The organism is Nocardia sp. NPDC055029, from assembly GCF_053608525.1.
This window is the reverse complement of the sequence record NZ_JBSGVQ010000037.1, coordinates 1-57,671: the sequence shown is the minus strand read 5'-3', so window position 1 is coordinate 57,671 and position 57,671 is coordinate 1. Positions and strand designations below refer to the sequence as shown.

The 57,671-nt window shown below is 67.0% G+C and carries 58 protein-coding genes (1 of these 58 running past the window's edge); 30 read left to right on the top strand and 28 right to left on the bottom strand.

Annotated elements, in window-relative coordinates; translation table 11 throughout:
• Positions 1–115, top strand: the end of a protein-coding gene (locus ACWF9G_RS26815) for a TniQ family protein (RefSeq protein ID WP_452518635.1). It extends 848 nt beyond the left edge of the window; only the last 115 of its 963 coding nucleotides appear in the window; its start codon lies off the left edge, out of view; the stop codon is at positions 113–115.
• A 288-nt stretch (positions 116–403) separates the two neighbouring features.
• Here the strand turns inward: ACWF9G_RS26815 and brxL are convergent, their stop codons facing one another.
• The 8 genes from brxL to ACWF9G_RS26775 all read right to left on the bottom strand — a co-directional run bounded on the left by brxL (position 404) and on the right by ACWF9G_RS26775 (position 14,547).
• On the bottom strand, positions 404–2,527 hold the full coding sequence (gene brxL, locus ACWF9G_RS26810) for a BREX system Lon protease-like protein BrxL (protein WP_452518633.1): 2,124 nt from the start codon (positions 2,525–2,527) through the stop codon (positions 404–406).
• A gap of 14 nt (positions 2,528–2,541) precedes the next feature.
• Positions 2,542–5,040 (bottom strand): BREX-1 system phosphatase PglZ type A, encoded by a 2,499-nt coding sequence (gene pglZ, locus ACWF9G_RS26805; RefSeq protein ID WP_452518631.1) that lies wholly within the window; start codon positions 5,038–5,040, stop codon positions 2,542–2,544.
• Entirely contained in the window at positions 5,033–8,455 is a 3,423-nt protein-coding gene (gene pglX / locus ACWF9G_RS26800; RefSeq protein WP_452518629.1) for a BREX-1 system adenine-specific DNA-methyltransferase PglX, read from the bottom strand. The genes pglZ and pglX overlap by 8 nt, the downstream gene beginning before the upstream one ends.
• On the bottom strand, positions 8,455–11,934 hold the full coding sequence (brxC, locus tag ACWF9G_RS26795) for a BREX system P-loop protein BrxC (protein ID WP_452518687.1): 3,480 nt from the start codon (positions 11,932–11,934) through the stop codon (positions 8,455–8,457). The genes pglX and brxC overlap by 1 nt, the downstream gene beginning before the upstream one ends.
• A 5-nt stretch (positions 11,935–11,939) precedes the next feature.
• Entirely contained in the window at positions 11,940–12,539 is a 600-nt protein-coding gene (locus tag ACWF9G_RS26790; RefSeq protein ID WP_452518627.1) for a DUF1788 domain-containing protein, read from the bottom strand.
• Entirely contained in the window at positions 12,536–13,168 is a 633-nt protein-coding gene (locus ACWF9G_RS26785) for a DUF1819 family protein (protein ID WP_452518626.1), read from the bottom strand. The genes ACWF9G_RS26790 and ACWF9G_RS26785 overlap by 4 nt, the downstream gene beginning before the upstream one ends.
• Positions 13,169–13,224: 56 nt before the next feature.
• On the bottom strand, positions 13,225–13,431 hold the full coding sequence (locus ACWF9G_RS26780) for a helix-turn-helix domain-containing protein (RefSeq protein ID WP_452518625.1): 207 nt from the start codon (positions 13,429–13,431) through the stop codon (positions 13,225–13,227).
• Between the two features lie 336 nt (positions 13,432–13,767).
• On the bottom strand, positions 13,768–14,547 hold the full coding sequence (locus ACWF9G_RS26775) for a glycine betaine ABC transporter substrate-binding protein (RefSeq protein WP_452518624.1): 780 nt from the start codon (positions 14,545–14,547) through the stop codon (positions 13,768–13,770).
• Between the two features lie 342 nt (positions 14,548–14,889).
• Here ACWF9G_RS26775 and ACWF9G_RS26770 point away from each other — a divergent pair, with 342 nt between their 5' ends.
• The 4 genes from ACWF9G_RS26770 to ACWF9G_RS26755 are packed head-to-tail and all read left to right on the top strand — an operon-like array spanning position 14,890 to position 18,301.
• Positions 14,890–15,774, top strand: a complete 885-nt coding sequence (locus ACWF9G_RS26770) for an ABC transporter substrate-binding protein (protein ID WP_452518685.1) — start codon at positions 14,890–14,892, stop codon at positions 15,772–15,774.
• Positions 15,775–15,798: 24 nt separating this feature from the next.
• Positions 15,799–16,956 carry an ABC transporter ATP-binding protein gene (locus ACWF9G_RS26765; RefSeq protein WP_452518622.1) on the top strand — a complete coding sequence of 386 codons (1,158 nt, stop codon included), beginning with the start codon at positions 15,799–15,801 and terminating at the stop codon, positions 16,954–16,956.
• Complete coding sequence (locus tag ACWF9G_RS26760; RefSeq protein WP_452518620.1) at positions 16,944–17,597, top strand: ABC transporter permease; 654 nt, start codon at positions 16,944–16,946, stop codon at positions 17,595–17,597. The genes ACWF9G_RS26765 and ACWF9G_RS26760 overlap by 13 nt, the downstream gene beginning before the upstream one ends.
• Entirely contained in the window at positions 17,594–18,301 is a 708-nt protein-coding gene (locus tag ACWF9G_RS26755) for an ABC transporter permease (protein WP_452518619.1), read from the top strand. Before ACWF9G_RS26760 ends, ACWF9G_RS26755 begins: the two co-directional genes overlap by 4 nt.
• Here the strand turns inward: ACWF9G_RS26755 and ACWF9G_RS26750 are convergent.
• From ACWF9G_RS26750 to ACWF9G_RS26730, 5 genes are all read right to left on the bottom strand, one after another.
• Positions 18,284–18,493 (bottom strand): hypothetical protein, encoded by a 210-nt coding sequence (locus ACWF9G_RS26750; RefSeq protein ID WP_379303869.1) that lies wholly within the window; start codon positions 18,491–18,493, stop codon positions 18,284–18,286. The two genes, ACWF9G_RS26755 and ACWF9G_RS26750, sit on opposite strands and share 18 nt — an antisense overlap.
• A 74-nt stretch (positions 18,494–18,567) precedes the next feature.
• Entirely contained in the window at positions 18,568–19,788 is a 1,221-nt protein-coding gene (locus ACWF9G_RS26745; RefSeq protein ID WP_379303871.1) for an NAD(P)-dependent malic enzyme, read from the bottom strand.
• 411 nt (positions 19,789–20,199) lie between these two features.
• On the bottom strand, positions 20,200–21,759 hold the full coding sequence (locus ACWF9G_RS26740) for an FAD-binding protein (protein WP_452518616.1): 1,560 nt from the start codon (positions 21,757–21,759) through the stop codon (positions 20,200–20,202).
• 51 nt (positions 21,760–21,810) lie between these two features.
• A complete protein-coding gene (locus tag ACWF9G_RS26735; RefSeq protein WP_379303875.1) occupies positions 21,811–22,077 on the bottom strand; it encodes a hypothetical protein in 267 nt (88 codons plus the stop codon).
• The gene (locus tag ACWF9G_RS26730) at positions 22,074–22,928 is read right to left on the bottom strand and encodes a PHP domain-containing protein (RefSeq protein WP_452518614.1); all 855 of its coding nucleotides are present in this window, start codon (positions 22,926–22,928) and stop codon (positions 22,074–22,076) included. Before ACWF9G_RS26730 ends, ACWF9G_RS26735 begins: the two co-directional genes overlap by 4 nt.
• A gap of 95 nt (positions 22,929–23,023) precedes the next feature.
• Here ACWF9G_RS26730 and ACWF9G_RS26725 point away from each other — a divergent pair, with 95 nt between their 5' ends.
• The gene (locus ACWF9G_RS26725) at positions 23,024–24,082 is read left to right on the top strand and encodes a magnesium and cobalt transport protein CorA (RefSeq protein WP_452518683.1); all 1,059 of its coding nucleotides are present in this window, start codon (positions 23,024–23,026) and stop codon (positions 24,080–24,082) included.
• A 132-nt stretch (positions 24,083–24,214) separates the two neighbouring features.
• Here the strand turns inward: ACWF9G_RS26725 and ACWF9G_RS26720 are convergent, their stop codons facing one another.
• From ACWF9G_RS26720 to ACWF9G_RS26695, 6 genes are all read right to left on the bottom strand, one after another.
• Entirely contained in the window at positions 24,215–24,802 is a 588-nt protein-coding gene (locus ACWF9G_RS26720) for a dienelactone hydrolase family protein (RefSeq protein ID WP_452518613.1), read from the bottom strand.
• 85 nt (positions 24,803–24,887) lie between these two features.
• Positions 24,888–25,271, bottom strand: a complete 384-nt coding sequence (locus ACWF9G_RS26715; RefSeq protein ID WP_452518611.1) for a hypothetical protein — start codon at positions 25,269–25,271, stop codon at positions 24,888–24,890.
• Positions 25,272–25,661: 390 nt separating this feature from the next.
• On the bottom strand, positions 25,662–26,243 hold the full coding sequence (locus tag ACWF9G_RS26710) for a suppressor of fused domain protein (RefSeq protein ID WP_379303883.1): 582 nt from the start codon (positions 26,241–26,243) through the stop codon (positions 25,662–25,664).
• Between the two features lie 96 nt (positions 26,244–26,339).
• A complete protein-coding gene (locus ACWF9G_RS26705; RefSeq protein ID WP_452518610.1) occupies positions 26,340–27,491 on the bottom strand; it encodes an RNA-guided endonuclease InsQ/TnpB family protein in 1,152 nt (383 codons plus the stop codon).
• A gap of 84 nt (positions 27,492–27,575) precedes the next feature.
• Complete coding sequence (locus ACWF9G_RS26700) at positions 27,576–28,070, bottom strand: general stress protein (protein ID WP_189026409.1); 495 nt, start codon at positions 28,068–28,070, stop codon at positions 27,576–27,578.
• Positions 28,071–28,082: 12 nt separating this feature from the next.
• On the bottom strand, positions 28,083–29,039 hold the full coding sequence (locus tag ACWF9G_RS26695) for an HpcH/HpaI aldolase/citrate lyase family protein (protein ID WP_379303888.1): 957 nt from the start codon (positions 29,037–29,039) through the stop codon (positions 28,083–28,085).
• A 33-nt stretch (positions 29,040–29,072) separates the two neighbouring features.
• Here ACWF9G_RS26695 and ACWF9G_RS26690 point away from each other — a divergent pair, with 33 nt between their 5' ends.
• The 13 genes from ACWF9G_RS26690 (at position 29,073) to ACWF9G_RS26630 (ending at position 39,098) form a co-directional block, all read left to right on the top strand.
• The gene (locus ACWF9G_RS26690; protein WP_452518609.1) at positions 29,073–30,386 is read left to right on the top strand and encodes a magnesium transporter MgtE N-terminal domain-containing protein; all 1,314 of its coding nucleotides are present in this window, start codon (positions 29,073–29,075) and stop codon (positions 30,384–30,386) included.
• Entirely contained in the window at positions 30,383–30,973 is a 591-nt protein-coding gene (locus ACWF9G_RS26685) for a DUF1003 domain-containing protein (protein ID WP_379303892.1), read from the top strand. The genes ACWF9G_RS26690 and ACWF9G_RS26685 overlap by 4 nt, the downstream gene beginning before the upstream one ends.
• A 137-nt stretch (positions 30,974–31,110) precedes the next feature.
• On the top strand, positions 31,111–32,496 hold the full coding sequence (locus ACWF9G_RS26680) for a lytic murein transglycosylase (RefSeq protein WP_452518608.1): 1,386 nt from the start codon (positions 31,111–31,113) through the stop codon (positions 32,494–32,496).
• Between the two features lie 96 nt (positions 32,497–32,592).
• Positions 32,593–33,450, top strand: a complete 858-nt coding sequence (locus ACWF9G_RS26675) for a lytic transglycosylase domain-containing protein (RefSeq protein ID WP_452518607.1) — start codon at positions 32,593–32,595, stop codon at positions 33,448–33,450.
• A 134-nt stretch (positions 33,451–33,584) separates the two neighbouring features.
• Positions 33,585–33,917: a type VII secretion target gene (locus tag ACWF9G_RS26670; RefSeq protein ID WP_452518606.1), complete on the top strand. Its 333-nt coding sequence runs from the start codon at positions 33,585–33,587 to the stop codon at positions 33,915–33,917.
• Entirely contained in the window at positions 33,914–34,639 is a 726-nt protein-coding gene (locus ACWF9G_RS26665) for a WXG100 family type VII secretion target (protein ID WP_452518605.1), read from the top strand. Before ACWF9G_RS26670 ends, ACWF9G_RS26665 begins: the two co-directional genes overlap by 4 nt.
• Complete coding sequence (locus ACWF9G_RS26660; protein ID WP_452518604.1) at positions 34,640–35,128, top strand: hypothetical protein; 489 nt, start codon at positions 34,640–34,642, stop codon at positions 35,126–35,128.
• Between the two features lie 329 nt (positions 35,129–35,457).
• Complete coding sequence (locus ACWF9G_RS26655; protein ID WP_452518603.1) at positions 35,458–35,721, top strand: hypothetical protein; 264 nt, start codon at positions 35,458–35,460, stop codon at positions 35,719–35,721.
• A 58-nt stretch (positions 35,722–35,779) separates the two neighbouring features.
• Positions 35,780–36,916 (top strand): Mrp/NBP35 family ATP-binding protein, encoded by a 1,137-nt coding sequence (locus ACWF9G_RS26650; protein WP_379303906.1) that lies wholly within the window; start codon positions 35,780–35,782, stop codon positions 36,914–36,916.
• A 37-nt stretch (positions 36,917–36,953) separates the two neighbouring features.
• The gene (locus tag ACWF9G_RS26645; RefSeq protein WP_452518601.1) at positions 36,954–37,274 is read left to right on the top strand and encodes a DivIVA domain-containing protein; all 321 of its coding nucleotides are present in this window, start codon (positions 36,954–36,956) and stop codon (positions 37,272–37,274) included.
• The gene (locus ACWF9G_RS26640; protein WP_379303910.1) at positions 37,271–37,903 is read left to right on the top strand and encodes a DNA-3-methyladenine glycosylase I; all 633 of its coding nucleotides are present in this window, start codon (positions 37,271–37,273) and stop codon (positions 37,901–37,903) included. The genes ACWF9G_RS26645 and ACWF9G_RS26640 overlap by 4 nt, the downstream gene beginning before the upstream one ends.
• An 80-nt stretch (positions 37,904–37,983) precedes the next feature.
• The gene (locus ACWF9G_RS26635) at positions 37,984–38,151 is read left to right on the top strand and encodes a DUF3117 domain-containing protein (RefSeq protein ID WP_011211259.1); all 168 of its coding nucleotides are present in this window, start codon (positions 37,984–37,986) and stop codon (positions 38,149–38,151) included.
• 14 nt (positions 38,152–38,165) lie between these two features.
• Positions 38,166–39,098, top strand: coding sequence for a putative RNA methyltransferase (locus ACWF9G_RS26630; RefSeq protein WP_452518599.1), 933 nt, complete (start codon positions 38,166–38,168; stop codon positions 39,096–39,098).
• A 192-nt stretch (positions 39,099–39,290) separates the two neighbouring features.
• Here ACWF9G_RS26630 and glgA read toward each other — a convergent pair whose 3' ends face one another.
• Positions 39,291–40,457: a glycogen synthase gene (gene glgA, locus ACWF9G_RS26625; protein WP_452518680.1), complete on the bottom strand. Its 1,167-nt coding sequence runs from the start codon at positions 40,455–40,457 to the stop codon at positions 39,291–39,293.
• Positions 40,458–40,566: 109 nt separating this feature from the next.
• Here glgA and glgC point away from each other — a divergent pair, with 109 nt between their 5' ends.
• Positions 40,567–41,784, top strand: a complete 1,218-nt coding sequence (glgC, locus tag ACWF9G_RS26620; RefSeq protein ID WP_379303914.1) for a glucose-1-phosphate adenylyltransferase — start codon at positions 40,567–40,569, stop codon at positions 41,782–41,784.
• Here glgC and ACWF9G_RS26615 read toward each other — a convergent pair.
• Positions 41,781–42,413, bottom strand: a complete 633-nt coding sequence (locus tag ACWF9G_RS26615) for an O-methyltransferase (protein WP_379303916.1) — start codon at positions 42,411–42,413, stop codon at positions 41,781–41,783. The two genes, glgC and ACWF9G_RS26615, sit on opposite strands and share 4 nt — an antisense overlap.
• A 374-nt stretch (positions 42,414–42,787) precedes the next feature.
• Between ACWF9G_RS26615 and sigE the strand changes: the two genes are divergently transcribed.
• The 9 genes from sigE (at position 42,788) to ACWF9G_RS26570 (ending at position 49,903) form a co-directional block, all read left to right on the top strand.
• Positions 42,788–43,453, top strand: a complete 666-nt coding sequence (sigE, locus tag ACWF9G_RS26610; RefSeq protein ID WP_379303918.1) for an RNA polymerase sigma factor SigE — start codon at positions 42,788–42,790, stop codon at positions 43,451–43,453.
• Between the two features lie 59 nt (positions 43,454–43,512).
• Complete coding sequence (locus tag ACWF9G_RS26605) at positions 43,513–43,887, top strand: zf-HC2 domain-containing protein (RefSeq protein ID WP_452518597.1); 375 nt, start codon at positions 43,513–43,515, stop codon at positions 43,885–43,887.
• Positions 43,888–43,897: 10 nt separating this feature from the next.
• Positions 43,898–45,433, top strand: coding sequence for a S1C family serine protease (locus tag ACWF9G_RS26600; RefSeq protein WP_379303922.1), 1,536 nt, complete (start codon positions 43,898–43,900; stop codon positions 45,431–45,433).
• A gap of 33 nt (positions 45,434–45,466) precedes the next feature.
• Complete coding sequence (gene tatB, locus ACWF9G_RS26595; RefSeq protein WP_379303924.1) at positions 45,467–45,880, top strand: Sec-independent protein translocase protein TatB; 414 nt, start codon at positions 45,467–45,469, stop codon at positions 45,878–45,880.
• Between the two features lie 182 nt (positions 45,881–46,062).
• Complete coding sequence (locus ACWF9G_RS26590) at positions 46,063–46,920, top strand: hypothetical protein (RefSeq protein WP_379303926.1); 858 nt, start codon at positions 46,063–46,065, stop codon at positions 46,918–46,920.
• 116 nt (positions 46,921–47,036) lie between these two features.
• Positions 47,037–47,609: a hypothetical protein gene (locus tag ACWF9G_RS26585; protein ID WP_452518595.1), complete on the top strand. Its 573-nt coding sequence runs from the start codon at positions 47,037–47,039 to the stop codon at positions 47,607–47,609.
• A gap of 84 nt (positions 47,610–47,693) precedes the next feature.
• Entirely contained in the window at positions 47,694–48,770 is a 1,077-nt protein-coding gene (locus tag ACWF9G_RS26580; RefSeq protein WP_452518593.1) for an XdhC family protein, read from the top strand.
• A gap of 91 nt (positions 48,771–48,861) precedes the next feature.
• The gene (locus tag ACWF9G_RS26575) at positions 48,862–49,455 is read left to right on the top strand and encodes a TetR/AcrR family transcriptional regulator (RefSeq protein WP_452518592.1); all 594 of its coding nucleotides are present in this window, start codon (positions 48,862–48,864) and stop codon (positions 49,453–49,455) included.
• A 1-nt stretch (position 49,456) separates the two neighbouring features.
• Complete coding sequence (locus ACWF9G_RS26570) at positions 49,457–49,903, top strand: DUF6640 family protein (RefSeq protein WP_452518591.1); 447 nt, start codon at positions 49,457–49,459, stop codon at positions 49,901–49,903.
• On the opposite strand, the gene ACWF9G_RS26565 is transcribed toward ACWF9G_RS26570, so the two are convergent.
• From ACWF9G_RS26565 to dapE, 7 genes are all read right to left on the bottom strand, one after another.
• On the bottom strand, positions 49,875–50,540 hold the full coding sequence (locus tag ACWF9G_RS26565; protein WP_452518589.1) for a hypothetical protein: 666 nt from the start codon (positions 50,538–50,540) through the stop codon (positions 49,875–49,877). The two genes, ACWF9G_RS26570 and ACWF9G_RS26565, sit on opposite strands and share 29 nt — an antisense overlap.
• Before the next feature lie 124 nt (positions 50,541–50,664).
• Positions 50,665–51,603, bottom strand: coding sequence for a glucosyl-3-phosphoglycerate synthase (locus ACWF9G_RS26560; protein WP_452518588.1), 939 nt, complete (start codon positions 51,601–51,603; stop codon positions 50,665–50,667).
• Positions 51,600–52,559, bottom strand: coding sequence for a dihydropteroate synthase (folP, locus tag ACWF9G_RS26555; protein WP_452518679.1), 960 nt, complete (start codon positions 52,557–52,559; stop codon positions 51,600–51,602). Before folP ends, ACWF9G_RS26560 begins: the two co-directional genes overlap by 4 nt.
• A 47-nt stretch (positions 52,560–52,606) precedes the next feature.
• The gene (locus ACWF9G_RS26550; RefSeq protein WP_452518587.1) at positions 52,607–54,373 is read right to left on the bottom strand and encodes a long-chain-acyl-CoA synthetase; all 1,767 of its coding nucleotides are present in this window, start codon (positions 54,371–54,373) and stop codon (positions 52,607–52,609) included.
• A gap of 12 nt (positions 54,374–54,385) precedes the next feature.
• Positions 54,386–54,940 (bottom strand): LOG family protein, encoded by a 555-nt coding sequence (locus ACWF9G_RS26545; protein WP_379303941.1) that lies wholly within the window; start codon positions 54,938–54,940, stop codon positions 54,386–54,388.
• A complete protein-coding gene (locus tag ACWF9G_RS26540) occupies positions 54,937–55,740 on the bottom strand; it encodes an LOG family protein (protein ID WP_379078240.1) in 804 nt (267 codons plus the stop codon). The genes ACWF9G_RS26545 and ACWF9G_RS26540 overlap by 4 nt, the downstream gene beginning before the upstream one ends.
• Positions 55,741–55,776: 36 nt before the next feature.
• Positions 55,777–56,871 carry a succinyl-diaminopimelate desuccinylase gene (gene dapE / locus ACWF9G_RS26535; RefSeq protein ID WP_379303944.1) on the bottom strand — a complete coding sequence of 365 codons (1,095 nt, stop codon included), beginning with the start codon at positions 56,869–56,871 and terminating at the stop codon, positions 55,777–55,779.
• 160 nt (positions 56,872–57,031) lie between these two features.
• Between dapE and ACWF9G_RS26530 the strand changes: the two genes are divergently transcribed.
• On the top strand, positions 57,032–57,649 hold the full coding sequence (locus ACWF9G_RS26530) for a hypothetical protein (RefSeq protein WP_452518585.1): 618 nt from the start codon (positions 57,032–57,034) through the stop codon (positions 57,647–57,649).
• Positions 57,650–57,671: the final 22 nt, after the last annotated feature.

Below are 57,671 nucleotides of genomic sequence, written 5' to 3'. Positions count from 1 at the left end.
CCGAATCGACTGGGAGCGGTTACGCCCACCCGCGCATCTTCACCTGATCAGATGCCACGACAGATTCCGGCGACCCCCAGGCGAGCCATCCACGAAATTGATCAGCATATCGTGACTGCAACGACGGCTTCGCCACGAGTGCATAGACCGCAACAATTGGACGAGTTTGCTCGAAGCCCGCGGTCGTGATCGGCATTTCAAAACCGACCACAATCAGAGGCACCGGCATTCGGCGTTGGGGTATTGGCCCCAGGCCGAGTACGCTGCCGCAGCCACACCATCACCCGGTGGGCTGCGACATCGACTGAAATCGGAGCGAACCAGCCCGGCTCTACCACCGGGTTGTCGCACCATCGGGACTCGTCTGTTCCGCCGACGACTGTGTCGAGGAAACCATCATTCGCTACTTCTGGAGGTAGGTGATCCCGAAGCCCTTGAGCTCGCGGTACTTCTGGTACTTGGTGGCGAGATCGAAGGGACTGTCGGCTCCGCGCTGGAAGATGTCCAAGCCCCGACCGAGCAGGATCGTCCAGCCGGTATCGGTCGTGATCGAACGGTCGTGGATCGCGGTCGGGTCGGTGAGCTCGACGTCGAAGACGATGCCGAGCATGCCAGCGCTCTTCTTGATCTGAAGCAGGAATTCGAGCTGCCGCTGAACCTTTTCCGGACCTTCCTGGTTCTCGACCGTGACAAGTTTCAGAGTGACTTCGTCCGCCGGGTCCTTGGCACGAGCGACGCCCTCGACCAGCTCCATAAGGTTCCTTGCCTGGTGGAACATGCGCACGTAGGGATCGACAATCGTGATCGTTGAGGCACCTCGGAGGTACGGCACAAGCAGCGAGTCGAACGAGACGCCACGCTGCCCTTGCTGGTACTCCCGGTGCCCTTGGAAGAGGTCGGGCTCCGGTTCGGGTTCGGTAGACTGCCCGACGCCGGTCGACATCGTTGCACCGCCGAGCGGGTCGGTTTCGGTCGGTGCCTCCTTCGACTCGTTCTCCTCTTCTTTCGTCCGCCCACGGTAGTAGTGGGTCGGGTACTCGACTTCCTCGAGAGTGGCGACGCCGTGCCAGGCGCCACCCTGATCGAGGTAGCCGAACTTGACCTTGGCCATGGTCGAGTCGATGCGCAGGATTTGGTCCTTCACCCGTTTCCGGCCCTCGATGGCGAACCGGAGGATCTCCTCGATCTCCTCCTTCGTGGCCTCACCGGCCGGGTAGAGGATCTTCATCAAGCCGGAGAAGGTCTTGTGGATGCCGTCACGGTCACGAGTCGAGATGTCGGGCGACAGCGTGAAGTGCTGCTGATAACGGTCCGAGTAGTCCTGCGAGCGCATCGACTTGAGGACTTCGGCGATGTAATCGACAACGAATCCGTAGCCGTCGGAGAACATTTCGCCCCGGATGATGTCGACTTCCCAACCCGGGATGTAGTAGTGCAGGCGGTCGAGGTAGGCCGGGTCGTGGTAGGACTCGGGCAGCTCGTCGAACAGGTCGGAGTTCTTGAGCATGTACGGCACGGTGTGCGAGGTGTTGCCGACGAAGACCATCGACGCCTCCGCACCCAGGGTTTCGACACCGCGGGAGAACGATTTGTTCGCCATGTAGTTCTTCATGATGTCGACGAGCGCCTTGTCGGTGCGCTTCTTCTTTCCAGCGAACTCGTCGAAAGCGACCACGTCCCAGTAGCCGACCAGGCCGATGCGCCCATTGGCATTATTGACGAAGAGCTTGGGGACGGTGACCTCGCCGCCTGAGATGAGCATCCCGTGGGGCGAGAACTCCGAGAAGATGTGGGACTTGCCGGTTCCCTTCGGCCCCAGCTCGACGAGGTTGTAGTTGCGCTCGACGAACGGGATGAGGCGCACGAGCTGGAACAACTTGCCTCGCCTGCTGAACATGGCGGGGTTGAATCCGATCGACTGCAAAAGCAGGTCGATCCACTCTTCGGTGTTGAAGCCACGCCGGGCTTCGAGGTACTGGTCGGCATCGAACTTCGAGAGCTGGATGGGCTTGATCGAACCGAGGATCCATGGCACGACCCGCTGGTCGGTCGTGTGGAAGTACTCGATGTCGCAGATGCACCAGACACCGCCGACGAGCAGCTTGGGGTGGGCCTTGATGACCGGCGAGTCGACGATAATGCCCTTGATCCCGAGGTTGGCGAACTCGGCCTCGTAGACGTCGGCCTTCTCGTTGAGGGTGACCGTGACCTTGTCGATGATCCGGTGCCGCCCTCGCTCCTTGATGGTGGACTTGATCAACTCGGATTCGTTGCGCTGAACATAGTGGTCGGCCAGGATCTTCCGCACCGCGTCGATGCCAGCCTGGATGGTGGCTTCGTCGTCCGAGGCGGCGTACTGCCCCAGCAGGTACTCAAGGACGTACGACGGCACGATGGCGTTGCCCTTGACCGCCTTGACCAAGTCCTTGCGGACGACCACCCCGGGAAACAGGAGGTTGATCTTGTAGTCGAGATCGTCCTGCTGGGGCTCACCGGCGTCAGGCGCCTCGTTCTCGGTCTCAGTCATCTCAGCTCCCCTCCTCAGAAGTCGAAGTCCGAAGCAAACGAACGCTTCAACGTGTAGACGGCCTTGGCGAAGACTCGCCACTGGTTCGTGTTGGGAATGCGCTCCGCCAGACGGAACTCCACCGCTCGGTTGTTGTAGTCGCTCGACTCCTGGCTGAGCAGCATCCGAGCGCTCTGGTAGCGGTCACGCTTGTCAGACGAGGTCTGGTCGAAGGTCAGATCGACTTCGTTTGAGATCAGGGTTTCACCGACGTACAGACCAGCCCGCAGGTTGCGGGGCTGGACCTTGTCCTTGACCGGTTCGGTCTGGAAAAGGCGGACGACGACCTGGCCGGTCGTGATCTTGTCGGACTCCGGCCACACCTCGACGTTGACCAACCGGGTGTCGCTCTTGCGCTTCTTGTTGACCGCCAGCACCGGTACGACGATCTCCTGCAGCGTTGCCCCGCCATGAACAAAGCGTGAGCCGCCGCCGGCCAGGCGCAAGCGGTGGATCGACTTGGGGATCTGGACTTCAATGTCGCCCGCAAGACCGAGCTGGGCAGCCTCGAAACTGGCGAAGGCGTTGTCGGCCTTGAGACCCTTGCCCAGCACGAAGCGCTTGTTTGGCACCTTGATGTCGTCGCCCTGCGGCTGGGTCGACAGGAAGAAGCTGTCTGCCAGTGCCTCGTCTTGGAAAAGGAAGCCGTGGTCGGCCGTGATGAAGATGTTGGTGGCATTGGCGCTTGCTAGCTTCTTCACCAGGTCGACGACGTCACGCAGCGTGGCTTCGACGGCCTCGAAAACCTGCCGCTCAGTGCCGGGTTTTTCGCCCGTCGCGTCGATCCGGTTGTGGTAGACGTACAAGACTTGGTTGGCCTTGTAGAGTTCCCGCCGCTCGTCGGCGTTCAACGCCTTGAAGTCCTCAGCCTGGATCGCTGAGCCACCGACGGCCTCCAATATCTTGCTCCGAAAGGCGGTGTTGTTGGTCGGCTGGCCGTCGGCGAGAACGGTTTTGGCGTCTGCCGAGTACTCGAGCGTCGAGTGCGGCAGCAGCGCCGCCATACCGAGCTGGGTGTAGCTCGGCAGTACCCCGAGGACGGCATCGAGCGTTGCGTCGAAGCGGTCCTCCTGCCGAATGCGTGAGCCGAGTTCGTCCGCCACCTCATAACGCAGGGCATCGGAGATGATGACGACCGCCTTCTTCTCGCCGTCGCGCACCAGCGGCGCAATATAGCGGGAGTAGAAGGCTGTCTGCGCACGCAGTGCGATTGATCGCCACTTCTCGGCCTGGTCAACCTGCTGCTGCCAGGCGTTGCCCAGCTCGTAGACGAACTTGTTGACGTAGCGCTTCTCGACCTGGTCGCGTAGAACCTCCAGCGGCTTGGGATACTCAGCCGTGCGGGCCGCGTAGATGAACCGGCGGTAGTACTGGTCGATACGGAACCACTCACGGCGGTACCGCTCCAGCCCGTCGTCGAACGACTGCATCGTGACGTCGAGCGAGGCGATCTCGTCCAGCAGCTCGGAGGCATTGACGATGGCCGCGTAGAGCTGCGTGTAGTTGTCGATCCACACGCTGTTCTGACGCGCCCGGACGACCTCTGCAACCTCACGCGGAGTGACAGCCTGATCGACGACGTCCCGTGCGAGGTCGCTTATGATCTTCTGGTCGATCTCCTCGAATAGGTCGATCGCCACCAGGTCACGGAAGCTCGCGTCCTCGATCTGCGACTTGTAATCGAGGTCACGAGCGGCCCGCTTCGCCAGCGCGGCGAGGGCATCCTGGCTGCGTCGGTCGTTTCGCAGGCTGGCGAAGTCGAGCTGAATGTTTTGCAACCCGCCCGGACGGTCGGACGTGAAGCCCTCGATCGCCCGCTGGAAGATCCACAGCACGAAGTCATCCACACTCGGTGAGGGCGCCTCGTAACCGTAGATGCGAGCGACGCCCTGCCAGTAGAAGTCGTCCAACCCGAAATCGATGAGTGCATCGTATTTGGCGTGCTGCTCGCTGGCGTTCTCGATCAGGAGGGCACGGGTGATCTCGAGCAGGCTGTGCGAGTCCTTGAGGCCGAGCAATACGGCGGTCATCTTGGCGCGCAGGTCGGTGGCGTCGTCCTCGGGATTCAGACGTGTTTTGAGGCTCTGGACACGCTTGGTGGCGTTGAAGAACTTCTCGTGCGCTTGGACGACCTCTTCGACGCCTGTCGCGCTGAGACCAAGATCCTGGGCCGCGAGAGCGCTGCGATCGGCCGTGAAGACCCCGTAGGCCAGCTCGAGGTCGAACAGCCAGTTGCCGATGCCGGTCGGCGCCGGGCCCGAGCGGTAGATGAGGAACTTGCCCTTCGGCTCGTCATGCAGCAGCCGATTCTTGACGGCGAACTCATCGTTGGCGACCCGGATCGTCTCGATACCTGGCAGGCCGAGATCATCCAGGGCCGCGGCATACTGCCCATCCGGGTCGTGCCAGAAGACGACCCGGCGACTGTCGAACCAGCGCAGCAGGTGCGGGCGGACGGTTGTGGCGTCACTCATCGCTGGCCTCGAGTCCCGGGATCTTCTTCAGGGCAGCGCCGAACTTCGGGTAGTTCACCCTCACGCCGTCGTCAAGATCGATGGCCAGCTGACGAGACGCTAGCGGGTACAGCACGTCGTGTTCGTACTCGTCGAGCTCAAGCAGAACCTTGCGAAGGCGGTCAGCTTCCTTCTGAGCGGCTGCCTGCTGACGCGGCGTACCGTCACCAGCCGCCAAACGCTCCTGCTGCTGGAGGCTCGACGCAAGCTTGGCCCGGAACTCACGCAGGTACTCGTTGAGCACCGTCGACACCGTGGATGGCGTATAGCGGTGCATGTAGACCAGGGCGTTGAACGACCCCTTGGGGCTGGAGAACAGCCAGTAGATCGGACGTTTCTTGTACCGCTGGACGTGATCCTTGTAGAACGACTTCACGAAGTAGTCGCGGATGTTCTTCACCCCGAGTGCCTCGGCCACGAACCGCAGGTTCTCCTCGAAGTGTTGCTCTCCGAACGCCACCCGGAGGAACTGCCGGAACCGCGCAACGATGTCGTCCTCGAACCAGTCACCGTCGACGATCGGTATAACGTTGTCCGGGTCCGGCTTGAAGATCGAAGCAGGCACCTTGGCTATGTAGTCCTGCAAGGTTGCACCCTGGTCGGCAAGGATCAGGCCGGGCTCGTCAAGGCTGTAGCGCCCGAACATACAGCCGACGGCGTGCGAAACAATGTCGCGGACTAGCGCTGATTCCGAAGCCCGCCCCGGCAATTCTCCAATATGTGATTCGTTCGTCGGCATTGCCAGGAGCGCCTCGGCGAAGAGTTTGGCGTTCTCGTGCTCCAACTCAACTATTTCTGTTTGAATCTCCACCTCCCTTTTTGTTGCCGACTCGATACTCAACCGAATCTCTGAGGAACCATCCTCGTCGAGAAGAATTGACTTCAGGCCCGCAAACCCCCTGGAGATTTCGGATCGATCAAACAATACGGTCGTGAGCGCCACAGCATGAGCGGCGATTTCCTCAACGCGGGGCGTGCTCAACGCTTCCGGGGGGATTGGCAATCGGGCCATTGCGCCGACTCCAAATCCCTTGGATGATACCAGCCGCGCCAGAGACTCGAAGGCAGGGCTGTTCATAAGAGCGAGAAGTTGACCCGCCGTCGTTTTGCCAAGAGGGAAAACCATCGAGTTCTTCTGATCGAAGATTGCGCCCGCAGCGACTAAGCGCCCCTTGAGGCTGCCAGCTAATCCTCCAAAGGAGATACCCGGACGAAAATAATAAGAGATGTTCTGTGGCCGCGCACCCGGATGAACACGAATATCGGAGCCATCATTGTGCCAATCAACGACGAAGTCTTCGCGGGCAAACCACCGAGTCGGCGAGGCCGACTTGACGTACGGAACCCACCGGCCGGTGTCTGCTATCTTGCTGGCACGTATCTTGTTGTATGACACCTCGTGCCAGTAACGCAGAAAACGTCCGTTGTCTCCAGTTTGCAGGCCGGTGCGAACCTCTGCGATCGAGTTCATGGTCGGCGCCGTTGAGAACGTATCGTGCGCCTTGTCAGGCGCAGCGTACGCGGTTAGGACCTTGCCGGGAAAGGCATCGAACCAATCGAGGCGGTGAGAAAATTGATGCTGACGATCGCGGAACTGAGAGATCTTGGCTTCTGTGGTCGTTCCGCTCGTGGCAGAGATGAAAGTGGTTCTAGACGTGCCCGGCGCAGCCCGTTGGAACAACGTGGCCGACACTCGGACGACTTCTCCGTCTATCTCTGGAAAAGCCCGCGAACCGAGGTGGAGAACGACCCTGGGTACCAGCCGTCTACGTATTACGTCGCGAAAGGCTGCACATTCGACGTTTCCCAGCCAACTATCCATATTCAACAGCCCGATAAATCCAAGGGACTGCACGAGTTTCTCCGCACGCAGTGCGAAGGCAAGGTCCAGGCCCGTGTAACCGTCCGGGAAATTCTCGACCACATGGGCGTACAGCGTGCCGCCCATGTTCCGAGCGTCCATGTACGGCGGGTTCGCCACGACAGCCGAGTATCGTTGCGCGAGATAGTCGGCCTGAATTACGACCCGTTTGGCTCGGTCGAGGGTGTCGACCGTAAGAAGATCACCACTTTCGTCCAGTTGATCCAGGTGGCGAGCGAGTGCGGTCGTCATATGCGGATCGGGCTGGATCAGCGAGCCAAACATGTCCGCCTGCGCGAATTGGTTCCAGAAGTCGGCCTCTTCCTCCCGGTCGTTTTTCGAGGAGAGGAAGTCAAGTTCCTGCAACGAGAAGGAGATCGGCTCAAGTACACAGATATTCGGCTCAACCTGCTTGTTTAAGAAGGTACGTTGACGAGCCCGCGCCTTCATTGACAGTGCGAATGCTGCGAGTGCGCCAGCTCGCGGGTCGATCTCGGTTCCGTACAGATTGTAAGTGAGGATCAGGCCTGGGATGTCCGCAGGAGCGTAACCCTCCTCCTCGTATATCGCGTACATCAGGTCGAAGGCATAAGTCAGCATGTGCCCCGAACCGCAGGCGGGGTCGAGGACCTTGAGTTCCTCCGGAGTATTGACCTTGAGGACGTCAGTCTCCTCATCAACCGGCGGGATATAGTACTCCATCTGATCGACTAGACGCGAGGACGGACGGTTGAGCATCCACAGACGACCGAGGGAGTTCTCGACCAGGTAGCGGACGATCCAGTGCGGCGTGAACAGCTGGGTGGCCGCTGGGATCTCGTCGGCGCCGGCTTTCTGATTCTTCTTGAAGCCAGCGAAGACCTCGTCCTTGCGCTCCGAGATGTAGAACTGGTATAGCCAGCCGATGACCTCGACGTCCTGGCAGACCCCGGTGGTCAGTATCTTGACGGCGCGGCCCGGCACCGAGTCATCTGCCAAAAGGTTGGCTGGGACGAGCAGCTCGGTGAAGTCGCCTCGCCGCTCGAACAGGAACGGCATGGCACCGTTCCAGTAGCGGCAGTAGGCCGCGAGCAGGAGGGCGTAGGCCTCGCCCTGAGCGTCACCACTGCGCCGGGTTCCGTTGAGTAGAGCTGCGACCGTCTCGCCGGACTTGCGCGCAACCACATCGGCGTCGATGTTGCCGCGCTTGGCTTCAGCCAGGATCTCGGGCTGACCGGTTTCGGCGCCGGCCTGTGGCGAAACGACACCAATGCCGGTGTAACCGTTGGCGTCCATGAACCGCAGGGCGATGATTCGGTTGAACCAGGTGTAGGCGACCCGGTCAGCGATCGCTGCCTTGCCCCTGTCACCCCCACCAGCCGCGCTGATGGCCTTCTCCAGGGCTTCGATGGCCTTTGGCTGCTCCACCCGCTCAGGCGAGGCGGGAGCCAGCACAACGGCTATCCGAGCGGTCACCTCACGGATGAGTTCCTTGCGCGCCCAGGTGGCGAACGACTTCAGGGGTGCGGTTTCCATCAGAGTGAGATTCGCTTTCCGTCGTTCAGAGTCTGGACGAGGGCTGTGCGCAGGGCACCGAGGTAGCGGTCGACATCCTCCTCCGTCTCCAACACCCCGGAGATGTTGATAGCCGAGATGGTCTTCACCGACACGGTCTGCTTCGGAGGCGGTGTTGCGCTGTCATCGGTATCACCGCCCTGCTGAGCCGCTGCCAGCTGGTCGAGCAGATGCGGGAAGACCGTCTCCTCGAAGCTCGACCCGGTCTCGCGGATGAGTGCGACCTGGTTCTGGGTAAGGACTCGGGAGATCGTCTGGTCAACCTGGCCTAGCACACTCTCCTGAGAGGCGGGGGTCGCATTGGTGTAGAAGGTGCTGCCTTCGATCTCGGCCTTGCGCCCCTCGATCGCCTCGATAACCTGGGCTCGGTTGCCGGTGACGACCTCGTCGATCTGGGTGCGCAACTGGTCGGTGGCCTGCTTGAGCTGGTTCATCTTGTTGCCGCGGAACGCATTCGGATCATCCAGTGCAGTGCGCACCGGGGCATCGCTGCCGGACGACAGGTAGCCGAGGTTGCTGTTATGGCTAGCCAGGAGATCGGCGGCCTGGTCGTAGATTGCCTTCTGCCCGCCAACGAGGAACGCCTGGATCGGATCGATTGTGCTGTCCTTGGCGTCGAGCAGATCGGCGTCGAGATTGAACTCGGTCAGATACCAGTCGTCGGGCTTGCCGATCACCTGATCGAGCAAGTCGATCGCGGCCTGGAGCTGGCTGACGAATGGGTATTTCGATCCGGTCACCGTCGCCTTAAGCTCGTCGCGCTTGCCCTTCAGCTTGTCGGCGCCGTGCCGAGATAGCTCCAGTGGATCTTTCGGCGTGTTGCCCTCGTCGAAGAAGTCGGTGCAGAACCTGCGGAACGCCGCGACCTTGCGCTCGTCGAAGGTCTTTTGCGGCGACACCACGGCGTGGGCGTGCTTCTGGGTGTTGCGTAGTGCCGTCGCAACCTCGGACCGCTTGAGGACGTTGCCGTCGACCGTGAGCGTCACCTTGGAAGTACCGACCAGGTAGCCGATCAGGACTTCGATCGAGGCCAGGTCCCAGCCGTAGGGCTTTGCCGTGAAGCTGCCGACGACGGTCTTGACCGTAACCTGCTCGCCGAGTGCCTCCTTGCGCAGGACGAACGACAAAACCTCCTCGGCCGGCGCGTAGAGCTTGCTGAGTTCTTCTGCGGCGAATAGACCGTTGTCGGGGTTGGCCGCACCGGCAATCTGCTGCTCGCTATATGTCTTGCCGCCAAGCAGCTTGAGTTGGGTGTAGGTCCGGCTGATGAGGTCCTGGAAGCCGTCGGTCACCCGAACCAGCGCATCATGCGAGCTGGAGGAGGTGATGTCGGCGGCATTTATGACCAACGTGGACTTGCCTACCGAGGCTTTGACCCGCTCGATCAGCTCCTTCTCACGGTCGCTGTTCTGAGCACCCTTGGTCTGGAGGATCTGCCCCTCGATGGCCGAGATCGAGGTGCTCAGCTTGCGCTTGATGTACTTTTCGGTCTTGATCAGCAGCCGCAGGTCGGACAGAACGCGGGCGTCCGGCTCGACAATGACGCGCAGCTCGTCCTTACCCGCACTGTGCATGCGGATCTCTTCGGGCGAGTACGGGTACTCCGGAGAGATGAAGTGGACCGCTAGCTCACGCTGCTGGCCATGAGCCTGGTCGTCGAGCTTGAAGCCAAACGGGAAGTCTTGGCCATTCTTGGTGTAGCGGACCTTATTGGCTTTGATGACGTCGCCGGACAGAATCTTGAACAGTCGACTGCTGACCTCGGAGGCGTCGATGTCGACGTTCTTGATCTCCTCCTCGATGACCTGCTCTTCGTTGGTCAGATACTCGTAGACGTTGCCATTGCGTTGGACATACGTCTGAGTTTCCAGGAGCGTGAGTGCTTCCTTGACCTGCTCAGAGAGTGCCGGGAGGTCGAGGCCGAAGCGGTCGTAGACCAGCACCGTGAGGTTGCGCGGGGTCGCCTGGAAGCCTTCGATGTATTTGACCAGGAACAGGGCCTTGAGCAGGCGGATAGCCAGCTTGTTGTCGAGGTTGCGCTCGGCGACGTCGATCGAACGCTGGGCGGCCGACTTCAGCGAAGCGCGGATTCCGGCGAACATGCTGTCGAAGGTGGCGAGCTGGCCGACCTCGACGTTGCCGATTTCCTTGGCGACCTGCTGGACGACGCCGAGCATCGAGCGCTCGCCGACCGAGCTGTTGCGGCCCTCAAAGACGTTGTGGTCGGAGATGCCTTCGATCGCGGCTTGGAACAGCGGGAACTGGTAGCTGACAAATGGGTAGGTCCCGACGAAGTGCGCCTCATCGATGTAGTTGCGGTAGGACTTGGCTCCGTCGACGAAGTCGAACAGCGTCTTGAAGTTGGCGTGCTGCTCGGCGTAGATGACGCTCAGCGCGCCAATACCTGCGTCATTCTTCTCGAGCAGACGCTTGCGGATGACCTCCTCGACGTCGGCGCTGGTCAGCTTCAATCGCGTCTTGAAGCGGGCCTGGATTTTGGAGAAGTCGTTGCCCTGCTGGCGGGTACGGTCACCGATGACCTTGTCCATGTCCTCCTGCGAAGTCACGAACACCCACGCCCGCCCGGAGCACTTGGTGTTGAGTGACTCGGCGATGGTCTGCAGGTTGAGCATCAGCTGGGTGTCGCTGCCGATGAACTGACCGACCTCATCGACGAAGAAGTTCAGACGGAAGGCCGGGTCGCCCTGCTTATCCAGCCAAGCCTTGACCTCGTCGGCAAAGTTCTCGATCGCGAGCTCGTACGACGCGCTGTACTGACGGATGATGCCGTCGGCATTCCCGCCGTTGACCTCGGCGAAGGCACCGTCGATGCTTGGCCCTTCCAAGGCGCTCTGTTCGCGACCCTGAGCCCAGGGGATGCCGGCGATACGCTCGAACGCCTCTTGGAAGGCCTGATACTGGCCACGGTTGTCCAAGTCACGCTCGAAGCGGGCGACGTGGCCCTGATTGCCGTAGTAACCGCGGGACTCGTCGAAGACCTTGACGAACACCTTGAGCAGGGCGTCCCTCTGGTCCTTGCTGATCAGGGTGGCCTTCTGGTCGATGTTGAACAGCAGGCTCCTGGCGGGGATGCGGTCGGCCTTGTTGAGCAGGCCGGGCAGGAAAGCGTCGGGGGTCTTGGCGCGGAAGTCGTCCGAGACGTCCTGGCGCGGGTAGTCCTGGCCTTCGACATCACCCAGCAGGTGGGCGAGCATCTTGAGCATGTGCGACTTACCAGAACCGAAGAAGCCCGAGATCCACACGCCGTTGGCATTGGAATAGGAGGTGTACTCCTCCAGCAGAGTCTCCAGACCCTTGGCCGCCTCGTTGGTCAGGACGTACTCATCGACCTCGGTGCCCAGGTGCGCAGCGTCATCGGCCTTGATAACGCCCTCGATCGGACGCTGGATGTCTTTGGCGAAGATCTGGTCGAGCTGCATCGAGCTCACGCCTCCTGTTCGAGAATGTGCTTGGCTCGGTAGTACTGGTCGTCCTTGAGCCGACCGAACAACACGAGGGATGAGCCCAACGTTTCGGACTGCTCGTAGCGGCCTGGGAAGAACATGAGCATCGGCTTTCCCTTGACCACCGATTGCAGGTTGTTCAGCACGTTGTGCGAGCGGATGTACGGGAAAACCTCACCGATGCCGGTGAGGAAGAAGATGTCGAACTGCTCCGCGGTGAGTCGGTCACGGATCGCCGGAGCGATGTGCAGTTGAGGGTCGAGCATTCCCTGGATCATCTCGCGGAAGTCGGCTTTGTCGTGGTCCGACTCGACTGCGAGCACCCGGTCCCAGACGCCCCGCGCCTTGAGCAGCTCGATCGACAGGTCGTAGAGGTTGATCTCGAAGACCGTCACCCCGGCGCCGGTCAGCCGGTTCTTGACCCGCTTCTTGGCCGCAGCGACCTCGGTTGCATCTTCCGGTGGGTACGGATAGATGAAGAATGGAACCTCGTTGCTCAGTCCCTCCATCTGGAGGAAGCGGCGACTGCTGAGAACCGTGAACAGGTGCTCTTCCTGCTCGGGCAGAGTCTTGGCGATCATCGTGCAGCACCCTCCCGCTCGGTCTGCTTCGTCGGGAAGAAGCGCATGTTGTTCGGCGTGCGGGCGCTCAGCGTCACCACGACTCGCTCAGACAACACGGCAGGGATGATGTGGCCCGTGTTCGACAGCAACTCGGCCTCTTGCAGCATCTTGAACACATTCGACCTCAATCTCTGCAACGTTGACTCCTTGATGGTCGCCAGCTCCTCGTGCCACAGCGCCTTGGTCCGCACGAAGCTGTCGAAGTCCTCGTAGCCCAGTGTCGAAGCGAGAGTGAGGTACCGCTCGCGCAATACCTCTTCAGCGAACTCCCCGATGAGTTCGTAACGGCGACACGCGGCTGCCCACAGGAGATGCGTTCGCTCCGAAGCCGTGGTGTCAACCAACAGTTCGACCTCGTCGCCGGTGAACGCCGAAAGTCGCTGGACCGTCTCGCGCACCAGTCGGACACCGGTGCTGTGCGTCCGTGCTTGCAGCAGATTGCCCTCGACCGCCCGGTTGCGTACCCGGTCCCAGTTCCGCTCCTCGAGGTAGACGGGTGCGAGCACGGCCGCCTCACGAGCCAGGAGCGCACCAGTGGTGAACGACAAGGCATAGCGCCGTGGCGACGACGCCAAAGCACCGTTCATCTGCTCTCCGCTCCGCTCGTAGGCAAGTCGTTCAACGTATCGCCGACCACCGACAGTCAGGCTCTGCCCGGCGTCGAGCTCTCGTCGGACGAAGTCGCGCTGCCGGCTCGAACCCAATCATCGACCTCGCTCGTCTGGAACTTCCAGAGCCGCCCCACCTTGTGGGCGGGCATGCCCTTCTCTGCGATCCAGGCGTAGACGGTGTCCTTCGTGACGCCCAAGTGGGCGGCGATGTCATCGGCGGACAGCCACGGATCTGACATACCGAGCCTTCCTGAAGGGTTTGAACCCGGTATGGCCGGGTTACGCCGACCTTATCGGATCCAAAGCCGATTAGTACGCAGAGGACTGCGGGAGGCCGTAGCGTCTCGACCTCATCTTTGTCACCTCCGCACTGCTCGACCACTCGCCCCGGGATTTGTGCTGCGCCGCAGGTGTGCCGGGCGGATTCCACGCTGGCCAGATTCGTTGAGCCACCCCGGCCTCACCCGTCCTAACTAATCTGGCCAAACCCTAGGTGAGAAGGTTGGACGCTGGCCAGATCTACTGAGACCGGACACTCGTGTTCCGGACCGGGTTTTTGATTGTGGGGGCCGCCGTCAGAGTCCGTGGGCGTCGAGCCAGGCGCGGGCGGCGGCGGCCGGGTCGGTGCCGGTGTCGACCTGGCGCACGAGGTCGACCAGGCCCTCGGTGGTGAGTTCACCGGCGACGTAGTTGAGCTTTTTCAACTGAGCGCGGTCGAAGATGCCGGAGCGGTAGACGGCGAGCAGGTTCTGGGCGCGCAGCGCGTACTTCGGATCGTCGAGGACTACGAGGCCTGCCGAATCGGCGTCGGCCGGTGGTCCGTTGACGATTCCCACCTGGATCTCCCCGTCCTGCAGAGCTTTTCGCAGCGCCTGCGGATCGGGATAGTGCGTGGTCGTGGCGAAGGCGCAACCGGAGATCAAGCCAGGTGACGGCGCAGCCCCTGCGAGTCCGGGCAGCTCGGCATAACCAGCGGTCAGTTCGGCACAGCGCGGGACGAGCGCGGCGACCGTGCGGACGCCGTCGCGGCTCGCGAACTCCTCGGTGACCAGGAGCCGGGACCGCAGGTCGGTCCCATCGGCGGCGTCGGAGAGCGACAGACCCTGTGGGAGCGAGGCATTGACCGCGGCCACCACGGCCTCGGGGGTGCGCGCCTGCGCGGACGGGTTCCAGCGGTCGAGCAGTCCGCCGTCGCGGGCGGGCAGCACCGCGATCCGGCCGGCGTCCAGGTCAGCCGCCGGAGACGACGAGCCACGGACGACGGTGGTATCGGTGCCGGTCCGAGCCAGCGCCTGAGAATAGATCTCCGCGAGCACAATCGATTCTGCCGAGGAATCCGCGCCAACCGCGACCACGGTCCGCGCCTGCTCGCCCGCGCAAGAAACCGCGGCGAAAGACCAGGTAGTGACCAGTAGCGCAGCGACTGTCCGGCGCACCGCACTCGCCACCATCCCGCGACACCAACTTCCTGTATTTGCGGTCAACCCACGCAATTCGGCGCGACGCGGGCAGTATTACCAACCAGAATGTACCTGCGGCCCCCGGGTCGCATGCACAGCGCACTGCCCGCCTTTGCCGGAAGGACACCAGTGAAAACCGCGTTCTCCTCCTCTTCGCATAGACAACGTCGCCCGGCACGCCGCCTCGCGGCACGGGCGGGCCGGGTGCTGGCAGCCGCTGTCGCGCTGGCCGCCGCCATGATCGTCTCCGCGTGCGGCAACTCCGATCCACTGGCCGCCAAGGGTGATTGCGCCAGTGACGCCCTGATCATCGGTTCGGCCAATTTCCCCGAGTCCGAGACCGTGGCCAACATCTACACCGAGGTCCTGCGGATCAACGGCTTCAAGGTCGACACGAAGTTCAACATCGGCAGTCGCGAGGCTTATATGCCCGCGTTACGCCAATGCGCGATCTCGCTGATCCCGGAGTACACCGGAAACCTGCTGCAGTACCTGGACGCCGACGCCACCGCCACCTCGGAGCCGGAGGTGAACGCGGCGCTGACCGCGGCCCTCGGCAGCGACCTGGCCATCGCGACGCCGGCCCCCGGCCAGGACTCCGACGCGGTGGTCGTCACCCGTGCGACCGCCGACCGGTGGAACCTGCGCAGCATCGCCGACCTGGCCCCGCATTCGGCCGACGTGACATTCGGCGCGCCCGCGGAATTCGCGCAGCGGCCCGGCGGCCTGCCCGGCCTGAAGAAGATCTACGGCCTCGAGATCGGCGACGCCAATTTCGTGCCGATCGCCGACGGCGGCGGGCCGGCGACGGTGCGCGCGCTGGTCGAGGGCCAGGTCACCGCGGCCGACATCTTCACCACCTCCCCCGCGATCGCGCAGAACAACCTCGTCGTCCTCGCCGATCCGCAGCACAATTTCGCGGCCCAGAATGTGGTGCCGCTGTTCAATGCCGCGAAGAAGACCGACAAAGCGGTGGCGGTGCTCGACGCGGTGTCGGCCAAACTCACCACCACCGAACTGATCTCGCTGAACACGGCCGTCTCGGGGGACAGCAAGATCGAACCGAAGGCCGCCGCACTCGCCTGGATCACCGCGCAGGGGCTCAACGCCCCCATCGCCTAGGCACGGTCGGCGCTAGGAGAACCCTTGTCCGACATCGAATTCCGCGATATCGAGAAGACCTATCCGGACGGCACCCGGGCGGTACGCGCACTGAATCTGCGGATCGAATCCGGCTCGTTCACCGTGTTCGTCGGCCCGTCCGGCTGCGGCAAGACCACCTCGATGCGGATGATCAACCGGATGGTGAATCCCAGCGCGGGCACCATCACGATCGACGGCCGCGATATCGCGACGGTCGACCCGGTGAAGCTGCGCCTCGGCATCGGCTACGTGATCCAGAGCGGCGGGCTGCTGCCCAACCGCAAGGTGATCGACAATGTCGCCACGGTGCCGATGCTGCTCGGCGCGTCCCGCAAGTCCGCGCGCGCCGCCGCACTGGAGGTGCTCGACCGGGTTGGTCTCGATCGTGGTCTGGCCGAACGGTATCCGGCGCAGCTCTCGGGTGGTCAGCAGCAGCGCGTCGGGGTCGCCCGGGCGCTGGCGGCCGACCCGCCGGTGCTGCTGATGGACGAGCCGTTCAGTGCCGTCGATCCGGTGGTGCGGGCGGAGTTGCAGTCCGAGATGCAGCGGCTGCAGGCCGAACTGCGCAAGACGATCGTGTTCGTGACCCACGATATCGACGAGGCGATCACCCTCGGCGACAAGATCGCGGTGTTCGGGCGCGGTGGGGTGTTGCAGCAGTTCGACGCGCCCGAACGGGTCCTCGCCCAGCCGGCCACCGATTTCGTCGCGGGGTTCGTCGGCCGGGATCGCGGCTACCGCGCGCTGTCGTTCCGCACCGCCGATGCCGTCGCGCTGGCGCCGATCCGGACCGTCGAGGCCGACGGGGTCGCCGGATTGCGGCTGGAACAGGGCGAATGGGCGCTGGTGGTCGACGCCGACGGCAAGCCGGGCGGCTGGGTGGACGTCACCGGAGTAGAGGCGGTCCGCGCCGGAAAGTCCCTGGCGGCGAGCGTGTCCGCTGGCGGCTCACTGTTCACCCCGGACGGTGACCTGCGGCAGGCGCTGGACGCGGCGATCTCCTCGCCGTCGGGCATCGGGGTCGCCGTCGACGACGCGGGTGCGGTGCGCGGCGGATTGCTGGCCGTCGACGTGCTCACCCAGCTCGCCGAGCAGCGCGGCAGCGAGGACGCGCAGCGCAACCGGGAGTTCTTCGACCAGGACGTCACGTGCGATACCTGATCGACAATTTCGCCGAGATCATGGCGATCACGCGCACGCACCTGGTGCTCGCGCTGGTGCCGCTGCTGCTCGGCCTGGTGATCGCCATCCCGTTCGGCGCGGTGATCCGCGGCCGCGACTGGGCCAGGCGAATCACCACGACGGCGTCGAGCCTGGCCTACACCATTCCCTCGCTGGCGCTGTTCGTGATCATCCCGCCACTGGTCGGCATCTCGGCCATCGATCCGCTCAATGTCATCATCGCGCTCACCGTGTACTCGACGGCGCTGCTGCTGATCGCGGTGCCGACCGCGCTGGATACCGTGCCCGCCGGTGTGGTCGACGCGGCCGACGCGATCGGATTCGGCAGGCTGCGCCGCACGCTCACCGTCGACATGCCACTGGCGCTGCCGGTGTTCGTCTCGACGCTGCGCGTCGTGGTGGTCACCAATATCGCGATGGTGTCGGTGGGCGCGCTGATCGGCGTCGGCGGGCTCGGCAAGCTGTTCACCCAGGGCTATCAGCGCGACTACCCGGACCAGATCGTCGCTGGCATCATCGTCACGCTGGCGCTGGCGCTGATCTTCGACCGGCTGGTGTTCCTGCTCGGCCGGATCGCCACCCCGTGGACCAGCGCGGGCCGGGAAGAGGCCCGCTCGTGAATCTGTTCATCGACGCCTGGCACTACCTGAGCGACGGCGCGAACTGGGGCGGGCCCGCCGGGATCGACCGCCGGCTGCTGCAACACCTCTGGTACAGCTTCCTGGCCGTCGCGCTGTCGGCGGTGATCGCGGTGCCGCTGGGTCTGGTCATCGGGCATACCCGGCGTGGCAGTGCGATGCTGGTCGGTTTCGCCAATGCCATGCGCGCGCTGCCGACGTTGGGCCTGCTCACCTTCCTGGTGCTGCTGCTCGGGCTCGGACTGATCCCGCCGCTGCTCGCCCTGATCACCGTCGGCGTTCCGCCGCTGCTGGCGGGCGCCTACGCGGGCATCGCCACCGTGGCCGCCGATGTCGTCGACGCTTCGCGCGCGATGGGGATGACCGAGCGGCAGATCCTGTTCCGGGTCGAGATCCCCAACGCCCTGCCGGTGATGCTGGGCGGGTTACGCAGCGCCACGCTGCAGGTGGTCGCCACCGCGACCATCGCCGCCTACGTCAACCTCGGCGGGCTCGGCCGCTACATCTTCGACGGCATCGGCCTCTACCGCTACGACCTGGTGCTGGTCGGCGCGCTGCTGGTGGCGGTGCTCGCGCTGGTGCTCGACGCGATCCTGGCCGCGGCGGTCTGGGCCAGCGCGCCTGGCAGTGGGCGGCTCGCGCGCGGGACGGTCGTCATGACCGACGCGTCAGTCGTCACCGAGTAGGGCGCGCAGGTGCGGGTCGTGCGCGAGGACCTCTTGCACGCGGGCTCGCTCGCCGGCGCGCTGCGCCTGTGCGTGGATCCACTCCTGGACGGCCGCAACGACGGCCGCGTTCACCGAGATGCCCGCGGCGTCGGCCGCGGCGGCCAGGTACTCGTCGACCTCGTCGGGGAACTGCACGGTGCGCGTCGTCATCACCCGATGATCCCAGACAACGCGGAAGCGCCCCGTTCCGGGGAACGGGGCGCTTGGCGGGTGAGTACTGCTGACTAGGCGACGCCCTCGGCGCGGGCGGCCTCGGCCACGGCCTCGGCGACGGCCGGAGCCACGCGCGGGTCGAGCGGGCTGGGGATGATCCGGTCGACGGACAGCTCGTCGGCGACGACACCGAAGATGGCGTCGGCCGCGGCGACCTTCATGCCCTCGGTGATCCGGCGCGCGCCCGCGTCCAGCGCACCCTTGAACACGCCGGGGAAGGCGAGCACGTTGTTGATCTGGTTCGGGAAGTCGCTGCGGCCGGTCGCCACGATCGCGGCGTACTTGGCGGCCACCTCGGGGTGGATCTCCGGGTCCGGGTTCGACATGGCGAACACGATCGACTCCGGCGCCATCGAGGCGATGAGCTCCTCGGGGATGGTGCCCGCGGACAGGCCGAGGAACACGTCGGCACCGGCCAGCGCGTCGGCGGCGCTACCGGTGAGCCCGCGCGGGTTGCTGCGGGCGGCCAGCTCGGCCTTCACCTCGTTGAGGTCGCCGCGGCCGGAGCTCACGATGCCCTTCGAGTCGAGCACGACCACATCGGGGACGCCCGCGGCGAGCAGGATGTTGGCGCACGCCACACCGGCCGCACCGGCACCGGACACCACGACCTTCAGCGCCGACATGTCCCGGCCCTGCTGCGCGGCCGCGCCCTTGAGGGCGGCCAGCACCACGATGGCGGTGCCGTGCTGGTCGTCGTGCATGACGGGGCAGTCCAGCGCCTCGATGACGCGCCGCTCGATCTCGAAGCAGCGCGGCGCCGAGATGTCCTCGAGGTTGACCGCGCCGAAGCTCGGGCGCAGGTGGATCAGCGTCTGGACGATCTCGTCGGGATCGGTGGTGTCGAGCACCAGCGGGATCGAGTTCAGGCCTGCGAACTTCTTGAACAGCGCGGCCTTGCCCTCCATCACGGGCAGCGAGGCGCGCGGGCCGATGTCGCCGAGGCCGAGCACGGCGGTGCCGTCGCTGACCACGACCACGAGGCGGTCGGTCCAGGTGTAGGTCTTGGTGAGTGCCGCGTCCTCGGCGATCGCACGGCTGACCTGGGCAACGCCGGGGGTGTAGGCGATGGACAGGTCACGCTGGGTCTCGAGCGGGGCACTGAGCTCGACCGACAGCTTGCCGCCGAGGTGACCCGCGAAGATCTCGTCGTGGGTGATGGCAGCAAGGCTCGCTGCGTCATCGGCCTGGGGCGCCGCGGTGGCATTCGGTGCGTCAGTCACAGGTGACACGATTTCACTCCTGCTCGAGTCGGACTCAACCGGGGGACGGTTACCGCCGGGTATATCGGGATTACGGAATTGCATGACGCTCATGGGGTGCGCAGCCAGGGCGAATACCGGAGAAAACCGGTCGCGCAGCGCGGCACTGATCCGCCGAGCGGAGCCGGACGGGTGGTCCGGGCAGACAAACGGGTCGACCCCCGGCCGCGACGGTGCGTCGCGAGGCGAAGGGTCACCATGTTCCCCGAACCCGGCGGTGGCAAGGGAAGGGAATCCGCAACATTCTGCCAGCCGGGCCGACCAGTTGCCAAACCGGTCCCGTGTGTCATCCGGCCGAGCGTCATGTGTCGAGGGTAGCGGCGCCGAATTGCCATGGCGTTAGAGAAAACTCGCAGCTGGCGGGGAACATCCGGTGAACAATCACACCGCGGCGGGTCGGCTCGCGGTGAGCTCGCCGTCCCACGGATCGGGCGAATCGGCCCGGCGGACCCACACGTCGTCGAGCCCGCCACAGCGTTGCCGGACCCGCCAGTCGGCGACCACGTCCGGATGGTCGATGCGCCGGTGGATGCCGCGGCTCTCGGTGCGCACGAGCGCGCTGTAGCCCGCCCACCGCGCGACCGCGAGCAGGGCCGCCGCCTGCCTTGCCCGCAGCTGGCCAGCGCCGATGCCGCCCAGTTCGAACCGCGCGCCCGGCCACATCGTATCCAGCTCGGCGATGCTGTCGCGCAGGCTGCCGGCACTGCGCCGGTAGCTGCGCCGTAGCGGCAGCGTGTGCTCCTGCACCAGGCCGATCACCGAGCGCGGATCGATGTGGGCGTGCGGACCGAGGCCCGCTCCCGGCACCGGGCGCGCGCTGGTGGCGCGCTCGGTGACCATCGCGAAGGTGGCCGCGCCCGCACCCGCCCAGGTTCCGGAGGCCAGCGCCCACGCACCGCGCAGGCCGCCGGTCACACCCGCCGCGCCCGCGACGACTTCCCGGCCCGCGACGGCGCCCGCGGCGAAGAGCCCGCGGACGGTGGTCATGCAGTCGGTGCCGGACAACGCCAGGCCGCCTGACCCGAGGACCGTTCCCTCCAGCACCGCGCGCACAGGCACCCGGCCCGCGGAGTCGATCGCGCCGTGTCTGCCGAGCCAGTGCCGGACCGTGTCGGGCACCTCGTGCAGCGCGGCGAAGACCCGCCTGCCGTCGGCGAGCGCGCCCAGCGCCGCCGGGTGGTACGCGCCGGGCAATTCGACCCCCGACTCGTCGTAGAGCACGGCGAAGTGCACCGACAGTCCAGGGGCGACAGCCGGATTCGGGTGCACCCGCGACAGCACCGGCGCCAGTCCGTAGGCGCCGGAGAACTCCATGCCGGACAGTTCGGCCCCGGCCTCGGCCGCCATCAGCAGGCCATCGCCGGTGTTCACGTCGGTGCCCGCACCGCCGGACAGGAACGCGCAACCACCGGTCGCGAGCACCACCGCGCCCGCGCGAACGGTCCACGGCCGGAACTTGTTGTGATGCTGGACGCCCGCGGCGCCGACCACCGTGCCCGCCGGGTCGACGAGCAGATGCAGCGCCGGATGATGATCGAGAATGCGCACGCCGACTTCCAGGGCGCCGCGGCGCAGCCTGCGCAGATAGCTCGCGCCGTCCAGGTGCGCCACCGGATCGCCGTCCGCGGTGTCGGGTACCCGGTGCCGCGTGCCGGACCAGACCTGCAGCCGCCCATGGGTCTCGTCGATCACCCGGTGCAGCCAGACGGCGTCACCGAGCCAACCACCGCGCGCGAGTGCCCGATCGACCACGTTCGCCCTGGCCTGACCCGGCGCGATGTCCCACAGGGTGGTGGTGCCGTAGACCGCCGGACCGCTGGAACCGCAACGACTCTTGTCCACCAGGACAACCCTGGCACCCGCGCCCACGGCCGAGACGGCGGCCCAGAGCCCGGCGGGCCCGCCGCCGATGATCAGAACATCCGTCTCGATGTTGCTCACAAAGAGAAATATTCGGCCACAGTTCACCCGGGCGCAACCACTACGCGGCTGTCAGCCCCACCATTGTGTCCAAAGCAATACACCGGCCGTGACCAGGACTACCGCCGCGCCGGTGAACGTCGCCAGGCCGCGGCGCCGGTCGGCGAAGACCTGCGCGCCGACGACGACGATCGCGGCCAGCACATGCCAGGTCAGCGATTCGGCGCCGGGCCCGGGAAAGTCCCTGCGCGAACCGATCACCGCGGCGCCTGCCACGACACAGAGCAGCACGACCACCCCGCCCGCGACGATGCCGCTGAGCCCGCGCAGCAGCGTCACGGGGCGATCACCGGCACCCCGCTCGCCTTGCCGATCAGCGCCTCGAACTGTTCGGGATCGGTCCGGCAGGCGCCGATCTCGATGGTCTTGTTGCTGCCGTGATAGTCCGAGGAGCCGGTCCGCAGCAGGCCGAGTTCGGCCGAAAGATCGGTCAGCACGGCGCGGTCGGCCTCGGAGTGGTCCGGGTGGTCGATCTCGAGTCCGCCGAGCCCGAGCGCGGCCAGCTCCCTGATCTCGTCGAGCGCGAGCAGCCTGCCGCGCTTGCGTGCCCGCACATGGGCCACCACGCTGACCCCACCCGCGGCGGTGATCAGCTGGACGGCCCTGGTCAGCGGGGTGTCTGCCTTCTCCGCGTAGTACGGCCCGTGCGGGGCGAGCAGTTCCAGGAACGCGGCGTCGACGCTCTCGACCACGCCCGCCGCGACCAGCGCCCGCGCCAGATGCGGGCGGCCCGCCGCGGGGCCGGCGCCTGCCAGCACCGCGTCGGGATCGATGGGCAGGCCGTCGGCCACCATCTTGTCGGCCATCGCGCGCACCCTGGCCACCCGTTCGGCGCGCAGACGTTCGCGTTCCTCGGCGAAACCCGCGTCGGTGGGGTCGAACAGGTACGCCAGCAGATGCACCGGGACGGGCCTGCCGTCCTCGCCCATGCCCTGGCACGACATCTCCATCCCACGCACCAGCGTCAGCCCCGGCGGACGTGCCGCCTCGGCCTCGGCCCAGCCCGCGGTGGTGTCGTGGTCGGTGATCGCGACGACGTCGAGGCCCGCCGCGGCGGCGCGACGCACCAGCTCGGCCGGGCTGTCCGTGCCGTCGGAGGCGGTCGAATGGGTATGCAGATCGATGCGCACACCCTCAGTCTTACAGTGCGGTCTCGGCGGCTGCGCAGTCCTGGGCCGACTCGGCGGTTACCCGTAGCATCCAGGTCGTGCCCTCCCTACCGCCGATGCCGTCGTTTCGCGGGCCGAGCAGGCCCGCGACGCCGCGGCCGCGGGTCCCCGTTCCGACGGCGCGCGCCATCGTCGACTGCGGCGTCTACGTCGACGGCAAGCGACTGCCAGGGCACTTCACCCCGCAGCAGGCGCTGACCGAGGCGGGCAAGACCGAGGACGGGTTCGTCTGGCTGGGCCTGCACGATCCGGACGAGGGGCAGATGAGCGATGTCGCCCAGATCTTCGACCTGCACCCGCTGGCCGTCGAGGACACGGTGCACGGCCGCCAGCGCCCCAAGCTCGAGCGCTACGACAACACCCTGTTCCTGGTGATGCGCACCGTCAGCTACATCGAGCACGACATCCACGCAATCAGCGAGATCGTCGAGACCGGCGACATCATGGTCTTCACGGGTCCGCATTTCGCGATCACCGTGCGCCACGGCGAGCACACCGGGCTCGCCGGGGTCCGCCACGAACTCGAGGGCAGGCCGGATCAGCTGCGGCTGGGCCCGCTCTCGGTGCTGCACGCCGTCGCCGACCACGTGGTCGATTCCTATGTCGACGTGTCGGAGTCGGTCGAGTCCGACATCGACGAAATGGAGGAGGCGGTGTTCACCCCCGCCTCGAAGGTCGGCATCGGCGCGATCTACCAGCTCAAGCGGGAGGTGGTCGAACTGCGCCGCGCGGTCGCGCCGTTGGGGCTGCCACTGCAATCGCTCGTGCACAACCAGGAACTGCCGGTGCCCAAGGAGATTCGCCGCTATCTGCGCGACGTCGCCGACCACCACACCAACGTCACCGAACACATCGCCTACTTCGACGAATCGCTGAACGGCCTGGTCAACGCGGCGCTGGCCAAGATCAGCGTCCAGCAGAACACCGACATGCGCAAGATCGCGGCCTACGCCGCCATGGCCGCGGTGCCGACCATGATCGCCGGTGTCTACGGCATGAACTTCGACTACATGTGGGAACTGCACCAGCCGTGGGCGTACCCGGTGGTGGTGGCGGTCATGGTCGTGTTGTGCGCCGCGCTGTTCCGCAGTTTCCGCCGCAACAAGTGGATCTAGCCTGGTCTCTGGTTCGCCACGCCCACGTTGCTTGCCTGTCGATCCATGGCGAACACGGCCGCGACGACCTTCAGAAACCCTCGCTCGGAGCTGGCGGCTGCCGTATTCCTGCCAGCCGCTCTCGAACTCGGCTTAGGTGGTTGCAGTTCCGCCGGGCCGATGCGCCAGGAACCAGTCACGCGCCTCGCGGGCGACGACCTCGAGCGTACCCGGTTGCTCGAACAGATGCGTTGCGCCCGGCACGACAGTCAACTGGTGTGGGCAGCGCATGCGCTCGGCCGCTTGGCGGTTCAGCTCGAGTACCGTCCAGTCGTGCCCACCGACCAGCAATAGCGTCGGCGCCCGCACCCGATCGATGCGCGGAATTGCGAGATCGGGGCGCCCGCCGCGGGAGACAATCGAGACGATATCGGCGTCCGGATCCGCAGCTGTCCACAACGCCGCGGCCGCGCCCGTGCTGGCTCCGAAGTACGCCACCCAGTTGGCCTTGTCGCCGACCTGCGCAGTGACCTTGGCGAGACGGTCGGCCAGCAGCTCGATGCCGAACACCAGCCGTCGGTCGCTCTCTTCACCGGCGGTGAGCAGGTCGAAAAGCAGTGTGCCGAGCCCGGCGGCGGTCAGTTCCTCGGCGACGTAGCGGTTGCGCGGACTGAACCGGCTGCTCCCGCTGCCGTGCACAAAGATCACCAGGCCGTCCGAGCCGGCGGGCTGAGAAAGCATGCCTCCAAGATCGACACCTCCGACGCGAAGGTCGACCTTCCGATGCTCGGTGGGCGTAGTCATGCCGACTGCGACCGGCCTCCGTTCAGGTGGTCACCGAAAGGGTGCGCGTATGCGACGCGATCGCCTTCTGCAGCTCCGCGCGCGAGAGCGCGTGTGTGCCGCAGCTGCACCATGCGGGCAGGTCGTCGTCCTCGAATCTGGTCGCCTGGACCATATCGACGTACTCGGAACCGCGGCTTCCACCGTGATGTGCGTTGTCAACGAAGTCACGGGAGCCGCTCGCGTGGGGTTCACTCGCAGTGACTACCACCGGCCCCTCCTCCGTTTTGTACACGGTGGCGACGTGGTGGCTGGCGGGACAGGTCACCCGCACGAGTACGTGATCGCTGCGCTGTGCGCCGAGATCATCGATGGCGGTGCGGGCGGCGCGGCGGCGGTCGGTTGGGGGGAGTTCGACGACGTTCATATTCTCATTGCACGCCGATGTTCTCCGCAGGTAAAGAGGCATTTCGTGCCGGGTTGCCGAGCGATTCACCCGTCGGGTGCACAATGCGTCGTCGCTGCATCGTGTCGGTAACAGAGCAACCCCCAGGCCGTGGCCAAGGCCCCTGCGATGAAGCCGACCGCACCGGGTGAACAGCTACGCCGAAGGTGCGACGGCGGGTTTTTCGTCACCTATTGGTCACGGAACTCGGTGTGAACTATTCGTAGGTCGGTGGTCCGGCGATTGCTTTGTATACTTTCGGCCGCGTTTCGGAGAATTCAGCGTGGTAGTTGGAAAGATCCGACATCCGAGTCGAACCGGCGGGCGATGCCTCGACCGGTCGTACCGTGCTCGCGTCGGATCGCACCTGGGCTAGAGGTTGACCGCGCCGCGCGCGGGATCACGCACGTCGATGCCCGCCTCGGCCCAGGCGTCGCGCAGGGCCTGGGCGCCGCGCACCCGGACCCAGGCGGCCTCGGTCGCGGTGATCGGGGTGACGCTGAGATACCGCACCGGATCGGCGGGCTCGGGCAACGCCACATCGGTGATGTCGCTCTCGCCGAGCAGCACGGCCGTGAACGGCGCGTTGTGCCACAACGGTTCGCCCAGGTCGAGCAACGCGTCGGCTTGCAGCACAACACCTTCCACCGATGGGGTCGCGACGAGCACGGCGAGCGAACGAACGACACCGGCCTGCGGGCCCGCGCTCGCCAGCAGCGTGAGCACCAGCTCGGCCCGCGGGCCACGGACCGGATCGGCCAACAGATCGGCCGGATCACCCATCGGATGCCGTGACCCGCCCAGGGTCGCGTAGTGCACCGCGGCGGCACCGGGGATGCGCAGGATCTCGATCGGCTCCAACCCGAGGAAGGTGACCGAGGCCGAGTCGACCTGCGCCCGGTCGACGCCGTAATGGTCCAGCACCGCGGTGCGGACCGAATTCACCACATCCATTGCTTGACGCCCTCCCGGCCGTGAACGACCGAGATTCCTCCCGCGGCACGCTGCGCCGCTCCAGTGGGTTCCTGTTTCATAGAGTCGCGCTCCCTGCTAGGCGGGGAGACTTACCGTCTCTCCGCAGGCGTTTAACCACTCCGCACGTCCTGCGGCGTGGATGTTCTTGGCAGCGTTGAGGTCGCGATCGTGGACCACACCACACGCTGGGCACTGCCACTCCCTGACCGAGAGCGGCTTCGGACCATCGACAACCCCGCATGAACTGCATATCTGCGACGACGGAAAGAAACGATCCACCCTCGCAAACGTCCGCCCGTACCGTGCGGCCTTCTCCTCCAGCATGCGGGTGAATATGCCCCAGCCGGAATCGTGCACGCTCTTCGCCAGCCTCGTCCGGGCCAAACCCCGCACACACAAGTCCTCGACGTAGACCGCTTGGTTGTCGCGGACGATCGTCGTGGAATGCTTGTGTGCCCAATCCCGCCGAGTGTCGGCGACCCTCGCGTGCGCTTTCGCTACCCGCAGCCGGGCCTTGTCCCGGTTCTTCGAGCCCTTCTGTTTGCGTGACAACGCCTGTTGAGTCTTTCGCAACCGCCGCTCGGCCTGTCGCAAGAACCTCGGCGAAGTAATCGTTTTGCCGTCGGAGAGCACTGCGAACCTCGCCAAACCCAGGTCGATACCGACCTCGGTATCGACCTGCGGCAGCGGCTGATCGTCGACAGCGACGACGAACGACGCGAAGAACCGGCCCGCGGCATCCTTGGTGATCGTCACCGACGACGGCTCCGACGGCAGTTCCCGAGACCACGCGACCTTCAGTTCCCCGACCTTCGCCACGTACAACCGCTGGTTGGAGCGAACGCTGAAACCGTTGCGAGTCAACCGAATCGACTGCCGATTGTCTTTGCGGGACCGGAACCTCGGAGGCGCTACCTTCGCACCCTTGCGTTTCCCGGTGGCCGAAGAGAGGAAGTTGCGGTAGGCGGTATGAAGTTCGCCCAGAGCTTGGACCAACACCACTGACGAGACTTCGCCCAACCAGCCGCGTTCGGGGGTCTTCTTCGCGGCCGTGATCACCTGGGTTTGCAATACGGAGTCTTTGATGTAGGGCTGCCCGGCGGCGAAAGCAGCCCGACGGGCAGCCAGCCCGTCGTTGTACACCACCCGCGCGCACCCGAACGCGCGAGCCAACGATATCTGTTGGCCCGGCGTCGGATAGACGCGGAAGTTGTAGCGGAGCTGCACAATCCGACCCTACGGCCACCCACCGACAAACTCGACTCGCCAACCCGGCCTTGAACGACCGGGCTTGCACGCTATCTTCTTCGGTCACAGGGCCAATCGGGCCAGCATGTCGCGGGCGCGCTCGGCGGTCTTCGGGTCGCACAGGACGTCGTAGCGACCCGCGACCAGTTGCATGGACGAGGCGAAATCGCGCTGGCCCTTGGTGGCCGCGTACGGGATCGAGGTGGTGATCACGCCGAACACGATGCCACCGACCAGACCGACGACCAGCGGACCCAGTGCGCCACCGGTGGTGGTGAACAGGCTCAGCAGCAGACCGAGGAACAGGCCGAGCCAGGCGCCGGAGACCACGCCGCCGCCGATGACCTTGCCCCAGGTGAGCCGGTACAGCACCCGCTCCACCTGCATGAGGTCGACGCCGACGATGGTCACGTCCTGCACCGGGAACTGCCCGTCGGCCAGGTAGTCGACCGCGCGCTGCGCCTCGGCGTAGGTCGGATACGAGCCGACCGGCCAGCCCGACGGCGGCGTCGGCAACGCCTGCCGTCCGCGATTCGGGTTGCCCAAGGGATTCGTCATAGTCCCATTCTGCTAGTTCTGGACCGGCTGTGGCGGAGTGAAACGCGTTGTGCGCGTCATTCCGGCAGCTCGGCCCTTCTCCGCTATGACCTGCGCCATCTTCGCGCTGGCCTCATCGATCATTTCATCGCCCAGCATGACGGCGCCACGCGCGCCGCCCGCCTCGGACGTGTGGAAGGCGTAGGCCTCCAGGATCAACTCGGCGCGGTCGTAATCGGTTTGGCGCGGACTGAAGATCTCGTTGCACGCGTCGATCTGGTCGGGGTGCAGCACCCACTTGCCGTCGAAACCCAGTGCGGCGGTGCGCCCGGCCGCCCGCCGGAACCCGTCGACGTCGCGGACCTGCAGGTACGGACCGTCGATCGCCTGGATGCCGTGCGCGCGGGCGGCGAGCAGGATGGTCATCAGGATGTGGTGGTAGGCGTCGCCGACGTCGTAACCCTCCGGCTGCTCGCCGACCACCAGCGTGCGCATGTTGATACTGGCCATGAAATCGGCGGGGCCGAACACCAGCGCCTGCACGCGCGGGCTCGCGGTGGCGATCGCGTCGATATTGCGCAAGCCGATGGCGTTCTCGAGCTGCGGTTCGATCCCGATCCGCCCGACCTCGAGCCCGCTGGCCTTCTCCAGCTGGGTCAGCAGCAGATCCAGCGCCTGCACCTGGCTCGCGTCGGTCACCTTGGGTAGCAGGATCGCGTCGAGTACCGCGCCCGCGCCCTCGACCACCGTGATCACATCGGCGTAGGTCCACTCGGTGGTCCAGTCGTTGACCCGGACAACCCGCAGCTGCGACCCCCAGCCCGGTTCGTTCAGCGCGGCGACGATGTTCGCTCGCGCCGCGCTCTTGGCGCCGGGCGCGACGGCGTCCTCGAGGTCGAGAAAGACCTCGTCCACCGGCAGGCCCTTGGCCTTGGCGATCATCTTGGGATTGCTGCCGGGGACGGCAAGCACCGATCGGCGGGGCTTCATGGGCTCCTCCTCGTGTGGCCTAGCCTGAGGGTCATGGCAACCACCAGGGTGTACGTCGCCCGGCTCGCCGGTCTGACGGTGCTGGGTCCGGACGGGGAGTCTATCGGCCGGATCCGCGACGTCGTCGTGGCCGTGCGGCATGGGCGCCAGCAGCTGCGGGTGCACGGCATGGTCGTCGAATTGGTCACCCGGCGGCGGATTTTCGTGCCGATGCTGCGGGTCACCGCGATCGAGCCGGGCATCGTCACCCTGAACACCGGCACCGTGAGCCTGCGGCGATTCGCGCAGCGCCCCGGCGAGATGCTGGCCATGGCCCAGATCGTGGACTCCCAGGTGCGAGTCGACGATCCCGGCCTGCCGGATCTGAACGGCGTCGACGTCTACGTGGCCGATCTTGGCATCGAACAGACCAGGACCAGGGATTGGGTGGTCGGCCGGGTCGCGGTGCGCGGGCATCGCCGGATCGGGCGCAGGCGCACCGTGCACGTGGTCGACTGGACGCAGGTCGAGGGCCTGACACCCGCGGTGGTCGGCAGGCCGGGCCAGGACGTCACCACGCTGCTCGAGCAGTTCGAGGGGTTGCGCGCCGCCGACGTCGCCCACCGGCTGCGCGAGCTGCCGGAGAAACGCCGCATCGAGGTGGCGATCGCCTTCGACGACGAACGCCTCGCCGATGTCGTCCAGGAGCTGCCCGACGACGACCAGGTCGATCTGCTCGGCCATCTCGAGGTGCGCCGCGCCGCCGACGTGCTCGAGGCGATGGACCCCGACGACGCCGCCGACCTGCTCGGCGAACTGCCCGAGAGCGAAGCCGAATCGCTGCTGGCCCTGATGGATCCGGAGGAATCCGAGCCCGTCCGCAGGCTGCTGGCGCACTCCCCCGACACCGCAGGCGGTCTGATGACGCCGAAACCGATCGTGCTCAGCCCGTCGACCACCGTCGCCGAGGCGCTGGCCAGGGTCCGCGACCCCGATCTCACACCCGCCCTTGCCTCGATGGTCTTCGTCGTCCGGCCACCGACAGCGACACCCACCGGCCGCTACCTGGGTTGCGCGCACATCCAGCAGCTGCTGCGGGAACCGCCCGCGCACCTGGTCGGCGGGATCGTCGACACCGATCTGACACCGCTGGCCCCGGATCTGCCGCTCTCGGCGGTGACCCGCTACTTCGCGACCTACAACCTGGTGTGCGGTCCGGTCGTCGACGCGGAGAATCATCTGCTCGGCGCGGTGACCGTCGACGATGTCCTCGATCACCTGCTGCCCGAGGACTGGCGCGAAGAAGAGGAGCCACCGTCCGCCCATGCCGAGGCGAGCATGCTCCGTTCGGAGGGAGGCACGTCGTGAGTGAGAAGAACCCGGCCCGTCTGCGGCTGGAAACGCCGGTCGGCTCGCGTTTTTCCCTCGACTGGGACTCCGAGGCGTTCGCGAGCAGCAGCGAGAAGGTCGCCCGGTTCCTCGGGACGGGACGGTATCTGGCGATCCAGACGGTGATCGTCATCGTGTGGATCATCCTCAATGTGTTCGTGGTCGCGCTGCGCTGGGACCCGTACCCGTTCATCCTGCTCAACCTGGCGTTCTCCACCCAGGCCGCCTACGCGGCGCCGCTGATCCTGCTGGCCCAGAACCGGCAGGACAACCGGGACAAGGTCTCGCTCGAAGAGGACCGCACCCGGGCGGCACAAACCAAGGCAGACACCGAGTTCCTAGCCCGTGAGCTCGCCTCGCTGCGCCTGGCGGTCGGCGACGTCGCCACCCGCGACTACCTGCGCCGCGAACTCGAGGAGATCAAGGAGGTGCTCGACCGGATCGACGCGGTCACGACACCGGACGGCGCGCCGAAGACGGAGAAGAAGCGAAAAGCCGTTCGCAAGAAAACCTCCGGTCAAACGCCCTCTGCTGCCCCGGTTTCGCCAGGTGGTTCAGACGAGTAACCGGAAATGCTCTACAACTACCTGACCGGTAGGTAACCTGGATCACGTTGTTCCGGGCGGGCCGGAGGGGGACTCTGCGGCCCGCTGCTTCGACGTAAAGGGTTGGTGTGGCCGTGCGAATCTCTGCTCCGATAACGATGTCGGCCCTTGTCGTCGCCGGCCTCGTCGCCTCCGGGTCGACCGTGCAGACCGCGACTCCCAGCACCGCGCCGACCGCGCCGGAAGCGCTGCTCGCCGCGACGGCCGGCACCGCCGAGGACACCCCCGAGACCGATCCGTCCGAGATCGTCGGGCTGCTGCCGATCGCGCAGGAGGCGCCGCGCAAGCTGCGCGCGCTCACGCCGTCGGCGAACAACCTGGCGCCTTTCGCCGGAACCGTTCCACTGCACAGCATTTCGCTACCCATCGGCAGCGGCGCGCTGGGCATCCCGGAGATCGTGCTCGCCGCCTACCGCAACGCCGAACTGGCGATGGAGACCGCGCAGCCGGGCTGCGGGCTCACCTGGAACCTGCTGGCGGGCATCGGCCGCATCGAATCCGGGCACGCCAGCAGCGGCCGCACCGACGCGGCGGGCACCTCGACCACCCCGATCTTCGGCCCAGCGCTCGACGGCACGCTGCCTGGCAACGAGATCATCAAGGAAGCCGACGGCGGGTTCGTCCGCGCGGTCGGTCCCATGCAGTTCCTGCCGAGCACCTGGGCGCTGTATTCCGCCGACGGCAACGGTGACGGCACGGCCGATCCGCACAATGTCTTCGACGCCGCGCTCGCCGCGGGCAAGTACCTGTGCTCGGGCGGCATGAATCTGCGCGAGGCCTCCCAGGAGCTGCGGGCGGTGCTGCGCTACAACAACTCGATGTCCTACGCGGCCAATGTGCTGAGCTGGTCGGCGGCGTACCGGACCGGTGGCGCGCCGAGCCAGGTGACCATCTCCCCCGACATCGTGCCGCCGGGCAGTGCGCCGCTGGTCTCGCCCAATGTGCTGGCCGCCGCCACCGACGCGCCGGTCACCGCGGCGCCGCCGTCGACGACCAATCAGCTGCCGCCGAACACGCCGAAGGTCACCACGCCGACGCAGGTGATGATCACACTGCCCGGCCTGCCGCCGATCCCCTGCGGCATCTTCTGCCCGGCGCCGGTCGCGCCCGCGCCCGAGGTCTGCGTGAGCGACCCGGTGCCGGCCCAGATGCCGAACCCGCTCGTGGAGGAGAAGCGCCCGGCCGAGCAGACCTATGGTGCCGCGGCGCCGAAGGATCCGGCACAGCCCGAGCAGCAGGCCACCGAGCAGCAGGCCACCGCGCCCGTGTGCACGCCCGCCGCGACCGGCGAGCCCGCACCCGCGCCCGCACCCGCCGAGGCGCAGGCAGCCGAGGAACCGGAGAAGACGCCCGAACCGGGCATCGCGCCGACCGAGGAGCCCGCGCCCGCCGAGCCAGCCCCGGTGGCGCCTACCCAGCAGCCCGGGATCACGCTGCCGTTCAACATCGTCATCCCGCTGCCGCCGGGTCCCCCTGCCCCGTAGAAATCAAACCGATATTCAGATCACGGAGGGGTAACAAAAAGATCTCGGGTGCGGTAATCTCTTCTCATCCAACACGGTTGAGGAGGGCACCACACAGTGGGTCGTCATCGGAAACAGCCTGCTACGACGGTTCGACGTAGCTCGCTCATCGCATTGACCGGATTGGTCCCCGCCGGACTCGTGGCCGTTACCGCCGCCGCGACCGACGCGACCACCGCAAGTACCGCGGCCGTCGAGCACGACCTGCCCGGTGTCGATCCGGAGGCCGCGCCCGAGCTCGTCGCCGCGCCTCTGGCCGACATCGCCGAGGTCGCGCACGCGGAGGCTCGTCAGTCACCCTCGGCCACGCCGGTGGTGAAAACCGTTGCGCTGCCGAATGATCGGGCTTCCGCCGATCTCCCCGCAGGCCCGCTCGGCATTCCCGGTATCGCGGTCGCCGCCTACCAGAGCGCCGAAGAGCAACTGGCCGTGGAGAATCCGCACTGCGGGATGTCCTGGTCGCTGCTGGCAGGCATCGGCCGCGTCGAATCCACCCACGCCTACGGCAAAGCCGACGCCGACGGCAACCCGATCAAGGCGGTCTACGGCCCGGTCCTCGACGGCAGCCTGTACGGCAACAATGTCATCTACGACAGCGACGGCGGCGAACTCGACGGCCTCGGCGGCTACGACCGCGCCATCGGCCCCATGCAGTTCCTGCCCGAGACCTGGCACCGCTACGCCGCCGACGGCAACGGTGACGGCGTCGCCGACCCGCAGAACCTGTTCGACGCCGCGCTCACCGCGGGCCGCTACCTGTGCGACGGCGGACTGAACATGCGCGACCTCTCCCAGCAGTCCAAGGCGATCCTGCGCTACAACAACTCGATGGCCTACGTCGCCAACGTGATGGCGTGGTCGGGCTCGTACTCGAGCGGGCTCGCGCCCAAACCCTCGGACCTCCCCCGAATCTGAGGCACAGATAGGGCCGCTGCCAAGGTGGGCTAGACCGGCCCCGGGCAAGGCGCGGTTGCACTGCGCGAGCCACTTATGTGAAAGTGCTCTGACATTCGCGCGGCGTCAGCTTCGCCGCCGGGACAGGGGGCTCGATGTCGGAGACTTTCAAGGTTGATCCAGCCGCGGTGGACACGTTCGCCGCGAGTTTGCAGACACTCGCCGAAGCCAACGCGAATGTCGCGACGTACCTGGAGAAGTGGCTGGTACTGGACAACACCGTGTGGGGCGACGGCGGGCTGATCCGCACGGGTATCAGCGCCGTCAGCGAGGCGCACAGCAAACTCGCACCGAACTACGCCACGCTGGGAACACTCGCCGAGGCCGCGGCGACCGAGCTGACCAAGGTGGCGCAGGTGTACCGCACCACCGACAAGGCGCTGGCCGATGAGCTGGACCGGACCTACCCCGCGGGCGGTCAGCCGTGACGACAGCCCCTGCCGAGCACCTGACCGAACCTGCGCTCGAGGATCCGCTCAGCGACAAGTTCGAGTTCCTCATCACCTCCAATGCCATCTCGCCGACGTATTGGGCGTGCAAGTGGTGCGAGAACGTCCTCGGAACAGACCCACTGAAGTGGGTCACCACCAAGATCTCCGGTGATTGGGAAGCCCTGCAGAAAGCAGGCAAGGCGGTGGAGAACCTCGCCGCCTACAGTTCGGCGTTCTCCGAGTCGGTGAAAACCGCCGCCACCACGGTCGACGCAACGTGGGATGGCAACGCTGCGACGAGCGCGCAGGACTATTTCACCAAGCTCACGGCAGCCGTCTCCGCCCAGGTCGGCCCGTTGCAAGAGATGGCCGACGAGATCAACCGCTTCGCCTCGTCCGCCTACCACATCTCGACCGCGATGAGTAACTCGTTGCAGGCCGTGCTGGACTGGGGTGCCATCGCGGTGATCGAGTGGGCCGCGGTCAAAGTCGCCGGGCTCAGCGGCGTCGGAATCGTCGCGACGGCGGCACTTGTAGCGGCTGCCACCCTGACCACGCTCAAGGTCATCAACGAGTGGAACACGTTGGTCCAGACGTTCAACACGGGGTATGCGGCGCTCGAGGGGATCGCCGGTGTCGGATTCGGCGTGTACGCCGTGGTCGAGTCGGCGGAAATGCCCGTGCTGCCTACCGCCAACTACGACCACCCGGGAGCCTGAGTGAACGCGCCTGAGCCGATTCATGATCTGGCCCGCGGTGACATCGGGGTCTCCCGTCAACTGTCCAGGGCGCTGCGGGTGCTCATGGATACCGCCACAGAACCGCAGTTGAAGAACCAGCTTCGCGGGATCCTCGAGGGGAGGGGCAGCGCCCGCGATCTGATGCACAGCGAGGCCTTCAATCGGGTTCTCGATCGGACGATGCCTGCCGCCATGGCTCAGTTCGCCGAGATGTCGGACGAGGAGCGGCAGCGGCTGGCAGAACAGGGCGAAGCGGACTTGCAGCGACTCAGGTCGCAGCCGGTCGCGGACGAGTTCGGGTCGAAGCCGGTCGCGGACCAGCCGCCCCCGTCCACACCCGCACCGGCCGCGAACGTCGTCGTTCCGGGGACTCGCAAGCCCAACCGTGAGCGCCTCGTCACCCCGGATGACGAGGACGAGGACGACCGGTATTTCCGCGAACGAAACCAGCGGGGGTGGCTGACGTGAGTCCAGCGTCGAGCGGGACGTCCCGGCAGCAGGTCATCTTCGACACCGAGATCAACCCTGACCTGACGCCGATGTTCGCAACGGCGCCGACAGAGTTGGTGCTGGCCGAGCCGATGCCCGAGGTGTGTAGCGAGCACGGCCTGCCTGCCGCTGACAGGCGAGCCTGTTCGGTGAATTCCAGCGGTCCCCTCTCGGAGTTGCCGACTGCGCGGGCCTTCCTGCGGTCCATGGCGCCTGGGCAACGAGTTCCGCTCGAGGCACGCGTCAGGTTCGAGTGTCCGGCCTGCGAATACTGTCTGCACGAGGTCCGGCGGTTCCGGCGGATCGCCGTGGTGGCGCTGCTGGCGATACCGCTGACGATCGCTGCGATCATCACTGCCCGCTTGCTCGGGCTCGAGCAGTTCTATCTGCCCTTGGCATTCGCGGTCGTGCCCGGATGCATGCCGATCGCGCTCCTTGTCGCGGTGCTGGCGTGGAGCCGATCCGGGTTCTTCGCGGACGTCTGGATGAACCAGGACGCGGACCAGTTGATCGTTTCCGCGCACCCGGATTTCGCCGCGGCAGTCGAGCGGAACCGGGCCGAGACGCCGTGAGCACCGCCTATCAGCCCCACGACCGTGCTCGAATTACCAGCAGCATAAAATCGGGCATATGCCAGTGATGACGGAAGCGGATGTGCGGGCGGCGCTCGCGAAGGTCGACGATCCGGAGATCCGCAAGCCGATCACCGAGTTGGGCATGGTCAAGTCGATCGCCATCGCCGACAGCGGTGATGTGCACGTCGAGGTGTATCTGACCACCTCCGGCTGCCCGTTGCGGACCGAGATCGTCCAGCGCGTCACCAAGGCCGTCGCCGACGTGCCAGGCGCCGGTGCGGTGACCGTCGACCTCGACGTGATGAGCGACGAACAGCGCACCGAGCTGCGCAAGTCGCTGCGTGGCGATTCGGCCGAGCCGGTGATCCCGTTCGCCCAGCCCGGTTCGCTCACCCGCGTGTACGCCGTCGCCTCCGGCAAGGGTGGTGTCGGCAAGTCCAGCGTCACCGCCAACCTGGCCGTCGCGCTGGCGCAGCGCGGCCTGTCGGTCGGTGTGCTCGACGCCGACATCTACGGCCACTCGATTCCGCGCATGCTCGGCACCGACGCCCGCCCGACCCAGGTCGAGCGGATGATCATGCCGCCGATGGCATACGACGTGAAGATGATCTCGATCGCGCAGTTCACCCAGGGCAACACGCCCGTGGTGTGGCGCGGTCCGATGCTGCACCGCGCGCTACAGCAGTTCCTCGCCGACGTCTTCTGGGGCGACCTGGACGTGCTGCTGCTCGACCTGCCGCCCGGCACCGGCGACGTGGCCATCTCCATCGCCCAGCTGATCCCCAGCGCCGAGATCCTGGTGGTCACCACCCCGCAGATCGCCGCCGCCGAGGTGGCCGAGCGCGCGGGCGCGATCGCCCTGCAGACCCGGCAGCGGATCGCGGGCGTGGTGGAGAACATGTCCTGGCTCGATCTGCCCGACGGCTCCCGCATGGAGCTCTACGGCACCGGCGGCGGCCAGGTCGTCGCGGATCGCCTGACCCGCGCGGTCGGCTCGACGGTGCCGCTGCTCGGCCAGATCCCGATCGAGCAGGCCCTGCGCGAGGGCGGCGACGCGGGCACTCCGATCGTGCTCGCCGACCCGGACAACCCGGCCGCCAAGGCCCTGCGCGAGGTCGCCGACAAGCTGGCCATCCGCAAGCGCGGCCTGGCGGGCATGTCCCTGGGCATCGATACCACCCGCCACCTCTGAGCCGAAAGTTGTCGGTGGGGATAACTAGGCTGTTCGTATGCTGACGCTGCTGCTCTACGTGCTCATCGTCGGGTTGGTCGCCGCCATGCTGTTCCTGGTGGCGAGCGCCGTATTCGGGCGGTCCGAGGAACTCGGTCCGTTACCCGAGGGCACCACGGCTACGGTGCTGCCCGCGCAGGGCGTGACGGGGGCCGACGTGCGCGCGTTGCGGTTCCAGCAGGTCGTGCGCGGCTACAAGGCCGGTGAGGTCGACTGGGCGCTGGGCAGGCTGGCCGAGCGCATCGACGAACTCGAGCTGGAGCTGGCACAGGTACGCCAGTGGCAGGCTCAGGTCGCATCCGGTCAGGACCGACCGTGACCGAGCTCGCCGACGACGGGCTCATCCGCTGCCCGTGGTCGATCGGCTCCCCGCTCTACCGCGACTATCACGACACCGAGTGGGGCAAGCCGCTGCACGGCGACGACGCCCTGTTCGAACGGCTGTGTCTCGAGGCGTTCCAGTCCGGGCTGGCCTGGATCACCGTCCTGCGCAAGCGCCCGGCGTTCCGGGCCGCGTTCGCCGGTTTCGAGATCGCGAAGGTCGCCGAGTTCGGTGACGACGACCGTGCCCGGCTGCTGGCCGACGCGGGCATCGTCCGCAACCGCGCCAAGATCGACGCGGTGATCGCCAATGCCAAGGTTGCCCGGGACCTGCCGGTGAGCCTCGACGAGCTGCTGTGGTCCTTCGCGCCCGCGCCACGCCCGCGCCCGGCGGCGATCGCGGACGTGCCGGCCACCACACCCGAATCCATTGCTCTGGCAAAGGAATTGAAGCGCCGGGGCTTCGCTTTCGTGGGCCCGACGACGGCGTATGCCCTCATGCAGGCGACCGGGATGGTGGACGATCACCTGGAGGTTTGCTGGGTGCGCGCGGCCCCGAACGGAACCGACTCGGCAGTCACATTTCGTACTCAGGTGTCCGCCCGAGACGGCAATAGGGAAGAATAGGACCGGTGTGGCCCGCCGAACACCCGGCGAGCCAGAGAACAGGTGCGCACTCGACCGCGCAGATCTGGAGGGAGCAGAGGATGGCGGCCATGAAGCCCCGTACCGGGGACGGTCCCCTCGAGGCAACCAAGGAAGGTCGTGGAATCGTCATGCGGGTTCCACTCGAGGGTGGCGGGCGTCTGGTCGTCGAACTCACACCGGACGAGGCTGCGGCGCTCGGTGACGAACTGAAGAGCGTCACCAGCTGACCGCACTCACCGAGGTGGCCGCACTCCTGGCCTGCCCGGAGTGCGGAGACGAACTGCAACCGCGCGAACGCGCGCTGCGCTGCGGTACCGGACACAGCTTCGACATCGCCCGGCAGGGCTATGTCGGGCTGCTCACCGGCGCGTCGACGAAGATGACCGGCGACACCGCCGCCATGCTCGACGCCCGCGCCGCCTTCCAGGGCGCAGGGCACTTCGCGCCCATCGCCGCGGCGATCACCCAGGTTTTCGGCGCCACGACCCCGGGCTCCACGGACATCATGAGCTCGGACGGCGTAGGCAGGACCTCCGGTCCCCCCACTCCAGACGGCAGCGTGGTGCCCCACGGCGGCACGGCCGCGGCTCACACCGCGTCGGCCGAGAGCGCGGTACTCGAGGTCGGCGCGGGCACCGGCTACTACCTCGCAGCTTTGTTGGATGCCGCGCCGGAGTCGGCCGGCATCGCCTTGGATGTGGCCAAACCGGCCGCCCGCCGGGCCGCTCGCGCACATCCGCGGATGGCCGCGGTACTCGCCGACGCGTGGCGCGGCCTCCCGATCCGCGACGACACCCTCACGGGCGTCCTCTCGGTCTTCGCCCCGCGCAACCCGGCCGAAGTCGCCCGGGTCCTGGCCCCCGGCGGCCGCTTCGTCGTCGTCACCCCCACCGCCCGCCATCTGAGCGAGCTGGTCGGCTCACTCGACATGGTCCGGGTCGACCCCGACAAGGAGCGCCGCCTGGCCGATTCCCTGTCGGGCTCCTTTACTCGCACCGCTCACACCCTCGTCGAGTTCCCCATGAAACTCGCCCGCGCCGACGTCACGAACGTCATCGCGATGGGCCCGTCCGCCTTCCACGGGACCCCCGCAGACGACCCCCGTATCGCGAGCCTGCCGGACATCACCGAGGTCACCGCGTCGGTGACGGTGTCGGCCTACGTCTCGACCTGACCGGCCGTACTTACCAACATCGTCCAGCCGCGCCTGGGGCGAGAACACCCTCCGGGAACCGCACTAGTTGCCGCTCAGCAGTCCTCGGCATGGATTCCGCGCAAGCCAAGTTCCCACTCGACACGAGCACCCGGCGTCCGCCTCACACGCGGAAGGTCCCCAATTCGTCTGTCGCGGGACTGGACACACCGACTAGCGCAGCACGCTCCGGTACACCTCGAGGGTCTGCGCGGCGATGCGCGACCAGTCGAACTCCGCAATGGCCCGCGCCCGTCCCGCCTCGCCGTAGCGGACGGCCAGGGCCGGGTCGCCTGCCACCGCGTTCACCGCCGTGGCCAGTCCGTGCTCGTACTCTTCCGTTTCGGTGGCGTCGTAGTGCACCAGCCGACCGGTGACCCCGTCGTCGACGACCTCGGGGATACCGCCGACATCGGATGCCACGACCGCGGTCGCACAGGCCATCGCCTCCAGGTTGACGATGCCGAGCGGCTCGTAGACCGAGGGACAGACGAAGACCGCTGACGCGGCCAGGATCTGGCGGACCTGCTCGGTCGGCAGCATCTCCTTGACCCAGAACACATTGCCGCGCTTGCGTTGCAGCCCGTCGACGGCGGCCGCGACCTCAAGTTCGAGTTCCCTGGTGTCGGCGGCGCCCGCGCACAGCACCAGCTGGATATCGGGGTCGAAATCCGCGGCGGCGGCGAGCAGGTGCCCGACGCCCTTCTGCCGGGTGATCCGGCCGACGAACGACACGATCGGCCGGTCGGCGCGCACCCCGAGCCGCTCCAGCACCGGCATCTCCTCGCCCGTGGGCGGACCGGGATGCCAGATGCCCGCGTCGATGCCGTTGTGCACCACGTGTACCCGGTCCGGGTCGATCGCCGGGTAGGCGTCGAGCACGTCGTGCCGCATCCCCTCGCTCACCGCGATGACAGCGTCGGCGTACTCCATCGCAGTGCGTTCCGACCACGACGACAGCCGGTATCCACCACCGAGCTGCTCGGCCTTCCACGGCCTGCGCGGTTCCAGCGAATGCGCGGTGAGCACATGCGGAATCCCGTAGAGCGCCGCCGCGAGATGACCAGCCAGTCCCGCGTACCAGGTGTGCGAGTGCACCACCTCGACCGCGCCCACCGCATCGGCCATCCGCAACTGCGCCGACATCATCTGCAGCGCGGCATTGGCGGCATAGAGCTCGGGATCGGGCCGATGAACGACAGCCCCATGGCGCGGCGCGCCCATGCAATGCACCGTCACCTCACACAGCTCCCGCAGCCTGGCGGTGAGTTCGGTGACATGCACACCCGCCCCGCCATACACCTCCGGCGGATACTCCCGGGTCAGCATGGCGACTCGCACCGATCCCGCCGGCGCCTGCTCGCTGTCGGTGCCAAAACTCACTGGTCCAAATTAGACCCTCGGGTCGACATGGGCCACCGTGGTGGCGCCCAGCCTGTACTTTGACAGGGTGAGGAGCCAGCCGCACGTACTCGGGATCGTGCTCGCCGGTGGCGAGGGCAAGCGCCTATTTCCGCTCACCGCCGACCGGGCCAAACCCGCGGTTCCCTTCGGTGGGGCGTACCGGCTCATCGACTTCGTGCTGAGCAATCTCGTCAACGCGGGCTATCTGCGCCTGTGCGTGCTCACCCAGTACAAGTCGCATTCGCTGGACCGCCACATCTCGCAGACCTGGCGGCTGTCCGGCTTCACCGGCGAGTACATCACCCCGGTGCCCGCGCAGCAGCGGCTCGGCCCGCGCTGGTACACCGGCAGCGCCGACGCGATCATGCAGTCGCTCAACCTGATCTACGACGAGGATCCCGACTACATCGTCGTCTTCGGCGCCGACCACGTGTACCGGATGGACCCGGAGCAGATGGTCGCCAGCCACATCGCCTCCGGCGCGGGGGTCACCGTCGCGGGCATCAGAGTGCCGCGCAGCGAGGCGAGCGCGTTCGGCTGCATCGACTCCGACGAGTCGGGCCGGATCACCCAGTTCCTGGAGAAACCCGCGCACCCGCCCGGCACGCCCGACGATCCGAACATGACGTTCGCGTCGATGGGCAACTACGTGTTCACCACCCGCGTGCTGGTCGACGCGATCCGCGCCGACGCCGCGAACTCCGACTCCGACCACGACATGGGCGGCGACATCATCCCGGCGCTGGTCGCGGCGGGCAAGGCCGCCGTCTACGACTTCGCCGACAACGACGTGCCCGGCGCCACCGAGCGCGACCGCGGCTACTGGCGCGACGTCGGCACCATCGACGCCTTCTACGAGGCACACATGGACCTGGTCTCGGTGCATCCGGTGTTCAACCTCTACAACAAGCACTGGCCGATCCGTGGGGCCGCGGAGAACCTGCCGCCAGCCAAGTTCGCCCGCGGCGGCCTCGCCCAGGAGTCGATCGTCGGCGCCGGCTCGATCCTGTCGGCGGCCACCGTCCGCAATTCGGTGCTCAGCTCGAACGTGATGATCGACGACGGCGCCACCGTCGAGGGCAGCGTGCTCATGCCCGGTGTCCGGATCGGCAAGGGCGCGGTGGTGCGCCACGCCATCCTGGACAAGAACGTGGTGGTCGCCGAGGGCGAGATCATCGGCGTCGACCTGGACCGCGACCGCGAACGATTCGCCGTCAGCAACGGTGGCGTGGTCACCGTCGGCAAGGGGATCTGGGTCGGTTAGCCCCGCGAGGCGCAGAGCAGCCCGTCGCCGATCGGAATCAGCACACTGGTGAGCTCGGGATTCTCCGCGATCGCCCTGGTCGCCGCGCGCACCGCCTGGGTGGCCGGATCGCGCTGGCTCTGATCGGGGACGCGACCGCCGAGCAGTGCGTTGTGCAGGATGAACGCGCCGCCCTCGCGCAGCAGCCGGACACCCTGTTCGACGTAGAGCGGGTGCTCCATCGGGGCCGCGTCGACGAAGACGAGGTCGTAGGCGCCGTCGGCGAGCCGGGGTAGCACGTCGAGCGCGCGGCCGTTGATGAGCCGGGTGCGCGCGGGCGGGATCTCGGCGGTGCGGAAGGCCTCCTTGGCCGCGCGCTGATGCTCGGGCTCGGAGTCGATCGTGGTGAGCGTGCCGTCCTCGCGCATGCCGTCGAGCAGCCACAACCCGCTGATCCCGGCTCCGGTGCCCACCTCGACGACCGCGCGGGCGCCCAGCATCTGCGCGTACATGCTCAGCACGGCGCCGACGGAAGCGGGCACCGGCACGGCGCCCAGCTCGGTGGCCCGCTCGCGCGCATCCAGGAGGACGTCGTCCTCGACGACGGACTCCTCCACATAGGCCAGGTTCCGCTCCACGTTCGATGCCACAGCTAAGAGGCTAGGCCACCGAAGGGGTCTGTGTGCTCAGCGAATACGCCGGTTCGACGATGTGTCGCGCACACATCACACAATTGCCAGAAGTTTGCGGAAAGGTCACGAAAGGCCTGGAACTGCTGGTTTCCCCTTGCCGGCGGAGCTAGGGTCAGCACGGGCGAGGATTCTCAGGACACACTCAGGATCTCCACATCTGCCCCATATCGGGGCAGGAAATAGTTGCCCTACGCAAGGCCAGCCGATCGCGGCGGGCACGAGACGCGGGAACAACCTCACACAGTTGCTGGTTGATTCCGATAGCAAGGTTCGTCGACCCGGACCGGCGAGGTTTCGTGCCAGCGGTCCCGAGTAGGAGGTGTCCCATCCCGATGGTAGACACGGCGCGTCACGCCACACTGCCCGACCAGACTCTCACGACCGATCTCACTGCCGCCGACGATGCGGAATTCGAAGCCGAACTCACCGGTACCGCGGCCTTCGACGCCACCGGTGACCGCACCGTCATGCCGTCGTGGGACGAACTGGTCCGCGAACACGCCGACCGGGTATACCGGCTGGCCTACCGCCTCTCCGGCGATGCCCAGGATGCCGACGACCTCACCCAGGAGACCTTCATCCGGGTGTTCCGCTCGCTGCAGAACTACCAGCCCGGCACCTTCGAGGGCTGGCTGCACCGCATCACCACCAACCTCTTCCTCGACATGGTCCGTCGCCGCAACCGCATCCGCATGGAAGCGCTGCCCGAGGACTACGACCGGGTCCCCGCCGAAGGCCCGACCCCGGAGGAGTCCTACCACGACGCACGCCTTGACCCCGACCTGCAGAAAGCGCTGGATTCACTGGCGCCGGAGTTCCGTGCCGCGGTGGTCCTGTGTGACATCGAGGGCCTGTCCTACGAGGAGATCGGCGCGACGCTCGGCGTGAAGCTGGGTACCGTGCGCAGCCGGATCCATCGCGGGCGGCAGGCACTGCGCGACTACCTTGCGCATAATGGAACTGAGCAGCGGTACTCCGCTGACGCCTACGCAAGGTGATGCCGTTCTCGGTATCACCGGGCCACTCGGTTGATGTCGGTCGGAAGGATGAACTCCGCATGAGCGTGGACCCAAGTACCTCAGGTCGTGGTCGAACCCCGCGCTTTCAGCCCACCGAGCACCTGGCCAGCGAGGCGATCGCGGCCTATGTCGACGGCGAACTGCGCATGAACGCGTATCTGCGCGCCGCCCAGCATCTTTCGGTCTGCCCGGAATGCGCGGCCGAGGTCGATGCCCAGCAGCAGGCGCGCATCGCGCTGCGCCGGGCCGCCGAGGTCGCCGTGCCGCGCAGCCTGCACGACAGCCTGACCCGCATCCCGCTGGCCGAACTGCCCGGGACCACGCCCGAACCGCCGCGCCGGAACGAGGCGATTCTCGGATTCATCACCGATTCCTTCACCGCGACCCGGTGGACAACCTGGCGTCGCAAGTAGAGTCTCGGACGTGACAGGCGAATCGACGAATTCCGGATCGACCGAACACGCGGATTCGGCGGCCGACCGGGGGAACCTGCGGCCGTCGGACGCGCCGAACCTCGGCCCGCGCCCGGTGTACCGTCCGCACATCGACAGCCATACCGCGCGTGCTTTCCGCCGCCCGAACGGCCAGAACGGCTCGTTCGCACCGCACGACCCGCAGCAGCAGGCCACGACCCCCGACGCCGATCAGCTGGTCACCCAGCGGCCGCCGGACGGCGTGCTGGCCGAGGCCTTCGCCCGGCCCGAAGGCTCCGACGAGCTGCTGCAGCGCGAACCCGGCTCCGGCGAACCGCGACCTGGCATCGCCGGTCCGGTCGACCCGTGGCGTGATCCGGCCGCCGGCGCGCGCCTCGGCGCGCCCGCCGTCGAGACGCCCGAACCCGAACGTCTGCCCGTCGCCCCCAAGCTGACCGCCCGCGAGGTGCTGTTCGGCTCCCGCGTCGCGCCCAAGGCGCTGGCCCTGCTGGCCGCGCTCGCGCTCGGCATCGCCGTCGTCGGCGGGCTGGTCGGGCGGATCAGCGCCGAGACCGCCTCGACGCTGACCTCACGCAAGGTCACCCTCGACCAGAGCGCGGGCATCGAGGAGCCGCACAGCCGGATCGCCGCCGTCGCCAATGCCGTTCTGCCGTCGGTGGTCTCGATCCGGGTCACCGTCGGCGACAACGGCGCGACCGGTTCCGGCGTCGTGATCGACGGCGCGGGCTACGTCGTCACCAACAACCACGTGATCTCGATGGCCGCGACCGACAAGTCCGATCGGGCCGCCATCCAGGTGCAGTTCTCCGACGGCACCAGGGTGCCCGCCCAGATCGTCGGCCGCGACCCCAAGACCGACCTCGCCGTGCTCAAGGTCGAGGCCAAGAACCTGACCGTGGCCACCCTCGGCAAGTCCGCCGAAGTGCAGGTCGGCGACGACGTGCTGGCGGTCGGCTCCCCGCTCGGCCTGAGCAAGACCGTCACCTCCGGCATCGTCAGCGCCCAGCACCGCCCCGTGAAGCTGGCGGGCGAGGGCAGCGACACCAATGCCGTGATCGACGCCGTGCAGACCGACGCCGCGATCAACCCGGGTAACTCCGGTGGCGCGCTGGTCGACATGGAGGGCCGGGTGATCGGCATCAACACCGCGATCCGCAGCGAGACCGGCGGCTCGGTCGGCCTCGGCTTCGCCATCCCGGTCGACGTGATGACCGCCGTCACCCAGACCCTGATCCGCGACGGGCAGATGCACCACCCGGTGATCGGCCTGAGCGCGCGCACCAAGACCGTCGCCAACGAGGTGATGAGCGGCGCCGCCGTCGCCGACGTGGCCCCGGGCAGCCCGGCCGCGAAGGCGGGCATCGTCGAGGGCGACGTGATCGTCAAGATCGGCGACCGTGAGGTCACCGGCCCGGACGAGCTGGTCGTCGCCGTGCAGTCGCACAAGATCGGCGAGACGGTGAACGTGCAGTTGATCCGCGATGGCAGGCAGGTGGACGTGCCCGTCACCCTCGAATCCGACTGAGCTGGGCCGACGCGCGCCAGGTAACCTGAAATCGTGTTCAGCAACATCGGGTGGAGCGAGATGATGATCCTGCTCGTCGCCGCCCTCGTGATCCTCGGCCCGGAGCGCCTGCCCGGCGCGGTCCGCTGGACCACGCGTTCCCTGCGCCAGGTGCGCGACTACGCCAGTGGCGCCACCACCCAGTTGAAGCAGGAGCTCGGGCCGGAGTTCGACGAGTTGCGCAAGCCGCTGGCCGAGCTGAACGAACTGCGCGGGATGAGCCCGCGGGCGGCGGTCACCAAGCATCTGCTGGGTGGTGACGATTCGGTGCTGCGCGATCTGGAGAGCGCGGTGCCCGACCCACAGCAACTGTTCGGCGCGAGTAGCGGGATGCCCGGCGCTTCGCCCTCGCTGTCGAAGCCGCTGGACCGCAACGAGCGTCCCCCGATCGACTTCGACGCCACGTAAAACGGGCAGAACACACCGCACGGTCGGCATTTGCCACGGGGTCGCAGAGCCTCCGCACATCCCCGGCTACCTCGAAATATTGTGATTGCCACCAGACGAACATGATTACCGTTGTGCTGCAATACAGTTCGATGTCAACCGATATAGACACGGAACGCTGTCGAGCTGTCTAGACTTCGCACATGTCGGCCGATGACGTGGCACGAGTCTTCGCGATCGAGGACAAGGTCGAGAGACTCAAAGCAGCCACCGACGGGGTGGCGGCTGCCCAGCAGACCATCAACGAACTCACCAGGATCAGGCGCGCCGTGATCCGCGAACTCCATGCCGAGGGCTGGACGTTCGCCCGGATCGGCGCCGCGGCTGGACTATCCCGTGCGCGCATCCACCAGGTGAGCACACAGGGACCGGTCCCCGAGGGCCTGTTCTTCGGGCACGGCTCGCTGACCGTGCTCGCTCCCGAGGTCCGCGCGGGCAGGCTACTCGGCGCACCCGACCCCGCGGCCGCCGCGCGCCTGGCCGAGCTGCTGCGCCAGCTCGGCTTCGTGGCGAACGTGGAGACCTTCCTGCCCGGCAGGCCGATCGACCTCAATCGCGACGGCCTGGTGATCCTCGGCGGCCCCGAGCTGTCCCCCAGCCTGCGTCAGCTGGTCGTCGCCGATCCACGGCTGCGCCGGACCGTCACCCGGGCGGGCGACACCCGCCGCGGCATCGAGGACCGGGCAGCGCGCCGCGTGTACCGCCCCGGCGGCACCGAACCGCACGACATCGCCTACCTGGCCCGGCTGCCCCGCCCCGACCGGCGCGGCAGCATCATGCTGATCGATGGCCTGCATCCGCCCGGCTCGCTGGGCGCGATCCGATTGCTGGCGACCCGGCTGGCCACCCTGCACGAGCGTGCGAGCACGCATTTGTTCTCGGTCCTCATCGCGGTCCGGTACGACCGCACCACCGGCGAGCCTGTCGACGCCGACCTACTCACCCCGGTTTATCGGCATGAAACCGACCCGAGGTTGGCTACGACCCGGGTTCGTCCATAGTTAGATCTAAACTCGCCATGCTTTGTGATCTCCATCACGCTACTGTTATGGTTCACAAACTGTCCGCGATGGTTAGATTGCTAGCGAGTAACCGAGTGTGAGTAGGTGAGCGTCACATGTTCTCGTCTCCCGAGGCCAGCGCATGCCGGGTTCTGCCCGTCCGCGCGGCAGGCACGCCGGATCCACGGCCCGTCCCCCCGTTCGATGCCGAGCCGGCTGCTGCCGAGGTCATCGTCGCCACCCATCGCGTCACCTACAGTGACCGGTTGAAGGTCTTCATCGGCCCCAACGAGGACGTGGACAGCTTTCTACGCCCGTTGCGCCGGATGGACGGTCATCAGCGCTTCGCGCTCGATCTGACCGCGCTCCCCGAGCCGATGCCCGCCACCGAGGTCACCGCGACGGTGAGCGCGGCGCGCGGCGATCTCGCCCTGCGGTGCACGGGTTCGGCCGACGCGATGACCCTGCAGCTACGCATGACGGTCGACCACGTCACCCGCCGCTACACCCTCGGCTTCCCCGGCACCAGGCTCGGCCTGCCCACCGTGTACGTGCCGCACGGTGACGACGACACCTACGTCTATCCCGAAGAGGTGTTCACCGCCGAGCGCGCCGCCGAGATCTTCCGCGGTTTCTTCCACGACGGGATCGTGCCGGGCTGGCTGCAGCACCGCGAGATCCTCGACTGATCCGCGCGCGGACGCCGCACCGTAGCTAGGCTGGTCACGACGGTCACGACCCGTGGACGGTGGCCGCGGGAAGGCCGGTGCGCGATGCGTGATCTGCTCGGGCAGGTGCTCGACCTGCTTCCCGACGAGCCGGTGGCGCTGGCCAGAATCGTCGACCGCACCGGTGCGGGCCCCCGGGATACCGGCGCGGCGATGGCGATCACCACGGACGGGCGAGTCATCGGTTCGCTGTCCGGCGGCTGCGTCGAATCGGCGGTCGTCACCACGGCGGGCCAAGTCCTGCTCGACGGCCACGCGAGCACCGAACGCTTCGCCGCCGACGAAGAATTCACCGTCGGCCTCCCCTGCGGCGGCGAGATCGAAGTCTTCGTCGAACGCCTCGACCACACCGACCTCCCCCTGCTGCGCGACCTGCACACCGCCCTCACCGCGCACCAGCCCGTCGCCTACGCCACCACGCTCGAATCAACCCCCGATCGAAAACTCCTGCACCCCGGTGGGATCGAATCATGGCGCGACCTCGACCAGGATGCCGCCGCACTCCTCACCGCAGGCCACAGCGGCCTCATCGGCGCCCAGGACTGCACCCCCGCCGCCGCGACCCGCCCGCGCACCTTCGTCCAGGTCTTCCGCGCCCCCGCCCGCATGATCCTGGCAGGCGCCGACGACTACACCCGCGCCCTCACGGTGGCAGCCACCCAACTCGGCTACCACGTCACCGTCGTCGACGCCCGCGAAACCTTCACCACCCCGGCCCGTTTCCCCGCCGCCGACGAGGTAGTCGTCGACTGGCCCCACCGCTACCTCACCGCGGAGAACGAAGCAGGCCGCATCGACACCCGCACCGTCATCTGCGTCCTCACCCACGACCCCAAATTCGACATCCCGACGCTGACAACGGCCCTCGACCTCCCCGCCATCGCCTTCCTGGGCGCCCTCGGCTCCCGCCGATCCCACGCCGACCGCACCCAGCGCCTGCGCGAACTCGGCCTGACCGACACCGAAATCTCCCGCATCCGAAGCCCCCTCGGCCTCGACCTCGCCGCCCACACCCCCGAAGAGACCGCGATCTCCATCCTCGCGCAAATCCTCGCCGACCGAACCGGCGCCACCGCACTGCCGCTGACCGCGCTCGACGGCCCGATCCACCACCGCTCCTAGCTCGAACCGCCGGGATCTCTGTACACATCGACCGCACTTCGATACAGTTTGTTTCATAGTTATGAAACATTTTGTCTCGCAAGAAGGTTCCATGCGCCCACCCGATCCCCGAACCGTGCGTAGTCGCGATGCCGCGCTCGCCTCGGCCAGGGAGTTGTTGGTAGAGCAGGGTCTGGCCGGTCTGACGCACGGCGCTGTCGCGATGCGCAGCGGGATCAGCCGGGCCACGCTGTATCGCCTCTGGCCGGAACCGGCCGATCTGGTGCGCGCCACCATCACCTGGCACATCGCCCTCGCGCAGTCACCGCCGACCGGTGATCTGCGCGCCGATCTCCTGACAGAACTGACGGGCACCCGCGCGATGCTCCACCAGCCGGCCAGCGAGCAGGCGATGCGCGTGCTGATCGAACGAGCCGCTGTCGACCCGAAATTCGCGGAGGTCAAGGAGGCGCTGTACCGCTCGGGAACCCGGGTGGTGCGCTCGATCCTGGCCGATGCCGTCACCCGCGGCGACCTGTCCGCCGATCTCGATGTCGACCTGGCCGTCGATCAGCTGCACGGCCCCCTGTTCTTTCGCCGGCTCGTCGCCCACCGCACCTTCGACCTCGACTACGTGCACGCGGTCGTCGACGACTTCCTGCGCTGCCACCCCACGAAAACCCCATACCAGCAAGGACCTTCGTGACATGACCGCACGCCTGCTCGCCATCCTGGTCGCCGTCGTCACCGTCTTCGGCGCACTACTGGCCGATTTCGTCATTCCGGGCGGCGCCGACCAGCACCTGCGCAACGACGCCTGGCCGCCACACGCGAAATTCCACGACGCCCAATACATCGTCATGTCCATCCTGCTCGGCGCCCTGGCCCTGCTCCTGCTGGTGCGCCCCGGCGGCGCCACCCCGTCCCGGATCCGAACCTCCTGCGCCATCCTCGCCACCCCGTGGCTTGGCCTGCTTGCCGCCTTCGCGTTCCCCGGCACCGCCATCCAGGACCCCGAATTCGACAACCCCTCCCTCCTCGGCCTCCACCCCCAGGTCCTCTTGGCCGCGATCCTCCTGGCCGTCCTGGCCACCGCCGCATCACTCGTCGCCCGCGAGAACCGCGTCAATTCCGTGGACCGACGCACAGGGTGAATCCGTGCTCGGTGTGGGTGAACAGGGTTGTCGGGATTCCCGCGCAGTCCTGCGGTCCGGTCGGCTTGTCCGGGGAACCGACCACCTTTCGCAATACCCGCCCCATTGCCGCGGAGTCGGCGCACGCGACCTTCTGCAGGCGGACCTCGTTGCCGAACCAGCCGACCTGCACTCGGCCTACGCATTGCCCGGATGTCACCCGTTGCATCGATTCGTCGATGGCGATCTGGTCGCGGAGGTAGAAGAGGGCGACCACGCCGAACGCGACGACGAAAGGCAGGGCGAAGCCGAGGGCGCCCGGGCGGCGGAACAGGGGCTTGCCCGGGTCCATCGGGGTGTGGCCCCAGTAGGTTTCAGGGGCGGGCAGTGCGGCGATGCGGCGGCGGTTCATCGCGTTGACGACGAATCCGGCCAGGTTGTAGAACAGCGATTGGATACCCCACCATCCGAACCAGGCGCTACCGATCGTGATACTGCGATACGTCGCCAAGCCGCAATCGCGGCAGAACGGGCCCACCTCGGTGGTTTCCACCCGAAACAGCAGCAGACCCCAATGGCCCGCGAGGTCTACATCGATCGCGGGTGACGCACCGCAGTGCCTGCACCGGACACCGTCGTACTGAAATCCGTCCGACACCGATCTTCTTCTCCCGCAGTCTCATTCGCCAGAACCGGCAAACAGTACGGATCGGCGAAGGCGCCCGCAACCTGGGCAGCAGAAGGGCGCCTCGTCGAGGTGACGAGGCGCCCGGTGCGGTGGATTACGCCGCGACTTGTTCCGGGCGAAGGGTTTTCATCGGGGGGCGATCTTCGAGGGAGACCTCGGTGGAGTGGGCGATGAATTCGCCGCCGATCAGGGGGAATTGGGTGAGGGCGGCGCCGGAGTCGGTGACGCCGCTGCGGCCGAGGGCGGTGCCGAGGATCTGGCGGCTCATGACGCCGAGGTCGGCGAGTGGGCGGTTGCGGTGAGTGCGCACGCCGAGGTTGACCTGGGTGATGGCATCCATGCCCAGCTGGTCGTAGGTGTCGAGGAGCAGGCCGATCTCGACGCCGTAGCCGGGGGCGAAGGGGACGGCGGTGAGGAGTTCGCGGGTGCCCGCGTATTCGCCGCCGAGGGGCTGCAGGACCTGGGAGAGTTCGGGGCGAAGGGCCGCGAGGAGGGGACGGGCGACGAGTTCGGTGACGCGGCCGCCGCCGTTGGCGTCGACGGACTCGCCCTGGCGCAGCGGGCGGCGATAGTAGGCCTTGGACAGGTGGGTGCCAGGCGTGGTCAGCAGGGGGCCGAGCAGATTGGGCACGAAGGCCGGGTCGGGGTCGATCAGGTCGGAGTCGACGAAGGCGATGAGATCGCCCGTCGTGCAGGCCAGCGAGCGCCACAGCGCCTCACCCTTGCCGGGGACCGGCTCGAGTTCGGGAACCGCTTCCTCGCGGGAGAACACCTCGGCGCCCGCCGCGCGGGCACGGGCGGCGGTGGCGTCGGTGGAGCCGGAGTCGAGCACGATCAGTTCGTCGACGAGCGTGCCGAGCAGCGGCCGGATACTGGCCACCACCTCGGCGACGGTGTCTTCCTCGTTCAGCGCGGGCAGCACCACCGAGACGGTGCGGCCTGCCTTGGCGGCGACGAGCTCGCCGACCGTCCAATCAGGGGTGTCCCAGGTGTGGGTGATGGCCCAGGCGGGCTCGCGGTGTTGGATTTTCATGCCAGACCTCGCAGAGTTCGTGCGGGGGGCCGGATGCCCTGGATCGCGGCGATCATGTCCACGACTCGCCTGGTTTCGGCGACTTCGTGAACCCGGAAGATTCGAGCGCCCGCGGCGGCCGACCATGCGGTCGCCGCCAATGTGCCCTCGACCCTCTCGGTCAGACCGACACCTAAAGTCTCCCCGATAAAATCCTTGTTGCTCAGTGCCATCAAGACTGGCCATCCGGTATTTACAAGACCGTCGATTCCGCGCAACAACTCGAGCCCGTGATAGGTGTTTTTCCCGAAATCATGGGTGGGATCGATCACGATGCCGTCCCGGCGCACACCAGCGGCCGCCGCGTTTTCCGCCGCGGCGACAACGGTCGCCGTCACCTCGGCCACCACATCGGCATAGCGGACCCGATGCGGGCGCGTACGCGGCACCGCGCCGCCGGTGTGGCTGCAGACGATGCCCGCGCCCGTCTCGGCGGCCACGTGCACCAGATCGGGGTCGGCGCCGGCCCAGGTGTCGTTGACGAGGTCGGCGCCGACACCGACAGCCGCCCGCGCGACATCGCTGCGCCAGGTATCCACACTGATCAACAGGTCGGGATACTTCGCCCGGATCGCCGCGACGAACGGGACCACCCGCCGCGTTTCCTCGACGGCGTCGACCGTGACGCCGGGGCCCGCTTTCACGCCACCGATATCGACCAGATCGGCGCCTTCGTCGACCGCGCGCGCCACCCGTTCCATGGCGGCCTCGTCGCTGAACGTCGCGCCCCGGTCGTAGAAGGAGTCGGGGGTGCGATTCACGATCGCCATGACCAGGGCACGATCCGTCGCCACCGGCCGCCCACAGAGCCGCCTCCCCGCGACTTTTGCCGACAACTCAGCGCCGCTACTGCTGGTGCTCCGGGCAGGCGGTTGTACGTGTGGTCGCGGTTCGGGCGTGCCCGACGAGTTACCCATGTTCATGCGAAATCAGACGTTACCTTGCTGTCGCGGGGCGTTCCGGGCTACCGCGGCGCTTGACCGGCCGCGACGTCGGCCGCGTACCCGTCGTAGGCAGGCACATACCCGGTAGCCGGACCCGACAGCACGTACAGCTGACTGTCCCCGTCCACGGCATAGCCCTGCTTACGCAACTCCACCTTGCGGCTCTTGAACGTCGAGGTCTGCTCCAGCTCCGCCACCACCCGCACGAACAGCGGGATCGCGTACATCGGCAGTCGCTGGTAGACCGTCGCCGCCAGCGCCTTTCCGTCGAACTCCGCACCGGGATGCAGGGTGACCGCGGCCATGCCCGCCTTGCCGTCGGTGCCGGGGATGTCGACGCCATAGACGACGGCCTGGGCGATGCTCTCGTCGTGGTCGAAGGCGCCCTCGACCTCCGTGGTCGCCACGTTCTCGCCCTTCCAGCGGAAGGTGTCACCGAGCCGGTCGACGAAGGCGATGTGCCAGAAGTGCTGATCGCGGACGAGGTCGCCGGTGTCGAACCAGCAATCGCCCTTCTTGAAGCCGTCGCGGACCAGCTTGGATTCGGAGGCCCGCTTGTCGGTGTAGCCGTCGAAGGGCTGGCGGTCGTTCACCTTCGCCAGCAGCAGACCGACCCCGCCCGAGCGCACGCGGCGCAGTTTCCCGTCGCTGCCGCGGCGAGCCCTGCCGGTCTCGTCGTCGTATTCCACGACCGCGTACGGCAGCGGGCACAGTCCCGCGGTCCGGTCGAGGCCGAAGGCGTTGACGAACGCCAGCGGCGCCTCGCTCGACCCGTAGAACTCGACCACCCGGCCGATCCCGAACCGCCTGCGGAACTCGTCCCACAGTTCCGGCCGCAGACCGTTGCCGACGGCGAGGCGCACCCGGTTGTTCTTCTCGGCGGGCCGCACCGGCTGGTTGAGCAGGTACCGGCACAGTTCGCCGATGTAGATGAACGCGGTCGCGCGCTCGCGGGCGATCTCGTCCCAGAATCCCGACGCCGAGAACTTGCGGCTGAGCACGTAGGTCGCCTCGCCCGCCAGCACCGCCGACAGCGCGACCGTGAGCGCGTTGTTGTGGTACAGCGGCAGGCAGCAGTACAGACCGTCGTCCGCGCGCAGCCGCACGCCGAGCCCGCCGAGCCCGGCCATGCTCTTGGTCCAGCGGTAGTGGGTCATCACGCTGGCCTTGGGCAGGCCGGTGGTGCCGGAGGTGAAGATCAGGAACGCCCGCTCGCCCGCGGTGACCTCGGTACACACCGCCGGGTCGGCATCGGGTGCGGTGCGGGCGGATTCGGCCAGTTCCTCGGCGGCGAGCACGTTCGCGGCTGGCTCCGGCAGCGAGTCCAGCGCCTCGGCGCATTCCTCGCCGACCACGGTGAGCACGCCGTCGAGCAGGCCGATGCTGTGCGCGAGCACCTGGTCACGCTGGTTGTAGTTGAGCAGGCCGGCGCTGCCGCCGAGCTTGAGCACGGCGAGCACCGTGAACAGGGTCTCCGGCCGGTTGGTCATCAGCACGCCGACCACGTCACCGCGCCGCACACCGCGCGCGGAAAGCACTGCCGCGTACCGGTTCACCTCGCTGTTGGCGGCGCGATAGGTGTAGGAGCGGCCCTCGAAACGCAGGAACACGCGGTCGGGCCTGCGGTGGGCGACCCGCTGGAAATACAGGCCGATGGAGGCTTTGGCCTTGGGCCCCACCAGCATTCCGCGCGCGTTGCGCAGCATGCCCGGCGCGTCGAGCGCCATCCCGGGCAGCGCCTTGGCCAGGTCGAATACGGTCACGGTCGAGCGGGCGTCGTTGCTCACGTCGAATCTCTCCTAGCCGGCCACAGCCGGTTTCAGCGCAGCGAATGCGGCGGGCAGGTCGGCGGCCACGGTGAGGCGGTCGCGCGCCAGTGATGTCACCATTCTGCGTTCGTACAGTTCATCGATCCAGCGGAACAGCCCGCTGTAGAAGCCGTTCGCGTCCAGCACGACAACGGGTTTGGCATGCTCGCCGAGGTAGCCGCCGGTCCACGTCTCGAAGAACTCCTCGAGCGTGCCGATCCCACCCGGCAGCGTGAGAAACGCGTCGGATCGGGCCTCCATCAGCTGTTTACGCTGACGCATGGTGTCGGTGACGAGCAGTTCGCCCGCGTCGACATCGGCGACTTCGGAGTGCACCAGATGTTTCGGGATCACCCCGACGGTGTGCGCACCACCGGCGCGCGCCGCGGTGGCGACCGCGCCCATCATCGACACGTGACCGCCGCCGGAGACCAGTTGCCAACCGCGCCGGGCGATCTCGGTGCCGACGCGCGCGGCCAGGCTGATCAGATCGGGATCGGTGGTGCTGGCCGAGCAGTACACGCAGACGGAGTAGGGCGCGCTCACCACTTGTCCTCGGTGCCGAGACGCTCGATGTTCGCGTGGTTGCCGGTCTCGCCCTGGATGATGCGCACGACCTCGTCGACGCTGTCGGTGAGCTGGATCAGGTCCAGGTCTTCGGGGGAGATCTTCCCCGAGCCGGCCAGCGAATCGCGCAGCCAGTCGACCAGGCCCGACCAGTAGGCGGTGCCGAACAGGATGATCGGGAACCGGGTGATCTTGCGGGTCTGCACCAGGGTCAGCGCCTCGAACAGTTCGTCGAGGGTGCCGAAGCCGCCGGGCAGGCAGACGAAGGCCTGCGAGTACTTCACGAACATCGTCTTGCGCACGAAGAAGTACCGGAAGTTGATGCCCAGATCGACCCAGTCGTTGAGACCCTGCTCGAACGGCAACTCGATACCGAGCCCGATCGAGTAGCCGCCCGCCTCCGACGACCCGCGGTTGGCGGCTTCCATCGCACCCGGTCCGCCACCGGTGATCACCGCGAAACCGGCCTTGGTGAGCGCGGCGCCGATGGCCCTGCCCGCCGCGTACTCGGGATCGGTGCTCGGCGTGCGCGCCGAACCGAACACGGTGACCGCGGGCGGAACCTCGGCGAGCGCGCCGAAGCCCTCGACGAATTCGGCCTGGATCCGCAGCACCCGCCACGGATCGGTGTGTACCCAGTCGCTGTCCTGCCGGGTGTCGAGCAGGTTCCGGTCCGCGGTCCGCACGCCGGGTTTGCGGTCCCGCCGGAACATCACCGGCCCACGGAACTTCGCCGTGGGTTTGACCTTCCCGGCCTGGTCAGCGGAATCGGTAGACATACCCCCACGCTACTGGGTCCGCGTCGACGGCAGTCGTCAGTGGGCTGACAGGTAGGTGCGCAGCATCGCGGTGACAGCGGTGATCTGGCTCAGCGGGACGTGTTCGTCGCGCTTGTGGGCCAGATTGGGGTCGCCGGGGCCGAAGTTGACGGCCGGGATGCCGCGGGCGGCGAAGCGCGAGACATCGGTCCAGCCGTACTTGGCGCGGACGCCGCCGCCACCGTGGGCATTGACCGAGTCGATGAGGGTGCGCGCGGCGGGCGCGGTGAGGCCGGGCAGCGCGCCGGGCGAGGAGTCGGTGACCACGAAGTCGATATCGAGTCCGTCGAACACCTCGCGCACATGGGCGATGGCCTGCTCGACCGTGCGATCGGGGGCGAAGCGGAAGTTCACGTCCACCTCGGCGGCATCGGGCACCACATTGCCCGCGACCCCGCCGGAGACACGCACGGCCGACAGGCCCTCGCGGTACACACAGCCGTCGATGTCGACCTCGCGCGCCTCGTAGGCCGACAACCGGGCCAGCACCGGCGCGAGCCCGTGGATCGCGTTGACGCCGAGCCAGGCCCTTGCCGAATGCGCGCGCACGCCCGAGGTGCTCAGCCGCACCCGCAGCGTGCCCTGGCAACCGGCCTCGATCCAGCCGCCGGAGGGTTCGCCGAGGATCGCCAGGTCACCGTCGAGCCATTCCGGCAATTCCCGTTCGATACGGCCGAGCCCGTTGTGTTCGGCGGCGATCTCCTCGGCGTCGTAGAAGATCAGCGTCAGGTCGTGCGCCGGCTCGGCGATGGTGGCCGCGAGGTGCAGGAACACCGCGTCGCCGGACTTCATGTCGACGGTGCCGCAACCGAACAGCACCGGCTCCCCGGCCACCGTGTCCGGGCGGCTCGGGACGTTGTCGGCGATCGGCACGGTGTCCAGATGTCCGGCCAGAATCACCCGCGTCGGCAGCCCGCGGTGGGTCCGCGCCAGCACCACGTTGCCGTGCCGCAGCACCTCGAACCCGGTGGTCTGCTCCCGTAATGCCTGCTCGACCAGATCCGCGATCTTGGCCTCGTCCAGCGACACGCTGGGGACGTCGACCAGGGCGGCCGTCAACTGAATGGGGTCGGCATGCAAATCGAAAGTCACCTCTCGACAGTAGTACGGACACCGACCGGCTGAGCGAACCAAGGGCAAATATTACAATTGTTTGACGATGAACCCCCTTGCACGGCAATGGAATTCCGCCGCGCTAGCGTTCTCGCGCTGCCTTTATCCGGGCGGCTGGAAACGGAGGGATTCACACGAAATGAAGTTCGGAAAGATCACTACCGCTGCATTCCTGGCGATCACCGCGATGGGGATTACCGCGGCCACCGCCAATGGTCAGCCCGCCGTGGCGACCGAGCAGCCTGCCGTAGTGGCTTCGGGGGGCGCGACTTCTGGGGTTACCCACGGCATCAACTACACCACCGCGGTGTCGCCCGCCGACAAGACCATCACCTGGGCGGTCGACAGCGGCCGGTTCGTGCTCGCCGCCGACGGCTCCGCGGTGCAGCTGCGCACCGAGGACGGCGTGACCGTCGACCAGGCGCCGCTGCGCTCCGAGGTCGCCGGGCTGCCGATCGCGGTCACGCCGCAGATCAGCGAGGACGGCCGCACCGTCAAGCTGGCCGCGTCGATGACGCAGGAGGACACCGCGAAGCTGGGCAACGTCGCGGGTCTGAAGGACATCAGTTCCTACGACCGGCTGATGGAGCAGGTCAACAAGAACCTGCCCGGCATCGTCATCGGCGGCATCATCGGCGCGTTCGTCCCGTTCCTGTGGCTGATCAGCATCCCGGCCGGGATGCTGATCGGCGGTTACGTGATGGGTGGCCAGGAATTCCTGGACTCCGTCATCGCGTTCGCCACCGGCCAGCCCTGATCCGAGGCGAGAACACCACGCG

Coding starts and splice junctions, on each gene's coding strand:
- ACWF9G_RS26690 (WP_452518609.1), top strand. CDS start 29,073: ATGGCAACCACCAGGGTGTACGTCGCCCGGCTCGCCGGTCTGACGGTG.
- ACWF9G_RS26780 (WP_452518625.1), bottom strand. CDS start 13,431: ATGTCAGATCCGTGGCTGTCCGCCGATGACATCGCCGCCCACTTGGGC.
- ACWF9G_RS26670 (WP_452518606.1), top strand. CDS start 33,585: ATGTCGGAGACTTTCAAGGTTGATCCAGCCGCGGTGGACACGTTCGCC.
- ACWF9G_RS26580 (WP_452518593.1), top strand. CDS start 47,694: ATGCGTGATCTGCTCGGGCAGGTGCTCGACCTGCTTCCCGACGAGCCG.
- ACWF9G_RS26570 (WP_452518591.1), top strand. CDS start 49,457: ATGACCGCACGCCTGCTCGCCATCCTGGTCGCCGTCGTCACCGTCTTC.
- ACWF9G_RS26540 (WP_379078240.1), bottom strand. CDS start 55,740: ATGTCTACCGATTCCGCTGACCAGGCCGGGAAGGTCAAACCCACGGCG.
- ACWF9G_RS26605 (WP_452518597.1), top strand. CDS start 43,513: ATGAGCGTGGACCCAAGTACCTCAGGTCGTGGTCGAACCCCGCGCTTT.
- ACWF9G_RS26585 (WP_452518595.1), top strand. CDS start 47,037: ATGTTCTCGTCTCCCGAGGCCAGCGCATGCCGGGTTCTGCCCGTCCGC.
- ACWF9G_RS26590 (WP_379303926.1), top strand. CDS start 46,063: ATGTCGGCCGATGACGTGGCACGAGTCTTCGCGATCGAGGACAAGGTC.
- brxC (WP_452518687.1), bottom strand. CDS start 11,934: ATGCAGCTCGACCAGATCTTCGCCAAAGACATCCAGCGTCCGATCGAG.
- ACWF9G_RS26635 (WP_011211259.1), top strand. CDS start 37,984: ATGGCGGCCATGAAGCCCCGTACCGGGGACGGTCCCCTCGAGGCAACC.
- folP (WP_452518679.1), bottom strand. CDS start 52,559: ATGGGTAACTCGTCGGGCACGCCCGAACCGCGACCACACGTACAACCG.
- ACWF9G_RS26695 (WP_379303888.1), bottom strand. CDS start 29,039: ATGAAGCCCCGCCGATCGGTGCTTGCCGTCCCCGGCAGCAATCCCAAG.
- brxL (WP_452518633.1), bottom strand. CDS start 2,527: ATGACTGAGACCGAGAACGAGGCGCCTGACGCCGGTGAGCCCCAGCAG.
- ACWF9G_RS26710 (WP_379303883.1), bottom strand. CDS start 26,243: ATGGATGTGGTGAATTCGGTCCGCACCGCGGTGCTGGACCATTACGGC.
- ACWF9G_RS26725 (WP_452518683.1), top strand. CDS start 23,024: ATGCCGTCGTTTCGCGGGCCGAGCAGGCCCGCGACGCCGCGGCCGCGG.
- ACWF9G_RS26680 (WP_452518608.1), top strand. CDS start 31,111: ATGTCGGCCCTTGTCGTCGCCGGCCTCGTCGCCTCCGGGTCGACCGTG.
- ACWF9G_RS26790 (WP_452518627.1), bottom strand. CDS start 12,539: ATGATCGCCAAGACTCTGCCCGAGCAGGAAGAGCACCTGTTCACGGTT.
- ACWF9G_RS26750 (WP_379303869.1), bottom strand. CDS start 18,493: ATGACGACGCGCACCGTGCAGTTCCCCGACGAGGTCGACGAGTACCTG.
- ACWF9G_RS26560 (WP_452518588.1), bottom strand. CDS start 51,603: ATGAAAATCCAACACCGCGAGCCCGCCTGGGCCATCACCCACACCTGG.
- ACWF9G_RS26720 (WP_452518613.1), bottom strand. CDS start 24,802: ATGCTTTCTCAGCCCGCCGGCTCGGACGGCCTGGTGATCTTTGTGCAC.
- ACWF9G_RS26650 (WP_379303906.1), top strand. CDS start 35,780: ATGCCAGTGATGACGGAAGCGGATGTGCGGGCGGCGCTCGCGAAGGTC.
- ACWF9G_RS26575 (WP_452518592.1), top strand. CDS start 48,862: ATGCGCCCACCCGATCCCCGAACCGTGCGTAGTCGCGATGCCGCGCTC.
- ACWF9G_RS26715 (WP_452518611.1), bottom strand. CDS start 25,271: ATGAACGTCGTCGAACTCCCCCCAACCGACCGCCGCCGCGCCGCCCGC.
- ACWF9G_RS26645 (WP_452518601.1), top strand. CDS start 36,954: ATGCTGACGCTGCTGCTCTACGTGCTCATCGTCGGGTTGGTCGCCGCC.
- ACWF9G_RS26700 (WP_189026409.1), bottom strand. CDS start 28,070: ATGACGAATCCCTTGGGCAACCCGAATCGCGGACGGCAGGCGTTGCCG.
- pglX (WP_452518629.1), bottom strand. CDS start 8,455: ATGGAAACCGCACCCCTGAAGTCGTTCGCCACCTGGGCGCGCAAGGAA.
- sigE (WP_379303918.1), top strand. CDS start 42,788: ATGGTAGACACGGCGCGTCACGCCACACTGCCCGACCAGACTCTCACG.
- ACWF9G_RS26785 (WP_452518626.1), bottom strand. CDS start 13,168: ATGAACGGTGCTTTGGCGTCGTCGCCACGGCGCTATGCCTTGTCGTTC.
- ACWF9G_RS26770 (WP_452518685.1), top strand. CDS start 14,890: ATGATCGTCTCCGCGTGCGGCAACTCCGATCCACTGGCCGCCAAGGGT.
- ACWF9G_RS26530 (WP_452518585.1), top strand. CDS start 57,032: ATGAAGTTCGGAAAGATCACTACCGCTGCATTCCTGGCGATCACCGCG.
- pglZ (WP_452518631.1), bottom strand. CDS start 5,040: ATGAGTGACGCCACAACCGTCCGCCCGCACCTGCTGCGCTGGTTCGAC.